Below are 54,857 nucleotides of genomic sequence, written 5' to 3'. Positions count from 1 at the left end.
GCAGCGCGCGCACAGCACACAGCGTTCGCGGTCGAGCAGTACCTGCGCCGACAGGTTGATGGGCTTGGGGTAGGTTCGCTTGACGTCCTCGAAACGAGAATCGCTGCGGCCGTTGGACATTGCCTGGTTCTGCAGGGGGCATTCGCCGCCCTTGTCGCAGACGGGGCAGTCCAGCGGATGGTTGATCAGCAGCAGTTCCATCACGCCGTGCTGCGCCTTGTCGGCAGCCTCCGACGTCACTTGGGTGCGCACCACCATGTCCGGGCTGACGGTGGTGGTGCACGACGCCAGCGGCTTCCGCTGGCCCTCCACCTCGACCAGGCACTGCCGGCAGGCGCCCACCGGCTCCAGCAGAGGATGGTCGCAGAACCGGGGGATCTGGACGCCGATCAGCTCTGCCGCACGAATCACCAACGTGCCCTTGGGCACACTGATCTGCTGGTCGTCGATGGTCAGCGAGACCATCTCGACCGCAGTCGCGTCCTTCGCCGGCTCAGTCACTGTCACGCGCCCGCTCCTTCCGTGGCGAAGATCGTGGCGGCGTGCGGATCGAAGGGGCAGCCACCGTTCAGGTGCGCGACGTACTCATCGCGGAAGTACTTGAGCGAGGACATGATCGGGCTGGCCGCACCGTCACCGAGCGCGCAGAACGACTTGCCGAGGATGGCGTCGGAGATGTCGAGCAGCTTGTCCAGATCGGCCGCCTGCGCCTGCCCGCTCTCCAGCCGGGCGTAGATCTGTGCCAGCCAGTAGGTGCCTTCCCGGCACGGCGTGCACTTGCCGCAGGATTCGTGCGCATAGAACTGGGTCCAGCGGCGCACGGCCCGCACCACGCAGGTGGTCTCGTCGAAGATCTGTAGTGCCTTGGTGCCCAGCATCGAGCCGACCCCGGCCATGCCTTCATAGTCGAGCGGGATGTCCAGATGTTCGGGTGTCAGCATCGGCGTCGACGAGCCGCCCGGCGTCCAGAACTTCAACTGGTGTCCGGCTCGTACCCCGCCGGCGTACTCGAGCAGTTCGCGCAGCGAAATCCCCAGTGGTGCTTCGTATTGTCCGGGGCGGGTGACATGACCCGATAGTGAGTACAACGTGAAGCCCGGTGACTTCTCCGACCCCATGGACCGGAACCAGTCGACGCCGCCGCGGATCACCGAGGGGACGCTGGCGATCGACTCGACGTTGTTGACCACGGTCGGGCACGCGTACAGCCCGGCGACCGCGGGAAACGGTGGACGCAAACGGGGTTGGCCGCGTCGGCCCTCCAGTGAGTCGAGCAGCGCGGTCTCTTCCCCGCAGATGTAGGCACCCGCCCCGGCGTGCACGACCAGGTCCAGATCGAAGCCGGTGCCGGCGATGTTGGTGCCGAGGTAGCCGTTCGCGTAGGCCTCGGCCACGGCGCCTTGCAGCCGGCGCAGGACCGGCACCACCTCGCCGCGCAGGTAGATGAATGCGTGCCGGGCGCCGATGGCGTACGACGCGATGATCGCGCCCTCCACCAGAGTGTGCGGCGAGGCCAGCATCAGCGGAATGTCCTTGCACGTTCCGGGTTCGGATTCGTCCGCGTTGACCACGAGATAGTGTGGACGGCCGTCGTCGGGGGAGATGAACGACCACTTTGTTCCCGTCGGGAAACCGGCACCGCCCCGGCCCCGTAGGCCCGAATCCTTCACCAGCGCAATGACTTCAGCGGGTTGCATTCGCAGCACCGCACGCAGCGCCTGGTAGCCGCCCTGCCGCAGATAGCTCTGCAGCGTCCAAGACTGCGGCTGATCCCAATGCCTGCTCAGTACCGGCGTCAGTCCCGTCGACGTCATTGCGGCGCCTCCATCCCGCGCTCTTCGGCGACGCGCAACCCGGCGAGGGTGGCCGCGCCGGGTTCGCCGTCGTTGCTGCCGGGACGCTCGTCGGGGAACCCGGCGAGGATGCGTGCGGTCTCCTTGAAGGTGCACAGCGCCGCGCCCCGGGTCGGGGTCACCGACTCGCCGGCTCGCAGCGAGTCGACGAGATCGCGTGCCGAACCGGGGGTTTGGTTGTCGAAGAACTCCCAGTTGACCATCACCACCGGTGCGTAGTCGCAGGCGGCGTTGCATTCGATGTGTTCCAGCGTGACCCGGCCATCGGCGGTGGTTTCGCCGGCGCCGAGGCCGAGGTGTTCTTCCAGGGTTTCCAGGATGGCGTCCCCGCCCATGATGGCGCACAGCGTGTTGGTGCAGACGCCGACCAGATACTCGCCGGTCGGCGTGCGCCGGTACATCGAGTAGAACGTCGCGACCGCGGTGACTTCGGCCGTGCTGAGGTCCAATTGCCCAGCACAGAAAGAGATTCCGGCTGGTGTCAGGTAGCCGTCCTGGGACTGGACGAGATGCAGCAGCGGCAACAGTGCGGACCGGGCACTGGGATAACGGGCGATGATCGCCGCCGCGTCGGCTGCCAGCTGTTCCCGCACGTCTGCCGAATACGACTGCGGCCCTTGGCCGATGGGAGGTCCCGGCTCGTCCGGACGCGGCCCGAGACGGAGTTCGATAGCGGTCACCTGTCCACGCCTCCCATGACCGGATCGATCGATGCCACCGCGGCAATGGCATCGGCGACCATGGACCCCTCGCACATCACCGACACCGCTTGCAGATTCGTGAACGACGGGTCGCGGTAGTGCACCCGGAACGGCCGGGTGCCGCCGTCGGAGACCATGTGCACGCCCAGTTCGCCGCGCGGCGATTCGACCGCGACGTACACCTGCCCGGCCGGTACCCGGATGCCTTCGGTGACCAGCTTGAAGTGGTGGATCAGGGCCTCCATCGAGGAGCCCATGATCTTGGCGATGTGTTCGTTCGAGTTGCCCAGGCCGTCGGGGCCGACTTTCAGGTCTGCGGGCCAGGCCAGCTTCTTGTCGGTGATCATCACCGGTCCCGGCCCCAGCCGAGCCAATCGCTCCACGCACTGCTCGACGATCTTGATGGACTCGCGCATCTCCAGCACACGAATCATGTAGCGGCCGTACGCATCGCACTGGTCGTGGGTGATGACGTCGAAGTCGTAGGACTCGTACCCGCAGTACGGCTGCGACTTGCGCAGATCATGCGGCAGCCCCGTCGACCGCAACACCGGACCGGTGATGCCCAGTGCCATGCATCCGGTCAGATCCAGGTAGCCGACTCCCTGGGTGCGTGCCTTCCAGATGTAATTCTCGTTGAGCAGGTTCTCCATGTCGCGCAACCGTTTCGGCAACAGCTGCAGCAGTTCCCGCAGGCGTGGCAGTGCGTCGTCGGGTAGGTCGGCCGCCAGCCCGCCGGGGCGGATGAAGGCGTGGTTCATCCGGAGTCCGGTGATGGTCTCGAAGACGGACAGCACCAGTTCGCGTTCCCGGAATCCGAAGAACATCGCCGACATGGAGCCCAGCTCCATGCCGCCGGTCGCCAGCGCCACCAGGTGCGACGAGATGCGGTTGAGCTCCATGAGCATGACCCGGATGACGTTGGCGCGCTCGGGAATGTCGTCGGTGACGCCGAGCAGCTTCTCGACGCCGAGGCAGTACGCCGTCTCGTTGAAGAAGGGGGAGAGGTAGTCCATCCGGGTCACGAAGGTGACGCCCTGCGTCCAGGTCCGGTACTCGAGGTTCTTCTCGATTCCGGTGTGCAGGTAGCCGATTCCGCATCGGGCCTCGGTGATGGTCTCGCCGTCGATCTCCAAGATCAGGCGCAGGACGCCATGGGTGGACGGATGCTGCGGCCCCATGTTGACCACGATGCGCTCGCCGGCCACCGCGCTCTCGCGCGCTGCCGCGACAACGTCGGCCCAGTCCTGACCGCCGACGGTGACCACGCGTTCGCGGCCATCGGGTTCGTTGTCCGGAGTCATCAGTTGTAGGCCCGCCGTTCGTCCGGGGGCGGAATCTTCGCGCCGTGGTACTCGACGGGAATGCCGCCGAGCGGGTAGTCCTTGCGCTGCGGGTGGCCCACCCAGTCGTCGGGCATCTCGATGCGGGTCAGCGCGGGATGGCCGTCGAAGATGATGCCGAAGAAGTCGTAGGTCTCCCGCTCATGCCAGTCGGTCGTCGGATACACCGAATACAGCGACGGCACATGCGGATCGGCGTCCGGTGCGCACACCTCGACGCGAATCCTTCGATTGTGGGTGATGGACATCAGCGGGTAGACGGCGTGCAGCTCGCGATCCGTGTCGTCGGGGTAGTGCACCCCGGAAACGCCCAGACACAGTTCGAACCTCAGCTCGTCGCGCAGCGTCTGCGCCACCGGCACGAGGTGGTCCCGGCGTACCTCGAGGGTCAGCTCGTCGCGGAACACGACGATGCGCTCGACTGCGGCGGTGAACTGGTCCGCGCCCAGGGCCTCGGCCAACGCGTCGACGACGTCGTCGAAGTAGCCGCCGTACGGACGGGGCGAACTGCCGGGCAGGACCACCTCACGGACCAACCGGCCGTAGCCCGACGTGTCGCCGCTGCCGCGCACGCCGAACATGCCGCGCCGCGTCCCGATCACCTCGGGGCCGGTCTGGTCGGGCGTGTCCGTCATGACCGCAGCAGTCCCTTCAGTTCGATGGTGGGACGTGCCTGCAACGCCGCTTCCTCGGCCGCGGCAATCGCCTCGGCCCGGTTGACCCCCAGCGGCATCTCCTGAATCTTGGCGTGCAGCATGAGGATTGCGTTGAGCAGCATCTCGGGCCGGGGCGGGCAGCCCGGTAGGTAGATGTCGACCGGCACGATGTGGTCGACCCCCTGCACCACCGCGTAGTTGTTGAACATCCCACCGGAGGAGGCGCACACCCCCATGGCCAGCACCCATTTGGGTTCGGCCATCTGGTCGTACACCTGCCGTAGCACCGGTGCCATCTTCTGGCTGACGCGGCCCGCGACGATCATCAGATCAGCCTGCCGGGGTGTCGCGGAGAACCGCTCCATGCCGAAGCGCGCGATGTCGAAACGAGGGCCGGCGGTGGCCATCATCTCGATGGCGCAGCAGGCCAGCCCGAAGGTGGCGGGCCACAGCGACCCCTTGCGTACGTACCCCGCGACCTTCTCGACAGTGGACAGCAGGATGCCGCCGGGTAAGCGTTCTTCGAGTCCCATGGGTCCTGTCCTCAGTCCCAGCTCAGTCCGCCGCGTCGCCAGATGTATGCGTAGGCGACGAACACCGTCAGCATGAACAGCAGCATCTCCACCACGGCGAATACCCCCAGCGATTCGAAGGAAACGGCCCAGGGGTACAGGAAGACGATCTCGATGTCGAAGACGATGAACAGCATGGCGGTCAGGTAGTACTTGACCGGGAATCGCTGGCCCGTCGTCTCATGTCCCGGAGAGCCGGGCGCCATCGGTTCGATACCGCATTCGTAGGCCTCCAGCTTGGCCCGGTTGTACCGGCGAGGGCCGATGACCAGCGCAATTCCGACCGAACCCACCGCGAACGCAGCGGCGATCGCGCCGAGTACCAGGATGGGGATGTAGACGTTCATGCGTGCGCCATGCCCTGTGCGGCTCCCTCGTCGAGCTGTCGATGTGAGCTGGCCCACAGCTTAGCCTGGTTAACGGAACGGCCGCCGCATTTTGGCTAGGATCATGATCAGTTCCTGACGTTCCCGCGCCGCACCGCCGCTGACGCGAAGAGTGAACGGCCACAGGCCATTTCGTGCTGGTTAACGCACTGTTTCACCGCTGTGGAGACAGCACTGCCACCACTGCCTCGCCGAGCCGGATCGGGTCGATGGGGTGCGGTACCGCGGCTTCCGCGCGCGACCACGAGGCCAGCCAGGCGTCGTCGGCGCGGCCGGTGAGCACCACGATCGGCGGGCAGTTCGCGACCTCGTCCTTGAGCTGCTTGGCCAGTCCCATCCCGCCGGCGGGAGTGGCTTCGCCGTCGAGGATCGCCAGATCGATCCCGCCCGCGTCGACGGAGCTCACCACGACGGGCGCCGTCGCCACATCGAGGTACGTCAGGTCGGGCAGGTTCGGGTGAATGCGCCGTCCCAGGGCTGTGCGCACCTGGTCGCGGGTGTTCGGATTGTCGCTGTAGACCAGGATCGTGAGGGCAGAATCGGCCACGTTCGCGATGGTACGCAGTTCGCCGGTGGGCCAGGCCCGGATCGGGCTACTCGAGGTGGTAACCCGGATGTGCGACATCCAGCCGGTATCGCACCAGTGCTCGCAGCATCGGGTCCAGTTCGGCTGTTCGATCATCGAATTCGCCGGATCGAATGGCCTTCGCCAGCGCCTGCTCGTCGTCGAAGCCCAGCAACTCAGGTTCCGGGCCGGCCTGCAACAGTTCGCGTTCGACGATCCGCAGCGCGTTCGCGGCGACGCGGGCGTGGAAGTTCACGGCGCCCAGGTCGGCGAGCCGACTATTGGGTCCTGTGGCGTCGCGTACTTCTGTCTCCAGGAACTCCGCCACCGCGGCGATCAGTTCGGTGGCGGTGGGGCGGTAGTGGCTCATTGCGCCTCCAGCAGATTGAGCAGGTCCCATTCGGTCTCGCACACCCGCCGGCCGATGGTGGCCAACTCCACCGACCTGGTCTGTCCCGAGAGATGGCGTTCTGCCTGGTACCGGCAGATGATGCCCCAGCGCAAGGTGGCCGACACCAGCCACCAGTGAAAGGTATTGCGGTCCAGCGTGACTGCGCTGGCGCGCTCGTAGGCGATGAGGAAGTCCTCGATACGGCCCAGGCCGCCGGCATCCAGGGCGCGCGGCGCACCGAAGCGCCAGGCCCGAATGCAGAACCAGGCCAGGTCCTCGGCGCGCGAGCCCCGATGGGTGAGTTCCCAATCCAGTACCGCGGCGAGCCGGCTGCCGTCAACGATGAGGTTGCCCATCCGGAAGTCACCGTGCACCAGCACCGGATCGCCGGTATCCGCCGGCTGGTTGCGCTCCAACCAGCGGAACGCCCACTCGAAAGTCGCTGTGGTGTCGCCGATCTCGTCGAGCTCGTGCCGCCACGATCCCAGTTGGTCCGCGCTCGACAGCCCGATTCCGGTGGCGTCGGCGCGGTGGATCGCCGCCAGCGCTTCGGCGCACTGCTCGAGCAGGGCGACCCGGCCACCGTCGTCGAGTGCCCGCTGGATCTTGCGCACGATGGTCTCGCCGGGCACGAAGTCGCACACCAGGAACGGATTGCCCAGGGCCTCAGGCGAATTACTGGCCGCCAGCACCCGCGGGACCGGAGCACCCGCGGCCGCGGCCCGGGACAGCGCGGCGGCCTCCAGTTCCATGCCGGCGTGGATTTCGTCGGGCGGCCCGACCCGCAGGATCAGTTGGCGGACGTCGGTTGCGGTGGTCGCGGTGAACGCCCACGTCGCACGGCTGGCGCCGCCGGTCAGCTCGCGCAGGTTCTCGACGCTGACCTCGCCGAGCCCGGGTTTGAGCACCGCAGCGAGCGCTCGGGCCAATTCGGGGGCGTCGATCACTTGCGCCCGAACTTCAGCATCCGCTGTGCCACCCGGCGAATCTGAATCTCCTCCGCGCCTTCGGTGATCCGGTAGCGGCGGTGGTGCCGGTAGATGTGCTCGAACGGCTCGTGCCGGCTGTAGCCGATACCGCCGTGGATCTGCATCGCGCGGTCGGCGGCCTCGCAGACCAGCCGGTTGGCGCGATAGTTGGCCATCGACACCTTGTCGGAGACCTCCATGTGGTGATCCCGATCGAGGTGCCAGGCGGCGTAATACACCAGCAGCCGGACCATCTGGGCCTCGGTCTGCAACTCGGCCAGCGGCCACTGCACGGCCTGGTTGACCGCCAGCGGCTTTCCGAACACAACGCGTTCACCGGCATACTGCGCGGCCCGGTCGATGCAGTATTGGGCGGCGCCCAGGCTGCTGGCGGCCTGCCGAATCCGGTTCTCGTGCAGGAACGTCTGGCCGACCTCCAAGCCGTGGTCCACCTCGCCGAGCACCGCATCATCGGGCACGCGAACATCTTTCAGCTCGACTTCGCCGTGATCGCTGGGCATGTTGAACGTCCACCAGTAGTACGGCACGGTGAATCCCGGCGTATCGGTGGGGACCAGGAATGCGCTGATGCCGACCGCTTGACCGGGCTCGCCGGAGGTGCGGGCGAAGATCAGGTCGTGGGTGGCCCGGTGTACTCCGGTGTTCCAGCGCTTGCGGCCGTTGATGATCCAACCGTCACCGTCTCGGACCGCGGTCGTCTCGAGCCAGGTGGCGTCGCTGCCGTGGTCGGGTTCGGTGAGCCCGAATGCCATCGACCGCTTGCCCGTGATCATCGCTTCGACCCACTCCGCCTGCTGCGCCGCGGTGCCGAATCGGCTCATCATGATGACCTGCGGGAAGTTGCCGACGATCGACGATTCGTCCTGCAGGTCGTTGTGCAGCCCGAGTCCCTTGTGCGCCAGGTGTTCCCGGATGACGGCCATGTCCAGGTTCGTGCCGTCGCGGCCGCCGAACTCGCTGGGCAGGCCGTACCGCAGCCAGCCGGCCGCGTCGGCGCGGCGGCGCATCTCGTCGAGCAGATCCTCCCATTCCCGGGTCGGCACACCGCCGTTCTCGAGGTCGGTGCGCGCGAATTCGCGGCGCCGGTCGAAGTACTGCATGTTCTCACGTTCCAGCGGCTTGATCTCCGCCTCGATGAAGGCGTCCATCTCGGCCAGCAGGCCCGGGAGGTGTTCCGGTAGAGCGAAATCCACGGTGATCTCTTCTTTCGGTCAGAAGCCGTACAGGGTTTTCTTCCAGATGGTCGACAGTGTCGTGATGGCGTCCTCGTCGCTGATCTGCAGTTCGGATCCCGGGTTGCCGACCACCACCACGGTGAAGTTCTCGAACAGCAACGCAATGGCAGCGGCGATGTGTTCGGCGTTGAGGCCCTGGGCGTAGCCCTGCTGGGCGGCGTGACGCACCGAGTCGGCGACCATGTCCATACCGAAGCGGCGGAACTCGTGCTGCACCTTGGCGAATCGTGGTTGGGTGGCGCCCAACTGGGCGACCGCGATCATGATGCCGATGTTCTGCTTGAACAGGTTCCAGTATCCGGTGACCACCGTCGTGAAGTAGTCGGTCTCCTCCGGAGACTCCGGCAGCGGCACACTCATCCCCGAGGGGGTGACGATGTCGTGCAGGAATGACTCGGCCAATTCGGCCAGCAGGTCTTCCTTGTCGTCGAAGTATCGGTAGAACACCGCCGACGACTTGCCGGCTGCCGATGTGATGTCCGCCAGCGTCGTGCCGTGAAAGCCCCGCTCGGCAAACAGCTTCCGCGCCGCCATTTCGATCGCCTCCCGGGTTTGGCGGCCCTTGGCGGTCAGAGTGTCGGACGGCATCTCAGCCCAGCAACCGGTCACCGGCGCGAAGCAGCGCGCTGGGCAGTTCGTGGCCGACGACGCGCTGCGCCACCATGGCCGCGTCGATCGCCAGATCCAGGTTGATGCCGGTGTCGATGTCGCTGTCCCGCAACAGGTAGACCAGATCTTCGGTGGCGATGTTTCCGGTAGCGCCCGGTGCGAATGGGCAGCCACCCAGCCCGCCCACCGACGCGTCGAGCCGGGTCACCCCGGCCTGCACGGCGGCGTAGGCACTGGCCAGGCCGGAGCCCCGGGTGTTGTGGAAATGCGCGCCGAGCGGCAGGTCTCCGATGACCGGGCGGACCCGGCTGATCAGGTCGGCGACGCGGCGCGGGGTGGTGGTGCCGATGGTGTCGGCGATGGCCACCCGATCCGCGCCGAATTCCAGTGCTGCTGCGGCGATCTCGACGACCCGGCTCGGGTCGGTGGGGCCGTCGAACGGGCAGTCCCAGGCGGTGGCGATGATGACCTCTGCACTCGCGCCGCTGTCGTGGGCCAGGTTCACGATGTCGGCGATCAGCGCTGTGGACTCGGCCGTCGACCGCCCGACGTTCGCCTGGCTGTGCCCGTCGGCTGCGGATACCACGTACTCGAGGGACCGCAGGCCCGCGGCGAGCGCACGGCCTGCGCCGCCGGGTCCGGCCACGAGCGCGGAGAACTCGACCTCGGGAAATGCGTCCAGAGCCGCTGCCAATTCGGGGGCGTCGGCCAGCGCGGGCACCTTCGACGGTGACACGAATGCGGTCGCCTCGATCTCTCGCACTCCCGTGGCAACGATGGCTTCGAGTAGTTCGAGCTTGGCGGACAACGGAATCGGGTCTTCGAGCTGCAGACCGTCGCGCAGGCAGACTTCGCGGATGGTGACATGGGACGGTAGGTCGGTCACAGCACGCCCTCCTCACGCAGCGCCGCCAACTGCTCGGCGTCGAGACCGAGCAGGCGGCCGTACACCTCGTCGTTGTCCTGACCTGGCCGCGCCGATCCGCCGTTGCGGATCGTGCCCGGCGACTCCGACAGCACCGGCACGACACCGGGACCCTTCACGTTGCGCTGCACCCGCTCATCCCAATGGTCGGCAATCATGTTGCGCGCCTGTAGTTGTGGATCTTGCATGACTTCGGCGACGGTGTTGATCGGTCCGCTGATCACCCCGGCCTCCGACAGAGTGGCGATGATGTCCTGGGGCTCACGCTGTGTGGCCCAGTCGCCGATGAGCTTGTCGAGCTCGTCCTGGTTGCGGCCGCGCGCCAGATGGTCGACGAACCGCTCGTCCGTCGCCAGTTCGGGCCGGCCCATGGCCTGACACAGCCGCCGGAAAACCGTGTCCTGGTTGGCCGCGATCACCACCCAGCTGCCGTTGGCGCTCTGGTAGATGTTCGACGGCGCGATGCCTTCCAGGCGCGTGCCCGACGGTCCGCGCACCACACCGCCGATGTCGTAGTCGGGAATGGTGGATTCCTGGATGGCCAAACAACTTTCGGTGAGTGCCGTATCCACGACCTGACCTTCCCCGGTGACGCTGCGCCGGTACAGCGCGGCGAGCGCGCCCTGGGCGGCGAACATGCCCGCGAGGCTGTCGCCCAAGGAGAGGGCGAGCCGTGGGGGAGGACCGCCAGGGAATCCGTTCATGTGCCGCAGCCCGCTGGCCGCCTCCGCGACCGACGCGTAGCCGGCCTTCCCCGCGTCCGGACCGGTCTGCCCGTAGCCCGACACCCGCACCAGGATGATGCCTCGATTGTGTTCGCGCAGAACGTCGTAGCCCAGGTTCCATTTCTCCAGGGTGCCGGGCCGGAAGTTCTCGACGATCACATCGGACTGCTTGACCAGGTCCAGGAACAGTCCCCGGCCGCGCTCGGTGCGCAGATCCAGGGTCACCGCTTTCTTGTTGCGCGCGTGCACCGTCCAGAAGAACCGGTGTCCGTCGAGTTCGGCCTGGCCCCAGGTCCGCAGCGGATCGGGGGAGGACGGCAACTCGATCTTGAGTACCTCGGCACCCATGTCGCCGAGCAGCCGCCCGGCGAACGGCCCCGAGATCAGGGTGCCGAGTTCGAGGACCCTGATGCCGTCGAGCGCACCGGTCACATTCCCCGGGTCGCTGCGCTCCTGCCCACCGGCTGCGCTCATACCGAGAACCCTTGCCGGTGCAGCCAATCCGTGCAGACCCCGACCGCTTGGCGCAGCGTGCCGCGTTGATCCGGACCGGAGTAGTAGTGATTGGCGCCGGGGATCTCGTGCATCTCCTTGTCGGGATGCCCGATCGCCTCGTACAGCCGCCGCGTGTGGCTGGGCGTGCAGGCGTCGTCGGCGAGATTGCCGATGACGAGCGTCGGTACCGCGATATCGGGTCCCGCCTTCACGGCGTCACCGTTGGCGTCGTCGTAGCTCCACTGCGACAGCCAGCTGCGCAACGTACAGAATCGGGCCAGGCCGACCGGGCTCATGTTCACCACTTGAGGATCCCCCAGATAGCACTGTCCCGGGGTGCGTTCGTTGGGATCGACCGTCGGGTCGAGCCAGCGGGGGTCGGCCATGGTGCCATGGACGACGAATGCGAACTCGTCATCGGGCCGCCCAGCGGCCTTGAGTTCGGCCAGCTTTTCCTTGACCCACTTGGTGATTCGCCGGTTCCGCGCGACCTGTGCGTCGTGGTAGCGCTGCAGGAACTCGGCGGTGTAGGGCGGCTGGTTCGGGTTGTCGGGGTTGTAGAGGTCCAGTTCCGGATCGCGCTTCGACGGGTCGTTCTCGTCGAGGATCGACGCGTCCATCCACTCGGTCATGGTGCCGTGGCGGCTGATGTGGGCGGCCAGCAGCATGAGACCGTCGGCGGGGATCAGGCCCAGCTTCGTCAGGTCGGGGCCGTCGCCGGAGGGGCTGGCGGTCACCGTCGGGTGCTGCGCCTGCTGCTGGTAGAACACCGACAGCGATCCGCCGCCGCTCCACCCGGCGAGCACCACCTTCGAGTAGCCCAGCCGATTCTTGGCGTCCTTGATGCACTCGCCGAGGTCCTCGACCACCTTCTCCATCAGCAGCGCGGAATCGGTGCCGCGGAACCGGCTGTTGCAGTAGATGACGTGGTGGCCGGCGCGGGCCAGCGCGTTGATCATGGGCAGGTAGGCGCCGCCACCGATGGGGTGCATGAACACCAGCACGGTGTCGGACGGCTTCTCTTTCGGCCGCAGCAGATAGCTCTCCAACACCACCAGCTCAGCGACGCCGCCGTAGACGTCGCGAACCGCCGAGTTGTTCTGGTAGGCAACCAGATACGGAATGCGGTCGTAGTCGTGCTTCACAGGTGCTTCGGTGGTGGTCATGTCTAGTGCTGCCCCAGGTCGTTGGCGAGAATTTCGGCGGATGGTGTGAGACGTCGGCGAGTGTCGATGGCGATCACCGACCAGTCGACGCGGTCGTATTGGTCGAACTTGCGGCGGGCGCGCTCACGAGCCGCTTCCGGCGCCCCGTGGTGAACCCCTTGCGGTGCATGGGAAACCAGACCGGGCGGCATCGGGATGCCGTACAGCGAGCCGGAGTGGAAGAACGCGATTTCGTCGTAGTCGACGTTGCGGTGATACCAGGGGGTGCGCTCGGTGCCGGGCACGCTCTCGGCGGGCTTGGGCAGGAAGTTCATCACGTAGACCCCGGTCGCCTGCATGAACAGGTGCACCGTCGGCGGCAGGTGCACGCTCTCGGACGTGATGACGGTGTAGTCCTCGATGTTGAAGGTGAACGGGAAGTTATCGCCCCGCCAGCCCTCCACGTCGAGCGGATTATGTTGGTAGAAAAGCGAAGTGGGTCCGCCGTCGTGGTAGAGCCGCACCTCGTACTCGTCACGGCCATCGTCATCGATGGGTTCCGGTTCGGGGATGGTGACCTGCGCCGGGTCGAACGGGAAGTGCCGGCCGAGCGTGCCGGCCGGCGGCACCCGGAAGTCCTCGGTGGCCTGGATCATGAGCCAGGTTGACTCCTCATCCGGCACCTGCCGGAACGTACAGGCCTTGGGGAGGTAGACCCAGTCGCCCTCGCGGTAGCGCAGCGGACCGAACTCGGTCTCGAGCAGCCCAGAACCCTTGTGTACGAACAGCAGTAGATCGCCATCGACGTACCGGACGAAGAATGGCATCTCCACACTCCGCCGGCTCAGCAGCACCTGGCAGTCGGCATTGGAGAACATCAGCAGGGGAGCGCCCGCCGCGTCGGTGGCGTCCGATGGCTTCAGTTCGGACGACAGCACATCGGTGGGGCGCAGCGGGCCAACGGTCCGGTACGCGGTCGGGTCATTGCGCCGGTACATGTTGGCGGTGCGGCCGACGAAGCCACCGCGCCCGAGTTCGTCGTCCTTGAGTCCGTCGAGGTCGGCATGTACCCGCTTGGGTGTCTTGCCTCTCCGTAAATGAACGAAGGATTCCATGTACCGCTCCTGTCGCATTGCTGGAACTAAAAGTGACATTAGTTTTACTTATGGTTCGACGTCAATGACCTGACCGATGTTGCGCGGTCTAGTGGTCCAGATCGACCCGCACGGTCAGCAGATTGGTGCCGAACGTGCGCACGCCGAAGCTGTTGAACTGCGGTAATTCACGAAGGCGCGCGGCGGCGTCATCGTCCGGCACCAGGTGAGCGGTCCCGCTGAGCCACCGGCCGCGCAGCCGTACTCGCACCCGTGGGTCGGCTTGGATGTTGCGGATGTACTGCGACTGGTCGCCGAACTCCGAGACGAACCAGAACCGTCCGTCGACGAGCTTTCCGCCGAGCGGGGTGCGGCGGGGTTCACCGGACTTGCGGCCGGTGGTCTCCAGCAGGGTCTGAAATGGCATCCGCCGCATGACCGGGTTGGCGATGCGTTTCTGGAAGAAGTTGGTGAACGCGGGCTGCGAGTTTGGCATGGACCTCATTTCACACCCTCAGCCCCGTCAGATCATCGACGTCCGCGGGATCTTCATCCCGAGCGTGAGTGCGCCGGCCAGCTCCCGGCTGGTGTCGTAGTCGAACACGACGTGCCCCGCCAGCACGTCGACGTCGCGCTTGAATCGCTGCATCGGACTGGACAGGAAGTGGATGCTGGCCCCGCCGGCGCCCAGGAGATCGCCGATCACCGCCTTTGATTCGGCGACGATGTGCGCGGCCGCCAGCCGGGCCTGCGCGCGGACGGGCTTCTCGACGGAATCGCCTGAGTCGACGATGTCCTCGATTTCCCCGACCGTGTCGGCAAGCAGTCCGCGCAGTGATCGCAACCGCACCTGCGCTCCGGCCAAATGTGCCTGGGCAATTGGCTTGTCCTTCTGCATCACACCCTCGTACGGCAGCACCCGCTCGGCCAGCCGCTGCGCGTAGATCTCGGTGACCCGCTCGGCGCTGCCCAGCGCGGGCATCGCCGCGAGCAGGGCCAGGGCCGGCACCATCGGCCAGCGGTAGGTGGCGCTGTCATGCAGGCCCGCGCCGGGGGCGGTGCCGGCATAGATGTCGGTCACCTTGACCAGGCGGTGCTCGGGCACGAACACATCGGTGGCCAGAGCATCGTTGGATCCGGTCGCCCGCATCCCGTCGGTGTGCCAGACATCGTCGACCGTGACGTCGCTGATCGGCAGCAGGGCGAGAGCGGGGTAGATGCCGTCGTCCGGCCCGCACAGCGCGGCGACGATGATCCAGTTGCCGTGCATCACCCCGGTGGCCCAGGACCAGCGCCCGGTCAGTCGAATGCCGCCGTCGACGGGAAGCCCCCGCCCCGTCGGGGCCAGCGGTGCCGGCGCGAGGAACGGCCTGCTGTCGAATGCGTCCTGCTGGGCCTGCTCGCCGAACAGCGCCAGCATCCAGTTGTGCAGCGTCAGGAAGCCGATGGTCCAGGCGCTCGAGGTGCAGCCGTGGGCCAGTCGGCGCACCGGATCGAGGATGTCGGGGAACGCTGCCTGCTGTCCGCCATACCGGGCCGGCACCAGGAGTTCGGTGATTCCGGACGCGATCAGGTCGGTCACCGTGTCGTCGGGGAGACGTCGGAGTTTCTCGGCCTCGGCGGCGCGTTCGCCGAGTGCGGTTACGAATCCATCAGTGATGCCGGCCTGCGTACTCAACATGCGCCGGACGCTACCATACCTTTTAGTATGGAGGTCAGGTCGCGAGCATCAGGTCGAGAAATCGTTCGCTGCGGGCGGCCAGCCGTGGGTGCGGCGAGTCCCCGGAAAGGTGCAGGAACCCGATGCCGACGGCGAAGGTGGCGTCGGCTCGCAGTTCCGCCTCGTCGGTGTCGAAGCCGTAGTCCTCGAACGCGCGCCGGACCGCGGCGAGGATGCGCCGATCCGCGGCTCGGACGCTCTCGGCGACGGCCTGGTCCGAGCGCGCCCATTCCCGCATCGCACGTTCCAGCGTCCAATGCCGAGGGCTGACCAGCGAGTTCATCATCTGGACCAGCCGGTCCCGTGGTGCCAGGGAGCCGATCGCTTCGATCTGGCTGCGGTCGGCGTCGCGGAGCTCGCTCCACCCCTGGATGAGGGCGGTCCGGTAGGCGGCGATGTTGGCGAAGTGCCAGTAGAAGCTGCCCTTGGTGACCTTCAGCCGAGCGCACAACCGGTCGATCTTCAGGGCCTTCAAACCCTCTTCTGCCAGGATTGCGTACCCGGCAGCCCGCCAGTCATCGATACCCAACCGGCTGCCCGCTCGGGAGTCCGGCACGTCGTCGACATCGTTCCGATCGATGGTCACAAACGGCAGCCTACGGCGGGATGAACGCCGCGTAGCTCTGCGTCAGGGTGGTAGCTGAACGGTACGAAGTACGCAACAACCTGGTCTCAAGCGGGATTCGGGGGTTCCTCGGCGTGTCCGGCGCGTGTTTTACTGCCCACAGACAACTGAATCATTCGGTGCGTTCAGTTCCCGTACCAGACTGAGCCCGCCACACGCGGCCGCGAGAAATCGCGGCCGTGCCACCAACGCCGTCTGATCGCGTGGAGTGGGCACGATACCCGGTACCTGATACTGAAATGGGATTGTGAATGTTCGTTGACAAGCTTCGCGGCCGTCTGGCGCGCAGGGTCGCCGGCGCCGTCTCGGCCGCCGTCCTGCTCCCGGGTCTCATCGGACTTGCCGGCCAGACAGCTACCGCCAGTGCGTTCTCGCGCCCCGGCCTGCCGGTCGAATACCTACAGGTGCCGTCGCCGTCCATGGGCCGCGACATCAAGGTGCAGTTCCAGAGTGGTGGCGCCGGGTCCCCGGCGGTGTACCTGCTCGACGGTCTCCGTGCGCAGGACGACTACAACGGCTGGGACATCAACACCGCCGCCTTCGAGTGGTACCTCAACTCCGGCCTGTCGGTCATCATGCCGGTCGGCGGCCAGTCCAGCTTCTACGCCGACTGGTACAAGCCGGCGTGCGGCAAGTCCGGTTGCTCCACCTACAAGTGGGAGACCTTCCTGACCTCGGAGCTGCCGCAGTGGCTGCAGGCCAACCGCGAGGTCAAGCCCACCGGCAGCGCCGCGGTCGGCCTGTCGATGGCCGGTTCGTCGTCCATGACCCTGGCGATCTGGCACCCCGAACAGTTCATCTACGCGGGCTCGATGTCGGGCTTCCTGAACCCGTCCGAGGGCTGGTGGCCCTTCCTGATCAACGTCTCCATGGGTGACGCCGGTGGCTACAAGGCCGACGACATGTGGGGCTCGACGGGCGACCCGAACAATGCCTGGCAGCGCAACGACCCGATGGTCAACATCCCGCGGCTCGTCGCGAACAACACCCGTCTGTGGGTCTACTGCGGTAACGGCAACCCGAGCGAGCTCGGTGGTGACAACGTGCCGGCCAAGTTCCTCGAGGGCCTGACCATCCGCACCAACCGCACCTTCCAGGACAACTACCTGGCCGCGGGCGGCAACAACGGCGTGTTCAACTTCCCGGACAGCGGCACCCACGACTGGGGCTACTGGGGCCAGCAGCTGCAGGCAATGAAGCCTGACCTGCAGCGCGTGCTGGGCGCAAACCCGTCGTCGTAACCTCAACAGCAAACAGGCCCCGGGAGAAATCCCGGGGCCTGTTTGCTTGTCGCGGTGCATGATTGGGTCATGACGGTCCACGCCAGCCCAGTCGACGCGCACCTGCCGGACCCGAAGGACATGCTCACCTGGAGCCAGGCGGAGCGGGTGATCGGGTTCCGCAACACCTACCGCGCCTATCCGGGCACCGTGTTCCGGTCGGAAACCGAACGGGCGCTGCCCGTTTCGGCTACGCCCCTTACTGACGTGACGTACGAATTCGACGGCGAGATCCGTCATCTCGCCGACTATCTGGAGCATCAGAGCGCCACCGGACTGCTGGTGCTCAAGGACGGCCAGGTCGCGTACGAGTACCTGGGCAGCGGCAACACCACCGAGACACTGTGGACGTCGCGTTCGGTGGCCAAGCCCGTCGTCTCGACGCTCGTCGGCGTCGCGGTCAAGGCCGGCGCGATCGCGTCCCTGGACGATCCGTTGACTCGCTATGACCAGACGCTGGCCGGCACCGCGTGGGACGGCGTCACCGTCAGGCAGCTGATGCAACACACGTCCGGGGTGCAGTGGAACGAGGACTACACCGATCCTGATTCGGAATTCTCCCAGTTGACGCGGTACGAGGCGGGTTCCGATGTGTACCCGGCCGTGGCCAATCTGGTCCGAAATCTCAAGCGCAGAAACGGCATTGAGCCCGGGCAGGTGTGGTCCTACAACAGCGGCGGTGCCTGGCTGCTGGGCGATCTGCTGGAGAAGACGGTCGGCATGCCGCTGAGCCGGTACCTGGAACAGCAGATCTGGGTCCCGTGCGGCATGGCGTCCGACGGGGTCTGGCACTCCTACGAGGGGCACGACACCGGGGCGCACGGGTTCAACGCGACGCTGGCCGACTGGGGCAGATTCGGTCTGTTCGTGCTGAATGACGGGGTGTTGCCCAGCGGCGAAAAGATTCTGCCCGATGGGTGGGTGCGCGATGCGTCGGACTGGTCGGCCGCGTCCGTCTCTCCGGAGCACCCGAATGGTGTGTACGGCTATCAGTGGTGGCACAACGAACTGGCAGCGGACAGCGAAAAGCCCAGCGCCCGGGACAGTGAGTGTCTTTGGGCGCTGGGCATTTTCGGTCAGATGCTCGCGATCAACCGCAGTGAGGACCTCGTCATGGTGCAGTGGTCCACCTGGCCGGTGGCAGAACCGTCGTTCAGCGCCCAGCCGGCGGAGGCCGCGGTGATGTTCGCGGCGCTCGCGACCGCGCTCCGGTAGCCCAGCGCGTGCCGGGCCACCGGAGCACCGGTCACTTGAGCTGTGCCGAGGACAGGCCCAGCAGACGTCGTGCCACGACGAGCTGCTGAATCTGCTGCGTGCCTTCGAAGATGTCGAGAATCTTTGAGTCGCGAGCCCACTTCTCGAGCAGCGGCTCCTCGGAATAGCCGGTGGTGCCGGCCAATTCGACGGCCTTGAGGGTGACGTCGGTGCCCATGCGCCCGGCCTTGGCCTTGCTCATGGACGCTTCCTTGGAGTTCGGGATCTTGTTGTCGGCCTGCCAGGCAGCGCGCAGCGACAGCAGGTAGGCGGCCTCCCAGTCGGACTCCATCCGCAGGAATTCCGCTGCCGGGGCGCTCTGCGCATGGGCCGGCTTGTCGTACGAGATCTCGATGCCGGCGTCGGTCAGGATCGTCCGCAGTTCCTCCAGCGCGGCGCGGCCGACACCGACGGCCATGGCGGCCACCATCGGACGGGTGTTGTCGAAGGTCTCCATGACCCCGCCAAAACCCTTGTCCACCTTGATATCCGGATCGCCGAGCAGGTAGTCCTTGGGGATGCGGCAGTTGTCGAAACGGATGACCGCGGTGTCGGAGGCCTTGATGCCGAGCTTGTGCTCGAGGCGCTCGACGATGACGCCGGGGTGCTCACGCGGCACGCAGAACGACTTGATGGCCGCGCGGCCGAGCGAGCGGTCCAGCGTCGCCCACACCACGATGTGGGTGGCGCGTGAACCGGCGGTGACGAAGATCTTCTCGCCGTTGATGACCCACTCGTCGCCGTCGAGCACCGCGGTGGTCGAGACCGCCGCCGAATCGGAACCGAAGCTCGGCTCGGTGATGGCCATGGCGGCCCACACCTTGCCCCACTTGGCCAACTGGTCCTTGGTGGCGACCGCGGAGATCGCGGCGTTGCCCAGGCCCTGGTAGGGGACGGTCAGCAGCAGGGCGACGTCGCCCCAGCTGACCTCGAGCGCATTCAGCAGCGCAGACATGTTGGCGCCGTTGATGTTTGTGTGCTTGCTCTTGGATTCGCTGGCCGAGAATCCGGCGCCGGCGATGGAGACGGCGTTGGACTCCTGGATGCCTTCGAACAGGCTGGCCAGGGTGTCGAGCTCGGACGGATAGGCGTGCTCGGCCAGGTCGTACTTGCGGGAGATCGGGCGGAGCATCTCCGCGGCACCCTGGTGGCCCTTCTCGACGACGGCCTGCAACTTGCGGGGTATTTCCAGATTGATTGCCATGATTGGTCTTTCGCGATATTTGGAAGTTTGGGCGGTTACCGGGCCGGGCTACAGAACGACGACACCTTCGGCGACGCCGATGGCCCGCAGATCGCGGTACCAGCGCTCGACCGGGTGTTCCTTGGTGTAGCCGTGGCCGCCGAGCAGCTGCACGCCGTCGAGGCCGATCTGCATGCCCTTGTCGGTGGCGAACCGCTTGGCGAGGGCGCCCTCGCGCAGGAACGGCATGCCCTGCTCGGCGCGCGACGCACCGCGCCACACGATCAGCCGCAGGCCGTCGAGCTCGATGGCGATGTTGGCGCACATGAAGGCGACCGACTGGCGGTGGGCGATGGGCTCACCGAACGCCTCGCGCTCCTTGACGTAGGGCACCACGTAGTCGAGCACCGCGTGCGAGGTGCCGACTGCCAGTGCGGCCCAACCCAATCGGGACAGCGCGATGGCTTCGGAGTAGTCGTTGTCGGTGGCCTCGTCCTCGCCGAGCCGGTTGCCCAGCGGGACCGCGACGTTGTTCAGCTCGACCTTGCCCAGGGCTGCGGCGCGGATGCCCATGCTCGGGTCGGCCGTGACCGACAGGCCTTCGGAGCCCGACTCGACGATGAACAGCGCCGGCTTGCCGTCGAGCTGCGCACCGATGATGAACACCTCGGAGTTGGCGGCGGCCGGGACCAGCGACTTCACGCCGTTGAGGCGGTAACCACCGGGGGTGCGGACCGCGGTGGTCCGCAATGCGGTCGGGTCGAACAGGGCGTGCGGCTCGGCGATGGCGACGCATGCCTGCGGCACGTTCTCGCCGGCGAACGACGGCAGGTAGGTGGCCTGCTGGCCGGCGCTGCCCCAGCGGGTCAGGGCCGACGCCACGCCACCGGGCGCCAGGATCGGCAGGGCCAGACCCATATCGCCGTAGGCCAGGGCCTCGGCGACGAGAGCGGTGGTGACGGTGCTCTGGGTGGCGGCGATGCCGTCGAACTCCTCGGGCACGTTGATCGCGGTGATGCCGAGTTCAGCGGCTTTGGCGATCAGGTCGGCCGGGTAGGCCGCCGCGGCGTCGGCGTCGTGCGCGGCCGGTCGCAGGATCTCAGCGGACAACTCGCGGACGGTCTCCACGATCATTTGCTGGTCTTCGTCCGGATTCAGGTCGAAGTAGTCCGAACCGCCCGGCTTCAGGCGCGTCGGGGCGCCGTTCAGTCCGGGAATGCGCTTGAACGTACGGCTCGCGGCGCCGACGGCGGAGAAGCCCGTCTTGACTCCGTATTTCACGCCGCGGTTGAGCGGCTCGCGCAGGTTGTACTTGTCCAGGAATTCCTGGCCGACAAAAGGCGTGATCAGCGCCAGACCGATGTCGGTCGCTGTCCGCTTGTGCCGTTGCAGGCCGATGGCGCTCTCCGGACCCTTGCGCACGGGGCGCTGGGAGGAACCGGCCGAAGTGCCGTTCTGGGGAAGGGTGTTGGTCATTTCGACAGCCTCGCGTCGTTGGGGCAGTGCGCTATGACCGTATCTTACTCCGGAGTAAGGTAGGACGCTCGTGTTATCAAGTTCACACTTTGCTCAACGCCGAATGGCCGGTTATCGCACGCAATTCGTGGAATTTCGGGCGACAACCGGCCACTCGGCGGGGTGAAATCAGGAGAGGGCGGCGAGCACCTTGTCGTGCAGCAACCCATTGGTCGCCACCGCGCTGCCGCCGTGCGGGCCGGACGCGCCGGCCAGGTTGGTGAACGAACCGCCGGCCTCGCGCACGACGACGTCCAGGGCGGCCAGATCCCACAGCTTGACCTCCGGTTCGATGGCGATGTCGACCGCGCCTTCGGCCAGCAGGCAGTACGACCAGAAGTCGCCGTAGGCCCGCACCCGCCACACCGCGTCGGTCAGTGCGACGAACGCGTCGCGCCGGTCTTCCCAGCCGGTGGTCAGATCCGAGTAGGACAGGCTCGCGGCGTCCAGCGCGTCGACACCCGATACCGAGATGGTGCGCGTCCGGCCGGCGAATGAGCTGAAGGCGCCCTCGCCGGTGCCGGCCCACCAGCGCCGTCCGAGTGCCGGGGCGCTGACCACCCCGACGATGGGCACGCCGTCCTCCAGTAGGGCGATCAAGGTGGCCCACACCGGGACGCCGCGGACGAAGTTCTTGGTACCGTCGATCGGGTCGATCACCCATTGCCGGCCCGCGAAAACTGCTGTGCCCCCGTACTCTTCGCCCAGCAAGGCGTCGTCCGGCCGAGCTGCCGACAGAGTCTCCCGCAGCACCCGTTCCACGGACTGGTCGGCATCGGTCACCGGGGTCAGATCCGGTTTGGTCTCGATACGCAGGTCCTGTGCGCCGAAGCGGTCCAACGTCACGGCATCGGCCTGATCGGCCAATTTCAGGGCAAGGTTGATGTCGTCTGCGGTGGTACTCATGGGTGCAGTCCTACCATGGGTACGTGTGGGAATTCGTCGTGCTCATTGTCTTGCTCGGAGCGCTCGTACTGCTGGCTGCCCCGTGGCTGCGACGTACGCGTAGCGGGGAGAGCGGGACGCTGCTGATCACCGGCGTCAGTCCGCGACCGGATGCCACGGGGGAGCAGTTCGTCACCGTCGCGGGAGTCATCAACGGCCCCAGCGTGAACGAGCACGAGGTCTACGGCCGGATCGCGATGGATGTGGCCGATTGGCCCTCGGTGGGCCAACTGGTCCCCGTCGTCTACTCACCCAAGAACCCCGACAACTGGAACTTCGCGCCGCACGCCCCGCAGGCGTAGTCGATCGGCCCGAACCTTTCGGCGCACGCCGCCTGGGAGTTTGCTCAGCACCCTCTGGAAATTCCATCGAATGGACTAATTCCGGTGTTGCCCTGTGCTAATAGATTCACTGTGCGAATAGCCAGCTATCGCATCGAGCTTGCTGACCGGATGGCATGCGCGGCTCGGATTCGACCGTCGGACACAGTCTTTCCGCAGAAGGGGACAAGAACGCACATGGCCAAGTCTCAGATCTCGTCGACCGGTAGGGCCACCAAGATGATTGGGGTGGGGCTGACGGCAAGCGGATTGCTGGTCCTTGCGTCGGCGGGCGCCGCATCAGCTGACAGCGGGCCGCTCGACGGGCTGGGCAGCGCCGTGGGCGGCGAGCTCGGCTTCACGCAGCACTTCGCCACCCACAACATCGGCGGTCTCGCCGGCATCGCCGCGATCAACACCGGCGGCCTTCAGGCCGGCGTGGGTTCCCTGAGCTCGGGCGTCCTGTCTGGATCGACAGCCACGTCGTCGCTGCTCAATTCGGGCGGCAGCCTCACGACTTTCGCGGTGCAGGGCATCCTGCGGCCCAGCCACTGAGCGGGCACCAACGATCGCGCCGGGGCGCACGGCTGCTCAGCCGTGCGCTACCCGCAGCATCTCCGCGACCTCCGTCAGCTTCACGCGCGGCCGGTTCTGGCCCTCGCCGGCCGACCGTTCGTGCGCGTCGATCAGGCGCCAGTGGTCATTGGTGACCAACGCGGGCTGCCGGGACAGGAACCAGGCGGCCAGGTCCTCGGCGTGGGTGGTTCCGAAATCGGCCAGCTCCGCGCCGCAGATGTCCTCGATCAGGGTGTTGACGGTGTCCTGCGAGTCCTTCTTGTTGCTGCCGATGACGCCCGACGGTCCGCGCTTGATCCAGCCGACGACGTACTCGTTGCGGCTGCCTTCGACCCGGCCCTCGGTGTGCGGGATGATCGCGGCGCGCTCATCGAATGGCAGGCCCGCGGTCGGCACGCCCCGGTAGCCCACGGCGCGCACCACCAGCTGGGCCGGCAGTTCCTCGCGGTTACCGCTGTCCTTCGCGACGATCCGGCCACCGTCGTCGACCAATTCGTTGTGGCCCAACACAATTGACTCGACGCGCGCAGATCCTTTGATCTCGATCGGCGAGGTCTGGAACTTGAAGACGATGCGCCGCTCGCGCCCGAGGTCGCCACGTTCGGCGTAGCTGCGCAGAATCTTGATGTTCTGCCGCACGGTCTTGCCCGCGGCTTCCAGATCCGCGTCGGTGATGCCGTCGACGTCAGCGGGATCGACGATGACGTCGACGTCGGCCATGGCGGCCAGGTCACCGAGCTCACGCAGTTCCAGCGTCGTGAACGGCGCCTGCAGCGGGCCGCGCCGCCCGATGATCACGACCTCGCGAACGCCGCGAGCGCCCAGGGCCGTCAACGCGTGGTCGGCGATGTCGGTGGCGGCCAGTTCGGCCGGATCGCTGACCAGGATGCGGGCCACGTCCAGGGCCACGTTGCCGTTGCCGACCACCACGGCGCGGTCCTGGGTGACGTCGGGGTTCATGGTCGCGAAATGCGGATGTGCGTTGTACCAGCCGACGAAGTCGACGGCAGCGACGCTGCCTTCGAGCTCCTCGCCGGGAACGCCCAGCGGCCGGTCGGATTGTGCGCCGATGGCGTAGATGACCGCGTCGTACCGCTGCGCCAGCTCGGCGGCCTGCACATGCTCACCCACGGTGACGTTGCCGAAGAAGCGGAACCGGGCATCGTCGGCGACCTTGTCGAACTGCGCCGAGACCGTCTTGATCTTCGGATGATCCGGAGCCACACCGGAGCGGACCAGTCCCCACGGGGTGGGCAGCATCTCGATCATGTCGATCTGGACGTCGACCGGATCATCGGTGGCGGCCTTGGCATCGGCGAATTTCAACAGTGACGCGGCAGCGAAAAACCCTGACGGGCCGGATCCGACAACCGCCACATGGTAAGGGCGCATATGTATGGTTTGCCTTCTTGTTCTGCTCAGTGCGCGCAAGGGGCTGTCGCGACGCGCGGAGCGGGTTACACGGCGATGCTAAACCGGTCTAATCGATCATGGCTTGCAATGCGTAAGTCCGTCTCACTGGTCGGTACCCTCATGCTTTGTGGACCTCGATCGTCAAGCCGACATTGCCGCCCTCGACAGCACTCTGACCACTGTGGAGCGGGTGCTCGACGTCGACGGTCTGCGCGCGCGGATCGCCAAACTCGAGGACGAAGCCTCGGATCCCAAGTTGTGGGACGACCAGGCCAACGCGCAGAAGGTGACCAGCAGCCTGTCGCATGCACAGGGTGAGCTGCGCCGCGTCGAGGAGTTGCGCGGGCGGATCGAGGATCTGCCCGTGCTCTACGAGCTGGCCGATGAGGAAGAGGGCGCCGCCAAGACCGACGCCGTGGCCGACGCCGACGCCGAACTGGCCAAGCTGCGCGAGGACGTCGAGGCGCTCGAGGTTCGAACGCTGCTGTCGGGGGAATACGACGAGCGGGAAGCTGTCGTGACCATCCGCTCCGGCGCCGGTGGTGTGGACGCTGCCGACTGGGCCGAGATGCTGATGCGCATGTACATCCGCTGGGCCGAGAAGCACGGGTATCCGGTCGAGGTCTTCGACACGTCGTACGCAGAGGAGGCGGGCATCAAGAGCGCGACCTTCGCGGTGCACACGCCGTTCGCGTACGGCACGTTGTCGGTCGAACAGGGCACCCACCGGCTCGTGCGGATCAGCCCGTTCGACAACCAGAGCCGGCGCCAGACGTCGTTCGCCGACGTCGAGGTGCTGCCGGTCGTCGAGACCGCCGACTCCATCGACATCCCCGAAGGTGACATCCGGGTCGACGTCTACCGGTCCAGCGGTCCGGGTGGTCAGTCCGTGAACACCACCGACTCCGCGGTCCGGCTGACACACATCCCGACGGGCATCGTGGTGACCTGTCAGAACGAGAAATCGCAGCTGCAGAACAAGGTTTCCGCGATGCGAGTGCTCAGCGCCAAGCTGCTGGAACGCAAGCGCCTCGAAGAGCGGGCCGAGATGGACGCCCTCAAGGGCGACGGCGGCAGCTCCTGGGGCAACCAGATGCGTTCGTACGTGCTGCACCCCTATCAGATGGTGAAGGACCTGCGCACCGAGTTCGAGGTCGGCAACCCGGCCTCGGTGCTCGACGGCGACATCGACGGCTTCCTGGAGGCCGGAATCCGCTGGCGCAACCGAAAAGACGATGATTAATTTCTCTCTGATCGCCGCGAGCCAACCGGAGTCATTCGGTTGGTGGGCCCAACAGTGGCACGACTTCTGGCGCGGCTCGATCGGCGCCTGGATCATCACCCGCGGGCTGCGGATCGTCATGCTCGTCATCGCGGCGATGCTGATCGCACGGTTCGTCGGCTGGCTGACGCACCGGATCACCGCCCGCATCGACGAGCGTTTTCAGGAGAGCGACGCGCTGGTCCGGTCGGAGACCACCAAGCACCGGCAAGCCGTCGCTTCGGTGATCTCGTGGGTGTCGATTGCTCTGGTTTCGGTGATCGTGCTGGTCGACGTCATCGAAATCCTCGGGATTCCCATCGGTTCGCTGGTCGCGCCCGCCGCCGTGCTGGGCGCGGCGCTGGGCTTCGGCGCGCAGCGCATCGTGCAGGACCTGCTCGCCGGGTTCTTCATCATCACCGAGAAGCAGTACGGCTTCGGTGACCTCGTGTCCCTCACCGTCAGCGGCATCAACACGCCCGCCGAGGGCACGGTCGAAGACGTCACGTTGCGCGTCACCAAGCTGCGTTCCAGCGACGGCGAGGTGTACACGATCCCGAACGGGCAGATCGCCAAGACCGTCAACCTCTCCAAGGACTGGGCACGTGCGGTCGTGGACATTCCGGTGCCGACGACCGCGGACCTGGGCAAGGTCAACGAGGTACTGGGCCGGGTCTGCGAACGCGCGATGGCGGACCACCAATTGCGCACCCTGCTCCTCGACAAACCCCAGTTGATGGGCGTGGAGAGCATCGAGCTGGACACCGTGAACCTGCGGATGGTGGCCCGGACGCTGCCCGGCAAGCAGTTCGAGGTCGGCCGGCGGCTGCGGGTGATGGTCGTCTCCGCGCTGGGCCGGGCAGGTATCGAGAGCCCGCACGACAGCGAGCCCGAAGTTGAGGCCATGGTGCACCCGGCCACTGTCGCCGGTGCCGAGGACAAGACCCAGGGGCCGGGGGACGAGCACTGATGAATGCGCTGTCTCGTCTGACTGCCAAGCACAGCGACTCGCGAGCGTGGCCCGAGTACATCCTGGGCCGGGTCCGGACGTCGACTCTCGGCCTGATCGTGGCGTTCTTCGTGGCGTACTGGGTGCACCAGACCTACGCGCCGCCACCACCACCGCCGACACCGCCGCCCGCGGTCGTGCCGCCGGGCTTCGTGCCCAACCCCGATTACACCTGGGTGCCGCGCACCGATGTGAACACTCGCCCGAAGTCGACGTACCGGCCGACGCCGACGGAGACCACCGAGACGACTGACACGACTGAAACGACGACGACCACCTCGACCACATCCAGCACGTCGGCGCCGCCCACCACGACGGTCATCACCCCGGCGCCGGGGATCCTGCCGCCGGTCACGCTGCCGGTGCTGCCCGGCCTGGCGCCGGCCCCAACTCCGGCTCCGGCACCCGCGGCGCCACCCGGCCCGCTGCCGGCCGCTGCGCCGCCCGGCCCGGTCACGACCACCATCGTTTCGCCCGGCGCGGCACCGGCGCCGAGCTAGCAGCATCAGCCTCACCCGTCACACGGCGGCGTCCGACTACACTGGCGTGCCGTGATGATCACCCTCGACCACGTGAGCAAGAACTACAAGTCTTCGGCACGCCCAGCCCTGGACAACGTGTCGCTCAAGATTGACAAGGGTGAGTTCGTCTTTCTCATCGGACCGTCCGGTTCCGGCAAGTCGACGTTCATGCGGCTGCTGCTCGGCGCCGAGGTCCCGACCTCGGGTGACATCCGCGTCTCGAAGTTCCATGTCAACAAGCTGCACGGTCGCCAGATCCCGAGCCTGCGCCAGGTGCTCGGCTGCGTGTTCCAGGACTTCCGGCTGCTGCAGCAGAAGACGGCGTTCGAGAACGTGGCCTTCGCGCTCGAGGTGATCGGCAAGCGCCCGGACACCATCAACCGCATCGTGCCCGATGTGCTGGAGATGGTGGGGTTGTCGGGCAAGGCCAACCGGCTGCCCGGCGAGCTGTCCGGTGGCGAACAGCAGCGGGTCGCGATCGCCCGGGCCTTCGTCAACCGGCCGCTGGTGCTGCTGGCAGACGAACCCACCGGCAACTTGGACCCCGAGACGAGCAACGACATCATGGACCTGCTGGAGCGGATCAACCGCACCGGCACGACGGTCGTGATGGCCACCCACGACCATCACATCGTCGACTCGATGCGTCAGCGCGTCATCGAACTCGAACTCGGCCGCCTCATCCGCGATGAGCAGAGCGGCGTCTACGGAATGGATCGCTAAGTGCGCTTCGGCTTTCTTGTCAATGAAGTCCTGACCGGATTTCGTCGCAACGTCACCATGACGGTCGCCATGATCCTGACGACCGCCATCTCCATCGGCCTGTTCGGCGGCGGTCTGCTGATCGTCCGGCTGGCCGACCAGTCCAAGCAGATCTATCTGGACCGGGTGGAGAGCCAGGTCTTCCTGACCGACGACGTCTCGTCCAACGACCCCAACTGCGACGCCGACCCGTGCAAGTCGCTGCGCAAGCTGATCGACGACCGCAAGGACGTCAAGTCGGTGCGCTACATGAACCGGGACCAGGCCTACGACGACGCCGTCCGACGGATTCCGGCGTTCAAGGATTACGCGAGCAAGAAGGCGTTCCCGGCATCGTTCGTCGTCAAGCTCGACAATCCCGAGCAGCACAAGGGATTCGAGGACGCGCTGCGCGGACGTCCCGGCGTGCGCCAGGTGACCGACCAGAAGGAACTGGTCGACCGGCTGTTCGGCATCCTCGGCGGCATCAGCAACGCGGCGTTCGCGGTGGCGCTGGTGCAGGCCGTCGCCGCAGTCCTGTTGATCGCCAACATGGTTCAGGTCGCGGCCTACACGCGGCGCACCGAGATCGGCATCATGCGACTGGTCGGTGCCACCCGCTGGTACACCCAGTTGCCGTTCCTGGTCGAGGCGATGCTGGCCGCCACCATCGGTGTGGTCGGCGCTGTCATCGGCTTGATCGTGGTGCGGGCGATGTTCCTCGAGGACGTGCTCAACCAGTTCTATCAAGCCGGCCTGATCGCCAAGGTCGACTACGCCGACGTTCTCTTCTATTGCGCGCCAATCATGTTGGCACTGGGCCTGACCATGTCCGGGGTCACGGCCTACGCCACGCTGCGCGCGTATATCCGGCGATGATGATGGCCAAGAAGAAAGACGCCGACAAGGACAAGTCGGGCAACAACTCGGTCGTCGCAACCAACCGGAAAGCGCGACACAACTATTCGATCATCGATACCTACGAGGCGGGTATCGCGCTGGTCGGTACCGAGGTGAAGAGCCTGCGCGAGGGTCTGGCGTCGCTGGCCGATGCGTTCGCCACCGTGGACGACGGCGAGGTGTGGCTGCGCAACCTGCACATCGCGGAGTACCACCACGGCACCTGGACCAACCACGCCCCGCGGCGCAACCGAAAGCTGTTGCTGCACCGCAAGCAGATCGACATGCTGGTCGGCAAGCTGCGGGACGGCAACTTCACGCTGGTGCCGCTCAAGCTGTACTTCTCCGATGGCCGGGTCAAGGTCGAGTTGGCATTGGCCCGCGGTAAAGAAGCGCACGACAAGCGTCAGGACATCGCAAAGCGCGATGCGCAGCGTGAGGTCACCCGCGAGATGGGTCGACGTTTCAAGGGCAAGATCTGACCGGGGTTCTGCTGGCGCTGCTGTCCGCGCTGGGCTACGGCATCAGCGATTTCGTCGGCGGCATCGCCTCACGACGTGTCGCCGCGCTGCGGGTCGTGCTGGTGTCATACCCGATCGCCGGCGTGCTGCTGACGCTGATGGCGTGCGTTGTCGGCGGCCAGGTTTCGTCGAATGCGGTGCTCTGGGGCGTGTTGTGCGGCGTTCTGCAGGCGTTCGGGATCTGGTGGTTCTACGCCGCATTGGGCTCTGGGCCGATATCGGTCGTCTCGCCGCTGACCGCGATCCTGGTGTCGGCGGGGCCGATTGGCGTCGGCGTCGCCATGGGGGAGCGGCCCAGCGGGCTGGCGATCGCCGGGATCGCGCTGGCGTTGGTCGCGGTGGCATTGGTCAGTGCCCAGGCCACCGATGAGGACGAGACACCGCACCGGTTCACCGCCAAGGTCGCCTGGCTGACCGTCGGCTCCGGATTGACCTTCGGGCTCAGCTTCGCCGTGATCCATCAGGTGCCGCACGAGGCGAAGCTCTGGCCGTTGGTATTCGCCCGCTTCGCAGCCACCGCGGTGGTGATGGTCGCCGCGTTGGCGACCCGCAATTTCGCTCTGCCACGCGGACTTCCACTGAAGCTCGCCCTGATCGCGGCGGCTCTCGACGTCATCGCGAACGTGGGGATGCTGATGGCGCTGCAGGCTTCCATGCTGTCGTTGGCGAGCGTGCTGATCTCGCTCTATCCGGCGGCGACCGTCGCACTGGCCATGGTGGTGCTCAAAGAGCGGGTTCGGGCCTGGCAGGCCGTCGGCATGGCACTGGCTTTGAGTTCGGTCGCGATGATCGCCGCGGGCTGATTTCTTCCGCGAGCAGACGTAAAACTGTCGAATTCGGGCGGAAAACGACAGTTTTACGTCTGCTCGCGAGGGACCCGATGCGAGGAAATCAGAGCTGGTTGATCCGGATCAGGTTGCCGGACGGATCGCGAAAGGCGCAGTCACGCACGCCGTAATCCTGGTCAGTGGGTTCCTGCAGGACGTCGGCGCCGGCAGCTTCCAGACGCGCGAACAGCGCGTCCAGATCATCGGTGGCCAAGGTGAGGGCGCCATAGGAGCCCTTGGCGATCAACTCCAGGATGGTGCGCCGCTCGTCGTCGGTGATGCCGGGGTCGGCGCCCGGCGGGTGCAGCACGATCGACGTGCCCGGCTGTCCGGGCGGGCCGACGGTGATCCACCGCATGTCTTGGTAGCCAACGTCTTTGCGAACTTCGAAGCCCAGCGCGTCGCGGTAGAAGGTCAGGGCGGCCTCGGCGTCGGTGTGGGGCAGGAATGCGTAGTGAATGGATATGTCCATGCCCATGACGGTAGTGGCGCTCAGTGCGGCGGTGCTTCTTGATTCCTGACCGGTCTGGTGACCTGCCGTGCCAGGCAAGCGGGGATGCCGTCGGCCGCCTGCGAGTGGTCGCGGCGGTACACGCTCGGCGCGACCCCGACCAGCTCGGTGAATCGGGTGCTGAACGTGCCCAGTGATGAAAAGCCAACGGCGAAGCAGACATCCGTCACGCTGAGATCGCCGCGCCGGAGCAGCGTCATGGCCCGTTCGATGCGTCGCGTCATGAGGTACGAGTAGGGCGATTCGCCGTAGATGCGACGGAACTCCCGGCTGAGGTGACCGGCCGACATGTGCACGCCACGGGCCAGGTCTTCGACATTCAGCGGCTTGGCGTACTCCCGGTCGATCCGGTCCCGCACCTTGCGGATCACCGTGATGTCCCGTAGGCGTTGCGCTTCCGCCCGGTCGTCCGCCATACGGTCATCGTCGCACGACAAAATTGGGACGCATCGCGCAATTCCCTGTCTGGACGGGTCTGCCGTCGTACGGTCGATCAGTGAGCAGCTCAACGCGACCCGTGACCGTTCTGGAGAAGTCCGATGTTTTACCCGCCCTGTTCGGGGTATGGGACGACCTCGACAAATTGCTGGCCACCATCTCCGAAGCGGAGCTGCTGACTACGCAGACCGAACTGCCCGGCTGGCACGTCCGGGATGTCGTCGCGCACCTCATCGGCACCGAGCTGATGCTCAAGGGCGAGCCGGTGCCGGAGGCCGACATCGACGTCTCGGAGCTGGACCACGTCCACAACCCCATCGGTGTGATGAACGAGTGCTGGGTCCGGTCGTTCGGCGCTCTCTCGAGTGCCGAGTTGCTGGAGAAGTTCCGCGCCGTCACCGGCGATCGACGGGCCACGTTGACCGCGATGTCGGACGAGGAGTGGAACACCCCGACGATGACGCCGGCCGGTCAGGACAGCCTCGGTCGCTTCATACGGATCCGGACGTTCGACTCGTGGATGCACGAGCAGGACATCCGCGAGTCGGTCGCACGACCGGCGCCGGACGCGGCGTTGCAGAAGCCGGAAGCGCGGCTGTCGCTCGATGAGATCGAGACGATGATGGGGTTCGTCGTCGCCAAGCGCGGGGGAGCGCCGGATGGATCGCGGGTAGCGATCGAACTGACCGGCCCCATGGCGCGCACCATTCGGGTCGCGGTCGACGGCCGCGCAGCGGTGGTGCCCGACTTCGGCGGTGCCGAGCCGACCACGGTGATCCGGCTGGATGGCTGGCAGTTCACGCGGCTGTGTGGCGGACGCCCGCTGGGGGCGGTGCGGCCGGTCGTCATCGAGTTCGAGGGTGACGCCGAGGTCGGCAAGCGCATCGTCGAGAATCTGGGTTACGTCATCTGACCTGGTCGAACGGCTGCGCCGGATACTCGGTGGAAGTTGTCGGTGCGGCCGGTATGATGGAGTGTCCTACCGAAAGTCGGTAGGGGTGCGAGGGGCTGAACGGTTTCGACTTCGCGCATCGAATCAAGAGAAGCGTGCCGGTGCAGGCAACTGACCACCGTAAGCGTCGTTGTAAACCAATTAAGCGCCGATTCCAATCAGCGCGACTACGCCCTCGCTGCCTAAGTAGCGACCGCGTGTCTGTCAGACCGGGAACGCCCTCGGCCCGGACCCTGGCATCGACTAGAGGGAACCACCCACGGGTTCGGTCGCGGAACCCATGGGGACATCAAACAGCGACTGGGATCGTCATCTCGGCTTGTTCGCGTGACCGGGAGATCCAAGTAGAGGCATAGCGAACTGCGCACGGAGAAGTCTTGAGGGAATGCCGTAGGACCCGGGTTCAATTCCCGGCAGCTCCACAAGGGAAGGCCCGGCTCGAATGAGCCGGGCCTTTTCGTTTGGTCGCTTCGTTCGGTCTGTCCCACACGCCCTTGGGCTCAGACGTTGCGCCTGTCCGCTTTGAGCAGGTGGGGTTCGGTATCGGTGTCGTCGATGCCGAAGCTGATGATGCGACGGGGCGTGATGCGAATGATTGCGGAATCGAGGGCATCTCCTGCGGGGCCATGTTGACCCGACGCTGTCGCGGCCTGTTGGGCGGTGCCGCGTATTTCCAGGCAACGCACGCGCCATGGGTTGCGCGAGGCGATGTCGTCGATGACGAAGGCCACCTTGTCGTGGTGGGCGAGGTTGCGGAACTTTTGGCTCTTGGCCATGTGGTAGCCCGAGATGTCGATTGTGCCCAGTTCCTCGTTGTAGGTGAAGCCCACTGGGCTGACCTGCGGTGTGCCGTCGGGCTGGATGGTGGCGAGTCGCCCGAGGTCTGCCGCCTTCATGAACTCGATTTCGTGTGCTTTGAAGGACATGCACTCCACGCTAAAACCTCAACGTAGGTTGAGGTCAACCCCGTCCGTGCCACACGCTTCGTAGTTTTGATACCACCATGTGGTGAGCGGCATTCCGCATTCTCGTGACAGAAAATGAAACGTGTTCTAGTCTCGCGTCATGAGCAACTTGGCGGCGATCGCTGATATTCAGCGACTCAAGTACCGGTACTTTCGGTCCTTGGACCTCAAGGAGTGGGACACCTTCGGGGATTGCCTCACTGCAGATGTCGTGACCCGCTACGGCACACATGCGATGGGTGAGCCGGTGCACTACGAGGGCCGGTCTGACGTCGTCGACTTCATGCGGACGAACCTCGACAACGGAATCATCACGACGCACATCGCCAGCCACCCGGAGATCGACATCGACTCCGACACCACCGCGCACGGTTCCTGGGTGTTCGAGGACACCGTGATCGTGCCGGGGCACGCGATGATCCGCGGCTCGGGCTATTACTCGGATACCTACCGCAAGGACGAGGACGGTTCGTGGCGGATCGCCAGCACCGGGTATCAGCGGATCTATGAGGCGCTGGTGCCGCTGGAGGATCTGCCGAGTTTTAAGTTGCTGGCGAACCGCTGGGCCTAGTGCCCGTGCGCTTCGGCGCCTAGTTTGTCACCACGTTCAGCACGAAGTTGGCGTCGGTCTGATTGGGCACCTCGGGCGGCACTTGAGCGGTGCCGTCACCCCGGGCCTTGTTGTACTTGCCGCTGCCTCCGACGATCGAGACGGGCAAGGTTTCGCCCTTGCTGAACACGGCAGCTCGGTCGGCCAGCATCTGGATCGAAATCTGTCCGCCATCGAGGATGAAGGTCTCGGTGCACGCGACGTCACCGGCGGTGGCGTCTCCGCTGACGGTCGTGCACTGCCCTGCCGTCCGCCCGAGCTTCGTGCCCCCTTGGCGATCGAAGACGTCGCCGGAGAAGATGAATTGGTCGCCGGGTCCTTCCCCGGGAGTTCCGAGATCCACGCTGGTCTGTCCGGTGTCGTGCTCGTAGAAATGCAGTGTCGTGACGGCTGCGGTGGAGTCGTCGGCCTTCTTGCCGCCTGAGGAACACGACATCGTCAGCAACAAGGCAGGGATCAACACAGCCGTCGTAGTACGCAACATGTTCATGTTTCTTCCTCTCGGAGGGCGAGTAGCTACCGACGGCCGCAAACCATCGGTTGAGTGGCGAGACCTCCTGATTCGTAGTTTCAGCTGCGAGTTCCCTGTGGGAAGCAACCATCTCAAGAGCATCCCACTCGCAGGGCGCAATTTTTGGCAAACAACTCAGCGATTGTGGCGGACTGGGAAAGTTAGGCTTGCTCCGGTGTGCACACGAGTGATCTGGCCAGACGCCGGCGACGCGGTCCTGGTCGGCCGCAACATGGACTTCCATCGGGACCTCATGACCAACTTGTGGAAGCAGCCGCGCGGCGTGACCCGCGACGACGGGGTCGCCGGCAAGCTGACCTGGACCTCGAAATACGGCAGCGTGATCGCCACCGCCTTTGACATCATTTCGGTGGACGGCCTCAACGAGGCCGGACTGGCCGGGCACGTGCTGTGGCTGGCCGAATCCACCTACGGCACACCGGATGCCACACGGACCCAGCTGAGTCAGGCGATCTGGCTGCAATACTTCCTGGACAACTTCGCGACGGTCGCCGAGGCGGTCGCGTGGATCGGCGAGACCAACGTGCAGGTGGTCCAACTCGACGACCCCACCGGTGGCAATCCGCCCACCATTCATCTGGCGCTCGACGACGCCACCGGCGACTCGGCGATCATCGAGTACCTCGACGGTCAGCCGAAGGTCTACCACAGCAAGGACTTTCGGGTGATGACAAACTCACCCACCTTCGATCAGCAGCTCGAGTTGGTGAAGAACTTCGAGGGCCTCGGCGGCTCCGAGCCGTTGCCGGGTTCCACGTTGGCCTCCGATAGGTTCGCGCGGGCCACCTACTACGCCGGCCGCCTGCCCACACCGTCCAGCCAGGTGGAAGCGATCGCGGGCATGTTCTCGGTGATCCGAAATGCCGCCCAGCCCTTCCGGATTCCGGATCCGGGCAAGCCCGACGCCTCGCAGACCATCTGGCAGGTAGTGCTGGACCTGACCAACAGGCGCTACGTCTACGAATCCACCACGCGGCCCAACATCGTGTGGGTGGATCTGGCTGATCTCGACTTCAGCGAGGGCAGCCCGCAGCTCAAACTCGACCTGATCAGCGACCTCGCCGTCGAGGGCGGCATCGCGGGCAACGCCGGTGGCAAGTTCAAAGACGCGGGACCGATGACCTTCTTGTCGCTGTCTGTCCTGCGTGAACTGGAGAAGGCGAAGACGGCGGATTGAGTGGCACGTCGGTGATTGCCATGACGTGTCGCTGACGCTCTGACAGTCTGTGCACGTGGACCTGATGTGGCGTGTCGTCGCGCTGACCGTCGCGACGTTCACGGTGCTGCTGGCGGTGCGCCGAGTGGTCATGGTCGTCAGCGGGTTGGTGTTCGCGCGCTACGTCGCCGTCGGCGGATTGGCGGCCTTCTCCGTCGAGCACAACGGGGCCGATGGCTACACGGTGCGGTTCGAGGTCGGCGGGCCCGCGGTCTTTCACAACGTCGCAGTGCAGCTGTTCGGCGTGCCCGAGGGTACGCAGCCGGCCCCGCCGGCGTTGCGCCACACCATGATTGCCGGTGACGATCCGATCGAGTGGAGCTTCCGGGTTCCCGACGACGCGGCGGTGCAGACGTGGGTGATGGTCACCTGGGTCCGGCCGTATCTGCAGGGCGTCGAATCAGAAGCGCTCGCGCACTGGCTGCAGGCCGGTCGCCTGTACGAATGGCGTTGGTACTCAGAGACGAACCGCTATGTGCGGACCGTCATCCGCTTCGTAGCCCGACGATGGTCCGTGGGCGGAGAGTCGTTGCGCGAGTTGCCGCTGTCCGGGCGCTGGCGACGCACCTCGTCGAACGACAGCGCCGATCTATTGGGCCCGGCGGCCACACCGCCACCGCGAACGTAGCCGGGGGAGGGCGAGCAGCTGGTCGCGCGCGGACGACCGTGCCCGACGGCTTGGGGCACTGGTGGATGCTGCAGGACCCGGTCCGGGGCGCCGCGGCCCTCACCGACTTCCGGAACTCAGGGCAGTACGGTGTGCAGCAGCATCACGTTGTACGCCGACCACAGCGACAGCGTGAAGTACAGATCGCGACCGTTGGACCACGGATGCAGGTACGGCGCGTAGACGCCGCCGGGGAACTGCTGCGACGACACCACCAATTGCTCTGGGCCCCAAGGTCCTTGCGGCGTCGGCGCGGTACGGATCACCACGTCGGACAGGTTGTTGCAGTACATCACCAAGTACTGCTTGAGGTAGGTGTTGTACTGCACCGACATCTCACCGACCGGGCCGGGGATGATCGGCGAGGCCGCGCTGGGGTTATTGGGCACCCACGACTGGCTCTCGTTGTTCCAGTACTCGTACTTGCTCATGTCGGGCAGCAGGTTCTGTGGCACCCGCGACACGAAGGCGGATCCGCTTCGGCCGGACGGGGTTCCGTACGAATAGATATAGCCGTCACTGCCTTTGAGGAATGCGCCCTGCTGAAAATTCTCGTTGCCGGGCATGAAGGCAACTCGCGACACGCTGTCCGGCGCCATCGGCCGGACACTGCTCGGATACACGCCCCAGTTCTGGCCGTTGTCGTTGGAGACCGCGATCGCCGAGTAGTTCGTCGTCCACTGGCCGGCGCTGTCCCAGTTCTTGATCGACATGAAACTGGCGTACTGCGTCTTGCCCACGGAGACACCGGAAGTCGGGATGATGCCCTTCTCGACCGGGGCCCAGCGGATGGTGGGGATGGTCTGCTTGGCCAGGTTCGGCTGCCACTCGGGTGAGCCTGAATAGGGGTTCGTCACCGAGCCGGGTGGGATGTGGACACCGCCCGACAGCGTGCGGTCGCTGGTGCGCACCATGGTGTTGTAGCGCCACTGCTGGTTCGGGGTGGCGCAGTAGCCGTACGTGTCACCGAACATCATCAGCACCTGGTTGTTCACCGGGTCGCCGTTGTCCCACATGATGCCGAGGTCGGTGCCGGAGATGCCGAACCGTTGCAGGGTGTCGCCGCCCGCACTCTGGTCGCCGGTCACCCACCCGACGAGGGACGTGGTGCCTGCGTCGATGGGCGGTGCCGGTGCTGCTGCGGGTTGGGGTTGCGTAGCGGCCGGAGCGGGCTGGGCCGCGCGTTGTTGGACCGGCGGCTGCGGCACCCGAGGCGTCCCGGGCACCACCCCGGCCTGCTGTTGCACGGTGCCCTTGGTGAAGGCGCTGAGCAGTGATCGGGACAGCTTGCCCAGAGTCGGCAGCGGGGCCTTGTCGATCGCGTTGCTCGGTCGATGGCCGCCCGACGTTGGCCGCATGACGCCGCTCGACGGCACCCCGTTCGGCGGCAGGACGCCCGCGTTGGGGCCGGTGCACGGATCGGCAGCTGCGCGGGGCGGCGCGATGCCGACCGCTCCGCCGAGAACGACGGCGGCCGTCAGTGCCATCGATGCAATGCGAGGACGCGGCGACACGGTCACACCTTTCGGATGGCGGGCGGCGCTCGGGCGCCAGCAGGGGCTTTTGTGACCATAGTTATCAATGAGGTTTGTGAGGCCCCTGCTGCGCGGATGGGTACCTATCTGTGACCGCGTCGCTACCGTTCACCTGGCGTTTGCCCGGCGAGGGTGACCCACATCGCAATGCTGGCGCAAGAGCGCCCGACCCAATGGGATTTGTCGCGCTCCTCAACGCGGCTCGTGCCTCGCCGCTTGATCGTCGCCCGACCTAGACTTCAGCGCATGACAGCCGCCCGGCGCGAACGCGCCGCACTCGTCGAATCCCTGCGCGAGCACGGGCCTGATGCGCCCACCCTGTGTGAGGGGTGGACCGCCCGTGATCTGGCCGCGCATCTGGTGGTGCGGGAACGTCGGCTCGATGCCGCGCCCGGAATTCTGGTGCCGCAGCTGGCCGGGTACACCGACCGGGTTCAGGCGCAGGTGACCGCGTCCACCGACTGGGAAAAGCTGGTCGACATGATTGCCGCGGGCCCGCCGCTGTACTCGCCGTTCAAACTGCTCGACCCGTTCGTCAACGTCGCCGAGATGTTCATTCACAACGAGGACGTCCGCCGGGCGGGGCCGGCCTGGGAGCCGCGGGAGCTCGATGACCGACTGGTGTCCGCATTGACCGGACAGGTGGCGAACATGGCGCGTATGGGGATCAAGAACGCGCCGGCACGGATCGTGCTGGTGACCCCCGAGGGCCGTCGCCTGGCCGCCGCCGGCCGCGGCGCGGAGGTGACTGTGACCGGCGCTCCCGGCGAGCTGCTGCTCTTCGCGGCAGGCCGTGGGCCCGCGCAAGTGACCTTCACCGGACCCGACGAGGCCGTCGCCGCCGTCCGAGGGTCGAACCGCGGATTCTGACTATCGGCGGCTACCCGCAGAAAGCACAACGCAGCTCAATCCCGAAGGATTGAGCTGCGTTGTCTTGGCTTCTGGGATCAGAAGTTGTTGCAGGTGTTCGCGACGTTCAGCACCAGGTCGGTGTACCCAGCGGCACCCGGGGTGTTGTACGCACGCGTGATCAGCGCCTTGCGCTGCTGCGGACCGGAGGCGATCAGCTGGTGCAGGTAGCCGACGCCGATCGGGTTTGCCTGCAGCTCAGCGGCGGCACCCGGGTCGAGCGCGGTCAGCGCGGCGATCACCTGCGGGTAGGTGCAGGTCGAGTACATGATCGCGGTGGGGTCCGGCTGAGCGGTCGCGACAGCGCCGCTGGCCATGACTGCGACCAATGCAGAACCCGCGCCGACCATCATCCGAGTGGTGAAAGACATGGTGTGTTCCCCTCCCGCACCAGCTAACTGATGCGACCAAAGTGATTAATGACTACGTTAGCAGCTCTATCGACCTGTTGTGGCTGAGCGTTACAGGGGCTGTTTGCGCATTCGGCGGGCTCTATCGGGTGTTCTGGGCGAACCGATGACAGCCGTCGGCATTCAGTGGATAGCGGGCAACACACGAGGCGATGTAGGCAAACCTAACCTAAATCAATCCGGTAGGCTCGCCGCTGAAATGACCGAGATTGATCAGGGCCCGGTGCTGCCGCGCGAGTTGACGTCGCTGTCCGCTGAAGTGCGCGCGGTGGGTGCACCACCCGTTCCGCAGCTGGTGGCTCCGTGGGCAGTGCGTCTTGTCGACGCCGACGCCGATGCTGAGCTGCTGTCCGAATGGATGAATCGGCCGCATCTGGCAGAGGCCTGGGAGTACGACCGACCGCCGCATTGGTGGCAGCGGCACCTTCAGGCACAGCTCGACGGCGAGTACTCGCGGCCGTTGCTGGTGAGCTACCAGGACAAAGCCATGGGCTATCTCGAGCTGTACTGGGCCGCCAAGGATTCCATCGCGCCTCGATACGATGCCGATCCCCATGATCTGGGACTGCACGCCGCGATCGCGGACGAGCGCTTTGTGAACCGGGGCCTGGCGCCGATGTTGTTGCCTCAGGTGTTGGCGAGTCTGTTTGAAATGGTGCCGTCGTGCCGTCGGGTGATGTTCGATCCCGACCACCGCAACTCCGGCGCGCGACGGCTGTGCGAGCACGCCGGTTGCGAATTTCTCGGTGAACACGACATGGCGAACCGCAGGATGGCGCTGTACGCGCTGGCGCGCCCATCCGTCTGACGTCCGACCCGCCCTGTATATAGGGGGAGTGGCAAAAAGGCTTCTGCTGGCGCTGACAGTGCTCGCCGTCGTGGGGGTGTGCGCCGGACCGTGGTTCTACCGAACCCAGATGGAAGGCCTGCCGGCTCCGGTCCTGACTCTGCCGTCGACGCTTCGTCCGGCCACCACAAACCTCGACGGCAAGTGGGTCGTGGCCGCGGGCCCCGACGACGAGGCCAACCGCTCCCAGGCCGGTTACCGAGCCAGACAACAACTGTTGTGGGAGACCGTGACCGTCACCGGGCGGACCAATGCGGTGCGGGGCGACGCCACCGTCGCGGGCGGCACCTTGCAGGCGGCGAGCTTCGTCGTCGACGTCGGGACGATACAGTCACCGCACCGCGGCCGCGATGACAAGTTCCGCAGCACCGACGTGATGGACGCCGCCCAGTTCCCGACGGCAAAGCTCGCTGTGCTCGATCCGGTGAACCTGTCGTCCATCGCCGGGGACGGCACGCCCACGACTCAGGAGGTGTCGGCGCAACTCACGCTCAAGGGCGTCGCCCGGCAGGTGGCTGTGCGGCTGGAAGTGCAGCGGTCGGGTAGTGGGGTTGTTGCCGTCGGACAAATCCCGGTCACCTTCGCCGATTACGGCATCATCCCGCCGGCGCCGCCGGCGGGACTGCTCGCCGTCGATCCGATCGTCACCATCGAATTCCTGGTGAACCTCGTCAAGCGATGAACCCGGCCGGTGACGTAACCACCGCGTCGTAGCCCTCGTAGTCGGGTCGCATGCCCGCCGCGACCAGCTCCCAGAGCACCTCGTCGGTGCCGCCGCCGACCCGCGCGAGTTTCATGTCGCGCCACCACCGACCCAAGGGTGTTTCGTCCACCAGATATCCGGCACCGCCGAAAATATGCATGCACTCGTCAACGACCTCGACGCCGAGCCGTGCCGCGGTGACCTTGATGGCCGCGGCCGCGCGCAGGTCCATGCGTCCCTGCGCGGCAAGCCCCGCCAATCCGTAGCGCAACAGGTCGACCCGGGCCTGCAGGTCGGCCAGCCGCATCCGCAGGGCTTGATGTTCGTACAAGGTATGGCCGAACTGGCGCCGTTTCATCATGCGGGCCAACGTGATTCCGATGATCCTGCGGCAGTTGGCCTCGATCTGACCGGCGATCGACAGCCGCTCCTGTGCCAAGCCCCAGGAGATGGCGGCCAGGCCGGTGCCTGCGCGCGCCACCAACGCTTCCGCGGGCACCCACGTGTCGATGTGGACTGCCGCAGTGTCGAGCGGGCCGGCACCCACCTTGCGGTAGGGCGTCTGGACGTCGACTTGGGCGGTCGGCACGGCAACCACCACCACGCTGCCGTGGCGGCTGCCCGGATCGTGGTCGACGCTGCGGGCGACCACCATGATGTGATCGGCGATGGGCGACAGCGACACGAACTTCTTGATGCCGCGGACCTCGAAACCTCCACGCGCGGAGACGACTTGGGTCTCGACGGTCTGCAGATCCGAGCCGCCGGACTCTTCCGACGCGCCGATGCACAACACGGCGTCGCCCCGGATGGCCTGCTCGGCGATATCGCGCAGATAGTCGGATTTGCCGAATCGGCGCAGGATTGCGATGGCCGAGTCGTGCAGGCTCACTCCCACGCCGATTCCCGCGGACCCGAGCTTGCCCAGTTGCTCGGCGAGCGCGAACACCTTGGCCACATCCGGATGCTGGCGCTCGCCCCACTTGGCGGCGAAAACCTCGGACTGGCCCAGGTATTCGATGAGCTTGCGCGGAAAGCGTTCGGATTCTTCAGCTTCCGCGGTCCAGTCGCGGACCCGCTCGTCGAAGACCTCGCCGAGCAGCTCTCGATAGTTCTCGGTGGTGCACGTCTCGAATGTGGTCATGAACCCACCGTTTCCAGCGTGCGTCTGACCTCGAGGCGTCGGAGTTTCCCGGATGAGGTCCGCGGCAGTGAGCCCGGTTTGAGGAACACCACGTCGGCCGGGACGATGCCGCACTCGGAGGCGACGAGCGCTACCACTTGGCTTCGGGCGGTCGATTCGTCGTCGCCCTTGAACTCCGCGGCGATCACCAAACCTTGCCGAGCGCCGGTGTCGTTGGTGCCCACCGCCACGACGGCGCCCTCGCGCACTCCGTCGGCGCGTGCGGCCACCTGCTCGATCTCCGTCGGGAAGATGTTCCGCCCCGCGACGGTGATGAGTTCCTTGAGCCGACCGCATACCACCAGACCGTCGTCGGTGAAGTAGCCGAGATCGCCAGTGGTAAACCAATTTTCGGGATCGATCGGGTCCAGGCCGAGATAGCCCGCCATCATCGAGGTGCCACGTACCTGGACTTCGCCGACATCACGTCCGGTGAGCTCGTGGGGCACATCCGTGGGGGCGATGCGGACTTCCATGCCGTCGATCGGCCGGCCGAGTATCGCGTACCTGCGCACAGCGGTACTGCCGTCGACGGTCACGGTGACGTCGTCGCGGCGTAGTCCACCGCCCGGCGCGGGAACGGTTACCGCGCAGGTTGATTCGGCCAGGCCGTACGACGGGCAGAGGGCGTTCGCATCGAAGCCAAACTTCGACATCTCGGTGGCGAACCGATTGGTGCCGTCGCAATCGACGGGTTCGCCGCCGTTGAGCGCGAATCTCAGTGCGCCCAAGTCGACATCGCTGACCAGGCGGGCGTACTTGCCGAGCAGTCCGTAGGCCATGTTCGGGGCAGCGGTCATGGTGGCCTTGCTCTCGGTCAACCATTTGAGCCAGTTGAACGGCGACGCCGAGAATGCGGTGGTGGGCGCCTGCCACAGTTCGCCGCCGCCGAGCGTCACGGTGAGCATGAACGCCAGGCCCATGTCGTGGTAGATCGGCAGCCACGACTGTCCACGATCTGCGTCGGTGACGCTGATCCGCGCGACCAGGCCGCGCAGGTTCGCCAACGCCGCGTCCGCAGGGATCTGTGCGGTGCGGGGGGTGCCGGTCGATCCCGCGGTGCCCTGCAAGATGCCGATGTCGGCGCTCCGGGAGGGGATGAACGTGGTCGAACGCTGTTCGTGTGCAACGGTATTGACGTCGTGCAGCTGCGTGCCGGTGGCGCCGGTGCGCAACAGGTCGAGATGCTTGCCGTGGCTGAGCACCGTGTCGATGCCGATACCGGCGAACCTGGTCAAGGTAGCGTCGGCCCAGGCGTGGGTGTCGGCCCCGCGAACCGGCCCGGGAAGGATGGATACGGCGGCGCCGGCGAAGATGGCGCCGTAGATGCCGGCCAGGAATTCCACCGTGGGTTCGCCGACCAGGCCAACTCGTGTTTGGCCATCGACGTGTGCGGCGACGTTCTCGGCGCGGGCGTGCACTTCCTGCCAGGGATGCCGCCGCCAGTCACCAGATTTCGGATCGAGGGTCACCAGGTCGCGCCCGGACTGGGTCATCGCCTGCGACAGGGCGGACGCGAGGCTCGATGTGCTCATGAGCGTTGGGCGGTAGGGAGTTTCGCGGCGATCGCGTCTTCGAGGTCGCCGACGGTCTCACTGCCCAGCAGGTCTTCTTCGGACAATGCGACGCCGAAGTGGTCTTCGATTGCGACCATGCCCACGGCGAAAGCCACCGAGTCCAAACCGACATCGTTGATGAGCCGTGATTCACGGGTGACGCGCTTGATGTCCACGCCCATGTCGTCCTGCATGATCTTGGCCAAGCCAGCGCTGACCGATTCAATTGTTGACTCCATGCCGAGGGACCGTAGTCGACCAAAGCTGTTTAGGCTAGGCTTACCTTCTATGTGAGAAAGTGTCCCAGACTGGTACCGCCGTCCCGGTATCCGTTGTCGACGGAAACCAGCGCCGGCACCCGCTCGCAGGTGACCACTCCATGGTCGGATGTCACCTCATCGATGAGATCGAAAGCGGTAGCGATGTTTTCGGGAGTATCGACCACGATGGTCGTGACGGGAACCTGGCGTCCGAGCTGAAACAGCCGGTCGCCATGCGGCGTTCGTCCGTCATGGAAGCCCCAGATGCCGCGCAGGGCAGTGACGCCGCGGGTGCCCTCGATGGCACGCAGGCGGCGCACGATCTCGCGGTGCACCGGCTCGCCGTCGTGCAGCGTGTCCTCGGTGGTGTACACCATGAGTTTCTGCCACAACGGAGATCCACTGGCATCGTGGGCGGGGAGCGCACCGGGACGGGTCAGTAGCGTCCCCGCCTGCTTGCAGAGCTCGGCCCGCTCCACCGTCACCAACGGGTCGGGCAGCAGGCGCTCCAGGTCGGGCAGGACTGCGGCAGCGCGGTCACCGTCGCCGATCGCGATGATCATGACGGGCACGTCCGTGTTCCGGTTGAGGAATCGGGCCCGCTCACGGCGGCCGCGGACCGTGCCGTCGACCCCGAGAAAGACGGAGGCACAGGCGAATCCGCTGCGGTGGAGCAGTTCGCACACCGCGATGTGGGCCGGCCTGCCATTGATCCGGTGCTGGCGCCCGACGTAGACGGTGAGCTTGGTATGCACGCCGGCATTCGCGGTGGTGACCAGCCGGGCGCGTTCGAGCGTGACCAGTCCCCGGGTCGTCAGCTCCACGGTCCGCTCGGCCAGCCCCGCGATCTTGTCGGCGGTGTCGACCGCGGCGATGGCCACCGGCAGGTCCTCGGACTGGCTCAGGGTCTGGTCGGTGCGCAGCTGGTGCCGTGGCCCGAATCCGGCGATGCCGCGCAGCACCACGCTGGTGGCGACGTTCGCGGCGCCGTAGAGGTCGAGCAGCTCCTCGGCCAGGAACCGGCCCTGATGACGTTGTCGCTCACCGAAATACGTCGTGAGTTTGAGGTAGTCCGCGGAATCGCTCACAGCAGGCCGCCCATCCATAGTCCCAGCGCCGCGGCAGCCAGACCGAGCACCACACTCGCCACGATATTGGCCAGTGCGAACCAGACCTGCCGTTCTTCGCCGAGCCGCTGGGTTTCCAGCATCCACGTCGAGAACGTCGTGTACGCGCCGACGAACGCCGTACCGGCCAGCAGCGCGACATTGGGGCTCAACGCCAGTCCGCCGAAGAAACCGAGCAGCCAGGCGCCGCTGAGATTCACCACGAAGGTGCCGTACGGGAAGCTGCTGCTCTTGCGTTTCGAGACGGCCCGGTCGACCAGGAAACGGGTCACCGCGCCCACGCCGCCGATGAGCGCGACGCCGGCCCACACCACCGCCGTCATGCCCGCACCCGTACCCGCCGCACCAGGACGGTCGCCAGGTACACCGCGGCCAGGCCCGCGATGATGCTGGCGACCGTGTAGCCGGCGGCCAGCCCGTAGGCGCCGTGCTCGAGCATCCGCACCGTCTCGACCTGCATGGTGCTGAACGTGGTCAAGCCGCCGCAGATGCCTGTGCCGAGCAGTGGACGCTGGTAGCTCGACACCGGCAGTCGTTCGAGCAGGCGGGTGGTGAAGTACCCGAGCAGGAAGGCGCCGACGATGTTGACCGCGAAGGTGGGCCACGGCCAGTGGCCGGGAGAGGGTGCCGCGTAGACCGCGAGGACGGCGCGCGCGGCGGTACCGATCGCGCCGCCAACGAACACGGCGGCCAATTCTCGGTTGTCGTGGCCGAACATGTTGCAAAAGTATCGTGACCGACCGTCGACCGGGCGACACCGGGGGAGTGTGGGTAGCAGAATCGAGTCCATGACGGCCAACCCGCGCGCCGGCCAACCGGCCCAACCAGATGACCTGATCGATGTGGCCCACGTGGTCACCGCCTACTACACAGTGGCGCCGGACCCCGAGAACGTCGACCAGCAGGTCGTATTCGGCACGTCGGGCCACCGCGGGTCCAGCCTGGACGCGGCGTTCAATGAGCCGCACATCCTGGCCACCACGCAGGCGATCGTCGAGTACCGCGCCGCGCAGGGCACCACCGGGCCGCTGTTCATCGGCCGCGATACCCACGCCTTGTCCGAGCCGGCCTGGGTCACGGCACTGGAGGTGCTGGCCGGCAACGAGGTCGTCGCGATGATCGACGCCGCCGACCGATACACGCCCACCCCGGCGGTCAGTCACGCGATCCTGACCTTCAACCGCGGCCGCGAAGGCGATCTCGCCGACGGAATCGTCGTCACTCCGTCGCACAATCCGCCGCGCGACGGTGGTTTCAAGTACAACCCGCCCAATGGCGGCCCGGCCGACACCGATGCGACGAGCGTGATTGCCAAGCGCGCCAACGAGATTCTGCGTGACGGGCTGCGCGACGTGAAGCGGATCCCGCTGGCGCGCGCGTTGGGCTCGACGGAGCGGCACGACTATCTGAATGCCTACATCGAGGATCTGCCGAATGTCGTTGATCTGCACGCCATTCGGGCCGAAGGCGTACGCATAGGCGCGGACCCGCTCGGCGGTGCCAGCGTCGACTACTGGGGCGCCATCGCCGAACGGCACCAACTCGACCTGACCGTGGTCAACCCGCTCGTGGACGCGACCTGGCGGTTCATGACGCTCGATACCGACGGCAAGATCCGGATGGACTGCAGTTCGCCGAATGCCATGGCCTCGCTGATCGCGAACCGGGACCGCTACCAGATCGCCACCGGCAACGACGCGGACTCCGACCGGCACGGCATCGTCACACCCGACGGCGGGCTGCTCAACCCGAACCACTACCTCGCCGTCGCGATCGACTATCTGTACACCCATCGCGCGGGTTGGCCGGGTTCCACCGCGGTCGGCAAGACGGCGGTCAGCTCATCGATCATCGACCGGGTGGTGGCCGGGCTGGGGCGACAGCTCATCGAGGTGCCGGTCGGCTTCAAATGGTTCGTCGACGGATTGCTCGGCGGCACAATCGGATTCGGTGGCGAGGAGAGCGCGGGGGCGTCGTTCCTGCGGACGGACGGGACCGTCTGGACCACCGACAAGGACGGCATCATCCTGGCGCTGCTGGCCTCGGAGATCCTCGCGGTCACCGGCGTCTCACCGTCGCAGCGCTACACCGAGCTGACCGAAAAGTACGGTGCCCCAACCTATGCCCGTATCGATGCGCCCGCCAACCGCGAACAGAAGGCCCGGTTGTCGAAGCTGTCGGCCGAGCAGGTCATCGCGACCGAGCTGGCGGGCGAACCGATCGTCGCCAAGCTCACCGCGGCACCGGGTAATGGCGCGCCGCTGGGCGGGTTGAAGGTGACGACCGAGAACGCGTGGTTCGCCGCGAGGCCGTCGGGTACCGAGGACGTCTACAAGATTTACGCCGAGTCGTTCAAGGGCCCAGAACATCTGGCGCAGGTCCAGGCCGCCGCGAAGGAAGTGGTGAATACCGTCATCGGTTAGGGCGAGTACCGCTTTGCTGAACTGGCGAAATTACACGCCGCTTTCCCAGTAAATTGCCAGGTTCGGGGGCGCTTATGGTTTTGCTGCGAAGTTGGTGCGCCATTGCTGTCATGGGCCTAGAGTTATGCCTGTTCACGACGCTTCATTTGCGAGAGGAGCAATCGTGAGTGCCGCCACAGATGTCCGCAGATATGCCTGCGCCGGTCTGTTCGCCGGACTGAGCGTCATCGTCGCCTTCCCGAGCCTCCCAGCGCCGTGGTACTGCATGCCCTGGGAGGATCCGGTGTGCAACGGCGTACCGCCGATTTGCACGTGTGTGCCGCACGGTGGTTCGGCCATTCCAGCCGAAGAGTTGACACCGGCACCCCAGCCTGCGCCCTCGATGGTGCCTCGCGGTCCGGTGACGAGGAACGGGCAATAGCGCGCCCACACAGAGGAAAGAGCATCGCCATGTTCGCATCGTCTTTGCGCCGGATTGTCTGTGCGGCCCTGCTGTCCGGCGGCATCGTCGCCGGCATTGCCATGGCGCCCATCGCGAGCGCGGACAAGGTGGACGAGCTTTTCCATTGCACGGACAACGGCGGCACCATGAAGGACTGCTGCGCAAAGGGCGGCGGGGACTACATCAAGCATCCCAACGGCACCGAAGTATGCACATTCGACGAAACCGGGACTCGGATAGCCAGAAACCCCGATGGGCGGCTTCAAGTCGTCGAGGGGGAGGGAACCACCAACCCGTTACCTCCGCGGGCGACGTACGCACCGTTGCCGCCGGGGATCGCGAACGTGAACTAGCGAGCGAACGCGCACCGGATACAAGCCAGGATTCACGGCCAATACAGTCATAGTGTGAGTGCTGTCACGGAGGGCGACTGTCCGGCCCCGACCAGACTTCCGGCTGAGATATGGGTGCTGGTCGGCGCCAACGTCGTCATCGCACTCGGCTATGGCGTGGTTGCGCCGGTGCTGCCGGCGTACGCCCGCAACTTCGGTGTCAGCATCAGCGCGGCGACGTTCGTCATCACCGCGTTCGCCGCGATGCGCCTGATCTTCGCGCCGCCCAGCGGACTGCTGGTGCAGAAACTCGGTGAGCGGCGGGTGTATCTGACCGGCCTGCTTATCGTCGCGTTGTCGACGCTGGCCTGCGCTTTCGCCCAGACCTACTGGCAGCTGCTGCTGTTCCGCTCGCTCGGCGGTGCGGGGTCGACGATGTTCTCGGTGTCGTCCCTGGCGCTGATGATCCGGCTGTCGCCGTTCGACGCCCGCGGCCGGGTGGCCGGCCTGTTCTCCAGCGCCTTCATGATCGGTGGCGTCGCCGGCCCGGTGCTGGGCAGCCTGACCGCGGGCCTGGGCCTGGCGGTGCCGTTCGGCATCTACGGCATGGCGCTGACGCTCGCCGCGGCCGTGGTGTTCGTCAGCCTGCGCAACTCGACACTGGCCGCTCCGGAAGAGGAAACCGGGCCGATGGTGTCGGTGCGGACCGTGCTGCGTAACCGCGCCTATCAAGCCGCACTGCTGTCGAACCTGGCGGCCGGATGGGCCGCGCTGGGCCTGCGGGTGGCGCTGGTTCCGCTGTTCGTGGTCGACGTGCTGCACCGCAGCGCGGGCATGGCCGGCCTGGTGCTGGCGATGTTCGCCGTCGGCAACGTGTGTGCCGTGATTCCCAGCGGGCATCTGTCCGATCGGGTCGGCCGGCGCAAGCTGCTGATCGTCGGGCTGACGGTGTCCTCCGTCTCGACGATGCTGCTGGGCTGGACCACGTCACTGCCGGTGTTTCTGGTGATCGCGTTCGTGACCGGCGCCGCGAGCGGCATCTTCATCTCGCCGCAGCAGGCTGCCGTCGCGGACATCATCGGCAACCAGGCCCGGGGCGGCACCGCCGTGGCGACCTTCCAGATGATGTCCGACCTCGGCACGATCCTTGGCTCGCTGGTCGCAGGTCAGATCGCCCAGCACGTGTCCTTCACCGCGGCGTTCGGCGTGGGCGGGGTGATCCTGCTGGCGGCCGCGGTGGGCTGGTGGCTGGCTCCGGAGACGCGTCATTCGGGTGACGAGGAGGAAACCCCGATCTGTCCGCTGGGCCACGAGCCGGTGGAAGGGTCCCTCTGACCAGCCGTTTTGTTCACCATGGGGCCGGTGGTGTAGCTTCATCAGGCACCACTTAAGGGGCTATGGCGCAGTTGGTAGCGCACCACACTGGCAGTGTGGGGGTCAGGGGTTCGAATCCCCTTAGCTCCACCCAATTCGGGCGGAAATCGCCTGGTAGATCGTTCGGACACGAACCGAACATCGTGCGACTGCACACAGCAGATTGCACCGCAGGGTTTACGCTGGTCAAGTGGACTCACACCGTGCTGCACAGATTGCACCGACCCGGCCGGGTTTCTAATGGCCTGGGTCGCATCGCGAAACAAGAAGGACGGCACCCCCTTCTGGTCGGTGTACTGGCGCGAATCCGGACGCGGCTCCAAGACCCAGTGCATCTCCTGGGAAACCCGCGAGGACGCCGACCACTGCAAGAAGCTGGTCGACGAACACGGCGGCGACAGAGCCCGCGAAATCATGCGCATCGTCGCCGCACCAAGACAGGCACAGACGGTCGCCCAATACCTCACCAAGCACATCGACCACCTCACCGGCATCGAACCCGGCACCATCAAGAAGTACCGGGCCTACGTGCGCAACGACCTCGGCGCCATTGCCACAATCCCCCTCACCGCACTCAAGCGCACCGACATGGCCCAGTGGGTCAACACCATGAACGAAGCCGACGAGGACGGCAACAGGCCCTCGGGTAAGACCATCTCCAACAAGCATGGGTTTATCGCCGGCGCACTCAATGCCGCTGTCGCCGCCGGCCTCATCAAGTCGAATCCGTGCGACGGCAACCGACTGCCGCGCTGGGATCGCGAGGAGATGGTGTTCCTCGAGCGTGAGGAGTTCGCGATCCTGCTGTCGTCGGTGCCGGAGTACTGGCGGCCGCTGGTGCAGTTCCTCGTATCGTCGGGCTGCCGATGGTCTGAAGCGACCGCGTTGAAGCCGCGCGCCGTGGACCTCGCGGCTGGCACCGTCCGCATCACGAAGGCGTGGAAGGCTGGGGCCACCGGTGGCTACGAACTCGGCGTACCGAAGACCAAGAAGTCGGTGCGTACCATCAACGTCCCGAAGCGTGTGCTCGAGCAGCTCGACCTGTCGGGGGAGTGGGTGTTCACCAACTCGGGTCGGGGCAAGGGCCAGTTCGCGGGCGGCGCCCTTGCGGCCGACGCGGGGCCGGTGCGGATCCATTCGTTCAACCCGAACGTCTGGGTTCCTGCCGTCGCACGCGCGCAGGCGGCTGGGTTGGGCAAACGGCCGCGCACCCACGACTTGCGCCACACATGCGCGTCTTGGCTGATTCAGGCTGGTAGACCACTCCCGGCGATTCAGGCGCACCTGGGGCACGAGTCCATCACCACGACGGTCAACACGTACGGACACCTGGACCGGTCGAGCGGGAGCGGGAACGCCGACGCCATCGACGCCATGCTCGCCTAGAAGCAGGGGTAGACGGCCGATACGGTCGACACAAACTGTGTCGCCATCTGCGGCGTCAGCTGTGGTTCGACGCCGAGCAGCTTCTGCGCAATCAGCGGACTCGACTCACCGCCCCGCAGCATCCCGCACGCCTCATGCGCGCGGCGCAGCATCATCGTCCGGTCCCAGATTGTCCAGCCGTTCCGTTGGATGGCAGCCAGGAACTCATCGTTGTACGGCACGAGGTCTGGGATCGGCCCTGAGAGCGTCCTAGTGGGCGGTACTGCGGCGATCGTCTGTGTGACCGGCGGTGGGCTGACGATCACCGTCGTGATGGTGGGCGGCGCTAGTGATGGAGCGGCGACGGTCGTCTGTGTTGGACTCGGCGCACCGACGGGCGCAACAGCTTCGTGCCGGCTCTGGCCGACGTACAAGACGGCTCCAACCAGGGCTGCCGCGACGGTGACGATGCCTGCCGCGATCAGCCCGACGCGCACACGTGACACAGGCTCTGGGTACTCGAGCACTTCCGTCTCATCGCTGTACGCGAGTTGCGGGCCAGTCTCGACAATCGCGCCACCGAGCTCGGTCGGAGCAACTCCGGTTTCACACTCGTGATCGACAGGCACGTCCCCCGACATGGCCCCTCCTCGACTAGATCGTCAGCTGCGTGATTTCAGTGTGTGGTTGATGGCGAACGCGGTCCAGACGATGGTCCACATGCCGCCCCACATGAGCCAGAGCACGCCGACCCAGCCACCATCGCCGCTGAATAGCGGCGGCAACCCGAACAGCAGCGTGCCGACCAGCGAGAAGAACGCGAGCAGCGCGAAGCCGTAGTGGATGGTCACCCGGCCAGGTTGCTGTGCTGGTGTCTGCGCGATTGGGCCGATGGCGGCAGTCCATTGGTTGCCGTCGAAGTATCGGTTCACGGGTGCGCCGTGAGGGTCTGGGTACCAGCCAGGCGGGGCGCTTGTTGTCATGGTTGGATCGTAGGTCTTTCGGGTAGGGGTTATTGACGCTTTCGCCGGGTTCACCTGCGGGTTTCTGTCAGTTGACTGGTAGCCCGCTGAGCCGTTACTGAACCGTTATGTTTGAGTCTTGGCAAACGCCGTTTACTACCTAGTCATTTAGTCGTAACCTAGCGTCTGACCGGCTACGCGGGGATCGCGGTCAACCTAATTCTCAAATGAAATCTCAGGGGTAGCAATGCCTTTCGTACAAACGCGCGCAAATCATGACCGCCGTCATTGATCCCGACCCACCCCCGGAAACACCCGCTGAACTTCTCCAACGCGTCCAAGCCGTACTTACGGCAATGCCCACGGTTGAAGCCGAAGCGCGGTTGATGCCGCATCTTGAATGGCAGCTCGACGGCATCCTCGACGACCTGACGAGCGCCGATTTACTGCCTGCCGAGCTGCTGGTCGTCGTCGCGGTCCTCGTTCCCGCGCACAGCCGGCGTCTTATTGCGCGGATACTTCCCGGAGGCCAACCTTTTAAGCCCCGTCTTGTCCACTGAGGTCGCGGTCTTCTGGGCTTGCCCGCCTTGAGTTTGTGCATCCGATTCCTGCGTAGTTTCCACGTCACCGGTGGCGCCTCTCGCTTCGAGGAGCACCCGAACCATTGCCCGGATGACGTCGCGCTCCCGCTCATTGAGCCTGCCCGCGTCATCGGGCAGGGTGAATGGTTTGCGATCGACCGCCGCTTCGCCACGGAGTTCCCGCACCCTCGCTGCTGGCACCCTGAACGCATCGGCTACTTGCTGTAGCGCGTCCTCGCTGGTGCCCCCGCCGAGCAATAGTCGACGGAGCCTGGTGTGGTCCATTCCAATGTGGTTGGCCAGCGGGCGATAGCCGAATTCGACCCCGATCGTGTCGAACAGTGATCGCCACTGCTCGGGGGGTAAATTCGAATCGCTCACGGCCCCACCATGCCTCTCGGATCACGTGTTCGAAAACACCATCGAATAGACGCACCGTATAGGAACTACACTCGCGTAATTCCTGCTCGCGGACGTTAGAGCCACATTCTTTCAGAAAGACCCTTGACCGGATCGTCTAGCGGTGTAGTGTGGTGCACACAACGCACAACGAAGAGAAGGGGGCGGCGAATGGGATTCACGTCACGCGACATGTACGCCGAGGTTGACATCGACATGTTCCGTCGAGCCCTCATTCGGTCGCGGCTGTCGTACCAGGAGTTGGCCGACGACGCGACCAAGGAATTGCGTCGGATCGTCCGGTCGGAGAAGAAGAAGAACCGTGGGGCGAACCTCCCGGAGACCATCTCCAAAGCGCTGATTGGGCAGATCGCTAGCGGGGCGGCGAAGACCACACACGAACTGCGGGCCGTCGCTATCGAAAGGGCGCTCTCGGCGTCCGACGGCGACCTTTTCACGCCCAAGGTGTTGCGCGGTGCTGGCACCGCACAACGACGGACCGCATAGCAAAAGGCCTCACCCGCGCGAACGAGTGAGGCCGACCGACAAGAGAAAGGAACTTCTCAATGTCAGACACACAGTCTATCGGCAACTGCCCGACACCAGACAAGAAGTGGTACCGGTCGCAGGCCGAGGCCAATCGGCACGAGCGCGAGCGCTACACCGGTCGCCACGGCAAGAAGGAACGTCTCTACCCGTATGAGTGCCCTGGCGGTGGGCACTGGCACCTCACCCACCACACGCCCGAACAGCAGGGCGTCATCTTCGACAAGGGCACCCGCAACCCGGGCCTCGTTGCGACATCCAACATGTTCGACGAAACGAACGTCCGCCACGTCTTCACCACCGAGCCGGTGTGGGTCGGCCACGACGTCTGTGTTGCCGTCGGCATCTCCAAGTACCGCGACGCACTCGCGCAACTTGATGATGACGAAAGGGTGTCCGTGGTCGTGGACACCCCTGGCGGACCGCAGCGCATGACCGCAGTCACCGAGTCTGGTATCTGGTCGCTGCTACTCATCAGCCGGTCGCCCGACGCCAAGCGATTCAAGCGGTGGCTGACCCACGAGGTATTGCCCGCAATCCGCAAGACCGGCCGCTACGAGGCCGTCGGCGCGAGCATCGCCCTGCCGGACCGCAAGACGCTCGCGCAATGGGTTGTTGACGCAGAGTCGCGCGCGGAGATCGCCGAAGCTCGGGCCGCCGAGCTGTCCGAGCCGGCATCGGCGTGGAACGAGCTAGCAGAAGCTTCGGGTGACTACTCGGTGTCCGATGCGGCGAAGGTTCTCAGCCGCGACCCAATGATCAACATTCGGGAACGCAGCCTGTTCACCTACATGTCGGGCATCGGATGGGTGTTCCGGCGCGACCGCCGCTGGAAGGCGTACCGCACACAGCTCGAAACCGGGCGCCTAACAGAGAAGGTCAGCAAGCCGTTCTGGCACGAGGGGCGCGGTGAGTTCGTCAACGCCGAACCAACAGTCCGCATCACACCGAAGGGCCTGGCCGACTTACACAAACGGCTCGGCGGTAGCGGGCAACTCGCTTTGGTGGCGGCGTCATGAACGACTTCACTTACCAATACGCCATCCGGCGACCGGACGGGGAGTTCATCCGGATACCCAAGTCGTCGGACCTTTTTGGCAGCCTCTTCGGCCGCACCTGCGGGACTGATGAGACACGCCCGCCGAGAACTTGGGACTCGCGAGAGGCCGCCGACTCTGCGCTGAACGACATTCGCGAGCGCGCGGCCGATCTGGGCGTCGGTGACTGGCTGGGCGTTGTGGTCCAACGGCTTTGTACGCCCTTCACTCTGCATGATCCGGCTGAGCACTTCGCCGAAGAGGTTCAGCAATGGATGGACGGGGGCTGTCGATGACTCAGTATTTCTCGCCGCCTCCGAAGCTGCGGCACTTCAGTCCGAGACTGAAACCCGCTGTCTACGTGTCGAACCCGAGGAGTAAGCCGTGAGAACCAATTCCCTGGAGGAGTACGCGGACGCTGTTCGTGGTGGTCATTCGGATGCGGATTTGCAGTGGCTGGAGAAGCGTCTGCGGTCGGGCGTGTTGCCTGGGTATAAGGCCGGCCGGAAGTGGCGGGCTACGGATGAGCAGATCGCGGAGGCTGTCGCGCGGTTGACGCCGGAACCTGTTGCGTTGCCGGATATTCCGGTGCCGTCTGGGATGACTCGGACGTCGCGTCGGCGGTTGATGCGGGATGCGTCATGAACAGTTCTGTTCTTCCGTGGGTGAGGCGGACGGTC

62 protein-coding genes, 1 tRNA gene, 1 other RNA gene and 1 pseudogene (1 of these 65 running past the window's edge) are annotated in these 54,857 nt (G+C 65.9%); 27 read left to right on the top strand and 38 right to left on the bottom strand.

From position 1 onward, the window contains the following. The 19 genes from A7G45_RS23405 to A7G45_RS23315 form a co-directional block, all read right to left on the bottom strand. Positions 1-507, bottom strand: the beginning of a protein-coding gene (locus A7G45_RS23405) for an NADH-quinone oxidoreductase subunit G (protein ID WP_260940574.1). 1,878 nt of this gene lie to the left of the window's left edge; the window shows 507 of its 2,385 coding nt (coding positions 1-507); it begins with the start codon at positions 505-507; the stop codon falls past the left edge of the window. Continuing rightward, entirely contained in the window at positions 504-1,814 is a 1,311-nt protein-coding gene (gene nuoF / locus A7G45_RS23400) for an NADH-quinone oxidoreductase subunit NuoF (RefSeq protein WP_043400798.1), read from the bottom strand. Before nuoF ends, A7G45_RS23405 begins: the two co-directional genes overlap by 4 nt. Further along, positions 1,811-2,533: an NADH-quinone oxidoreductase subunit NuoE gene (gene nuoE, locus A7G45_RS23395; RefSeq protein WP_260940571.1), complete on the bottom strand. Its 723-nt coding sequence runs from the start codon at positions 2,531-2,533 to the stop codon at positions 1,811-1,813. The genes nuoF and nuoE overlap by 4 nt, the downstream gene beginning before the upstream one ends. Continuing rightward, positions 2,530-3,858: an NADH dehydrogenase (quinone) subunit D gene (nuoD, locus tag A7G45_RS23390; protein ID WP_260940569.1), complete on the bottom strand. Its 1,329-nt coding sequence runs from the start codon at positions 3,856-3,858 to the stop codon at positions 2,530-2,532. Before nuoD ends, nuoE begins: the two co-directional genes overlap by 4 nt. Further along, entirely contained in the window at positions 3,858-4,532 is a 675-nt protein-coding gene (locus A7G45_RS23385) for an NADH-quinone oxidoreductase subunit C (protein WP_260940567.1), read from the bottom strand. Before A7G45_RS23385 ends, nuoD begins: the two co-directional genes overlap by 1 nt. Continuing rightward, a complete protein-coding gene (locus A7G45_RS23380) occupies positions 4,529-5,086 on the bottom strand; it encodes a NuoB/complex I 20 kDa subunit family protein (RefSeq protein WP_043400788.1) in 558 nt (185 codons plus the stop codon). The genes A7G45_RS23385 and A7G45_RS23380 overlap by 4 nt, the downstream gene beginning before the upstream one ends. Positions 5,087-5,097: 11 nt before the next feature. Beyond that, the gene (locus A7G45_RS23375; protein WP_043400785.1) at positions 5,098-5,472 is read right to left on the bottom strand and encodes an NADH-quinone oxidoreductase subunit A; all 375 of its coding nucleotides are present in this window, start codon (positions 5,470-5,472) and stop codon (positions 5,098-5,100) included. Positions 5,473-5,665: 193 nt separating this feature from the next. Next, entirely contained in the window at positions 5,666-6,058 is a 393-nt protein-coding gene (locus tag A7G45_RS23370) for an Rv3143 family two-component system response regulator (protein WP_260940561.1), read from the bottom strand. Between the two features lie 46 nt (positions 6,059-6,104). Further along, positions 6,105-6,446 carry a DUF6285 domain-containing protein gene (locus A7G45_RS23365; protein ID WP_260940559.1) on the bottom strand — a complete coding sequence of 114 codons (342 nt, stop codon included), beginning with the start codon at positions 6,444-6,446 and terminating at the stop codon, positions 6,105-6,107. Next, the gene (locus A7G45_RS23360; RefSeq protein ID WP_260940557.1) at positions 6,443-7,414 is read right to left on the bottom strand and encodes a phosphotransferase family protein; all 972 of its coding nucleotides are present in this window, start codon (positions 7,412-7,414) and stop codon (positions 6,443-6,445) included. Before A7G45_RS23360 ends, A7G45_RS23365 begins: the two co-directional genes overlap by 4 nt. Next, positions 7,411-8,649, bottom strand: a complete 1,239-nt coding sequence (locus A7G45_RS23355) for an acyl-CoA dehydrogenase family protein (protein WP_133762161.1) — start codon at positions 8,647-8,649, stop codon at positions 7,411-7,413. Before A7G45_RS23355 ends, A7G45_RS23360 begins: the two co-directional genes overlap by 4 nt. An 18-nt stretch (positions 8,650-8,667) precedes the next feature. After that, the gene (locus A7G45_RS23350) at positions 8,668-9,279 is read right to left on the bottom strand and encodes a TetR/AcrR family transcriptional regulator (RefSeq protein ID WP_260940554.1); all 612 of its coding nucleotides are present in this window, start codon (positions 9,277-9,279) and stop codon (positions 8,668-8,670) included. 1 nt (position 9,280) lies between these two features. After that, entirely contained in the window at positions 9,281-10,186 is a 906-nt protein-coding gene (locus tag A7G45_RS23345; protein WP_260940552.1) for a hydroxymethylglutaryl-CoA lyase, read from the bottom strand. Next, on the bottom strand, positions 10,183-11,424 hold the full coding sequence (locus tag A7G45_RS23340; protein WP_260940551.1) for a CaiB/BaiF CoA transferase family protein: 1,242 nt from the start codon (positions 11,422-11,424) through the stop codon (positions 10,183-10,185). The genes A7G45_RS23345 and A7G45_RS23340 overlap by 4 nt, the downstream gene beginning before the upstream one ends. Then, positions 11,421-12,611 (bottom strand): alpha/beta hydrolase family protein, encoded by a 1,191-nt coding sequence (locus tag A7G45_RS23335; protein WP_260940549.1) that lies wholly within the window; start codon positions 12,609-12,611, stop codon positions 11,421-11,423. Before A7G45_RS23335 ends, A7G45_RS23340 begins: the two co-directional genes overlap by 4 nt. A gap of 2 nt (positions 12,612-12,613) precedes the next feature. Continuing rightward, complete coding sequence (locus tag A7G45_RS23330) at positions 12,614-13,705, bottom strand: homogentisate 1,2-dioxygenase (protein WP_260940548.1); 1,092 nt, start codon at positions 13,703-13,705, stop codon at positions 12,614-12,616. Between the two features lie 88 nt (positions 13,706-13,793). Continuing rightward, positions 13,794-14,180: a nitroreductase/quinone reductase family protein gene (locus A7G45_RS23325; RefSeq protein ID WP_260940546.1), complete on the bottom strand. Its 387-nt coding sequence runs from the start codon at positions 14,178-14,180 to the stop codon at positions 13,794-13,796. Between the two features lie 27 nt (positions 14,181-14,207). After that, the gene (locus tag A7G45_RS23320; RefSeq protein WP_260940544.1) at positions 14,208-15,365 is read right to left on the bottom strand and encodes an acyl-CoA dehydrogenase family protein; all 1,158 of its coding nucleotides are present in this window, start codon (positions 15,363-15,365) and stop codon (positions 14,208-14,210) included. Between the two features lie 34 nt (positions 15,366-15,399). Next, positions 15,400-15,990, bottom strand: coding sequence for a TetR/AcrR family transcriptional regulator (locus A7G45_RS23315; protein ID WP_260940543.1), 591 nt, complete (start codon positions 15,988-15,990; stop codon positions 15,400-15,402). Positions 15,991-16,280: 290 nt separating this feature from the next. On the opposite strand from A7G45_RS23315, the gene A7G45_RS23310 reads away from it, so the two are divergent. Both A7G45_RS23310 and A7G45_RS23305 read left to right on the top strand, forming a co-directional pair. After that, complete coding sequence (locus A7G45_RS23310; RefSeq protein WP_260940542.1) at positions 16,281-17,270, top strand: esterase family protein; 990 nt, start codon at positions 16,281-16,283, stop codon at positions 17,268-17,270. A gap of 69 nt (positions 17,271-17,339) precedes the next feature. Continuing rightward, complete coding sequence (locus tag A7G45_RS23305; protein WP_260940541.1) at positions 17,340-18,524, top strand: serine hydrolase domain-containing protein; 1,185 nt, start codon at positions 17,340-17,342, stop codon at positions 18,522-18,524. Positions 18,525-18,555: 31 nt separating this feature from the next. Here the strand turns inward: A7G45_RS23305 and A7G45_RS23300 are convergent, their stop codons facing one another. From A7G45_RS23300 to hisN, 3 genes are all read right to left on the bottom strand, one after another. Beyond that, positions 18,556-19,767 (bottom strand): acyl-CoA dehydrogenase family protein, encoded by a 1,212-nt coding sequence (locus A7G45_RS23300; protein WP_260940540.1) that lies wholly within the window; start codon positions 19,765-19,767, stop codon positions 18,556-18,558. A 48-nt stretch (positions 19,768-19,815) separates the two neighbouring features. Continuing rightward, positions 19,816-21,222, bottom strand: a complete 1,407-nt coding sequence (locus tag A7G45_RS23295) for an acyl-CoA dehydrogenase family protein (RefSeq protein ID WP_260940539.1) — start codon at positions 21,220-21,222, stop codon at positions 19,816-19,818. A 168-nt stretch (positions 21,223-21,390) separates the two neighbouring features. After that, entirely contained in the window at positions 21,391-22,167 is a 777-nt protein-coding gene (gene hisN / locus A7G45_RS23290; protein WP_260940538.1) for a histidinol-phosphatase, read from the bottom strand. Positions 22,168-22,211: 44 nt separating this feature from the next. Here hisN and A7G45_RS23285 point away from each other — a divergent pair, with 44 nt between their 5' ends. After that, complete coding sequence (locus tag A7G45_RS23285; RefSeq protein ID WP_377042159.1) at positions 22,212-22,508, top strand: hypothetical protein; 297 nt, start codon at positions 22,212-22,214, stop codon at positions 22,506-22,508. A gap of 216 nt (positions 22,509-22,724) precedes the next feature. Continuing rightward, on the top strand, positions 22,725-23,081 hold the full coding sequence (locus A7G45_RS23280) for a hypothetical protein (protein ID WP_260940535.1): 357 nt from the start codon (positions 22,725-22,727) through the stop codon (positions 23,079-23,081). Positions 23,082-23,117: 36 nt separating this feature from the next. On the opposite strand, the gene A7G45_RS23275 is transcribed toward A7G45_RS23280, so the two are convergent. Further along, on the bottom strand, positions 23,118-24,494 hold the full coding sequence (locus tag A7G45_RS23275; RefSeq protein ID WP_260940533.1) for an FAD-dependent oxidoreductase: 1,377 nt from the start codon (positions 24,492-24,494) through the stop codon (positions 23,118-23,120). Positions 24,495-24,642: 148 nt separating this feature from the next. Between A7G45_RS23275 and prfB the strand changes: the two genes are divergently transcribed. Genes prfB through A7G45_RS23240 form a run of 7 tightly spaced genes read left to right on the top strand, consistent with a single transcriptional unit; the run spans position 24,643 to position 30,271 of the window. Continuing rightward, positions 24,643-25,758: a peptide chain release factor 2 gene (gene prfB / locus A7G45_RS23270; RefSeq protein WP_260940531.1), complete on the top strand. Its 1,116-nt coding sequence runs from the start codon at positions 24,643-24,645 to the stop codon at positions 25,756-25,758. Then, entirely contained in the window at positions 25,751-26,746 is a 996-nt protein-coding gene (locus A7G45_RS23265; RefSeq protein WP_043394720.1) for a mechanosensitive ion channel family protein, read from the top strand. The genes prfB and A7G45_RS23265 overlap by 8 nt, the downstream gene beginning before the upstream one ends. Further along, positions 26,746-27,285 (top strand): Rv3103c family proline-rich protein, encoded by a 540-nt coding sequence (locus tag A7G45_RS23260; RefSeq protein ID WP_260940528.1) that lies wholly within the window; start codon positions 26,746-26,748, stop codon positions 27,283-27,285. Before A7G45_RS23265 ends, A7G45_RS23260 begins: the two co-directional genes overlap by 1 nt. Before the next feature lie 54 nt (positions 27,286-27,339). Further along, on the top strand, positions 27,340-28,029 hold the full coding sequence (gene ftsE, locus A7G45_RS23255; RefSeq protein WP_043394723.1) for a cell division ATP-binding protein FtsE: 690 nt from the start codon (positions 27,340-27,342) through the stop codon (positions 28,027-28,029). Next, a complete protein-coding gene (gene ftsX / locus A7G45_RS23250; RefSeq protein WP_043394725.1) occupies positions 28,030-28,926 on the top strand; it encodes a permease-like cell division protein FtsX in 897 nt (298 codons plus the stop codon). It abuts the gene before it with no gap. Between the two features lie 2 nt (positions 28,927-28,928). Further along, positions 28,929-29,429, top strand: a complete 501-nt coding sequence (gene smpB, locus A7G45_RS23245; protein WP_260940522.1) for an SsrA-binding protein SmpB — start codon at positions 28,929-28,931, stop codon at positions 29,427-29,429. Beyond that, entirely contained in the window at positions 29,426-30,271 is an 846-nt protein-coding gene (locus A7G45_RS23240) for an EamA family transporter (protein WP_260940860.1), read from the top strand. Before smpB ends, A7G45_RS23240 begins: the two co-directional genes overlap by 4 nt. Before the next feature lie 88 nt (positions 30,272-30,359). On the opposite strand, the gene A7G45_RS23235 is transcribed toward A7G45_RS23240, so the two are convergent. Further along, entirely contained in the window at positions 30,360-30,767 is a 408-nt protein-coding gene (locus A7G45_RS23235) for a VOC family protein (RefSeq protein ID WP_260940521.1), read from the bottom strand. Between the two features lie 20 nt (positions 30,768-30,787). Further along, positions 30,788-31,222, bottom strand: coding sequence for a helix-turn-helix transcriptional regulator (locus A7G45_RS23230; protein WP_260940519.1), 435 nt, complete (start codon positions 31,220-31,222; stop codon positions 30,788-30,790). Positions 31,223-31,302: 80 nt separating this feature from the next. On the opposite strand from A7G45_RS23230, the gene A7G45_RS23225 reads away from it, so the two are divergent. Continuing rightward, positions 31,303-32,157 carry a maleylpyruvate isomerase family mycothiol-dependent enzyme gene (locus A7G45_RS23225; RefSeq protein WP_260940517.1) on the top strand — a complete coding sequence of 285 codons (855 nt, stop codon included), beginning with the start codon at positions 31,303-31,305 and terminating at the stop codon, positions 32,155-32,157. Between the two features lie 91 nt (positions 32,158-32,248). Then, positions 32,249-32,621, top strand: a transfer-messenger RNA (tmRNA) gene (gene ssrA, locus A7G45_RS23220). A 75-nt stretch (positions 32,622-32,696) separates the two neighbouring features. Here the strand turns inward: ssrA and A7G45_RS23215 are convergent. Beyond that, positions 32,697-33,122: a PPOX class F420-dependent oxidoreductase gene (locus A7G45_RS23215; protein ID WP_260940515.1), complete on the bottom strand. Its 426-nt coding sequence runs from the start codon at positions 33,120-33,122 to the stop codon at positions 32,697-32,699. Positions 33,123-33,261: 139 nt separating this feature from the next. On the opposite strand from A7G45_RS23215, the gene A7G45_RS23210 reads away from it, so the two are divergent. Further along, positions 33,262-33,732, top strand: coding sequence for a nuclear transport factor 2 family protein (locus A7G45_RS23210; protein WP_043394733.1), 471 nt, complete (start codon positions 33,262-33,264; stop codon positions 33,730-33,732). Between the two features lie 19 nt (positions 33,733-33,751). Here the strand turns inward: A7G45_RS23210 and A7G45_RS23205 are convergent, their stop codons facing one another. Beyond that, positions 33,752-34,261, bottom strand: a complete 510-nt coding sequence (locus tag A7G45_RS23205) for an allene oxide cyclase barrel-like domain-containing protein (protein WP_043394734.1) — start codon at positions 34,259-34,261, stop codon at positions 33,752-33,754. Positions 34,262-34,457: 196 nt separating this feature from the next. On the opposite strand from A7G45_RS23205, the gene A7G45_RS23200 reads away from it, so the two are divergent. Both A7G45_RS23200 and A7G45_RS23195 read left to right on the top strand, forming a co-directional pair. Continuing rightward, positions 34,458-35,480 (top strand): bile salt hydrolase, encoded by a 1,023-nt coding sequence (locus tag A7G45_RS23200; protein ID WP_260940513.1) that lies wholly within the window; start codon positions 34,458-34,460, stop codon positions 35,478-35,480. Between the two features lie 55 nt (positions 35,481-35,535). Continuing rightward, the gene (locus A7G45_RS23195) at positions 35,536-36,147 is read left to right on the top strand and encodes a hypothetical protein (protein WP_043394738.1); all 612 of its coding nucleotides are present in this window, start codon (positions 35,536-35,538) and stop codon (positions 36,145-36,147) included. Between the two features lie 116 nt (positions 36,148-36,263). Here the strand turns inward: A7G45_RS23195 and A7G45_RS23185 are convergent, their stop codons facing one another. Further along, the gene (locus A7G45_RS23185; protein ID WP_276555572.1) at positions 36,264-37,673 is read right to left on the bottom strand and encodes a glycoside hydrolase family 183 protein; all 1,410 of its coding nucleotides are present in this window, start codon (positions 37,671-37,673) and stop codon (positions 36,264-36,266) included. Between the two features lie 294 nt (positions 37,674-37,967). Here A7G45_RS23185 and A7G45_RS23180 point away from each other — a divergent pair, with 294 nt between their 5' ends. Further along, complete coding sequence (locus A7G45_RS23180) at positions 37,968-38,591, top strand: TIGR03085 family metal-binding protein (RefSeq protein WP_260940511.1); 624 nt, start codon at positions 37,968-37,970, stop codon at positions 38,589-38,591. A gap of 77 nt (positions 38,592-38,668) precedes the next feature. Here A7G45_RS23180 and A7G45_RS23175 read toward each other — a convergent pair whose 3' ends face one another. Further along, entirely contained in the window at positions 38,669-39,001 is a 333-nt protein-coding gene (locus A7G45_RS23175) for a hemophore-related protein (protein WP_043394742.1), read from the bottom strand. A 238-nt stretch (positions 39,002-39,239) separates the two neighbouring features. Between A7G45_RS23175 and A7G45_RS23170 the strand changes: the two genes are divergently transcribed. Then, a complete protein-coding gene (locus A7G45_RS23170; RefSeq protein ID WP_043394744.1) occupies positions 39,240-39,848 on the top strand; it encodes a GNAT family N-acetyltransferase in 609 nt (202 codons plus the stop codon). Positions 39,849-39,876: 28 nt separating this feature from the next. Continuing rightward, positions 39,877-40,569: a YceI family protein gene (locus A7G45_RS23165; RefSeq protein ID WP_051954820.1), complete on the top strand. Its 693-nt coding sequence runs from the start codon at positions 39,877-39,879 to the stop codon at positions 40,567-40,569. On the opposite strand, the gene mbtN is transcribed toward A7G45_RS23165, so the two are convergent. The 6 genes from mbtN to crcB (A7G45_RS23135) are packed head-to-tail and all read right to left on the bottom strand — an operon-like array spanning position 40,559 to position 45,434. Further along, positions 40,559-41,734, bottom strand: a complete 1,176-nt coding sequence (gene mbtN / locus A7G45_RS23160; protein ID WP_260940510.1) for a mycobactin biosynthesis acyl-ACP dehydrogenase MbtN — start codon at positions 41,732-41,734, stop codon at positions 40,559-40,561. The genes A7G45_RS23165 and mbtN overlap by 11 nt on opposite strands. Beyond that, on the bottom strand, positions 41,731-43,308 hold the full coding sequence (gene mbtM / locus A7G45_RS23155) for a long-chain-fatty acid--ACP ligase MbtM (protein ID WP_260940509.1): 1,578 nt from the start codon (positions 43,306-43,308) through the stop codon (positions 41,731-41,733). The genes mbtN and mbtM overlap by 4 nt, the downstream gene beginning before the upstream one ends. After that, the gene (locus A7G45_RS23150) at positions 43,305-43,568 is read right to left on the bottom strand and encodes an acyl carrier protein (protein ID WP_043985446.1); all 264 of its coding nucleotides are present in this window, start codon (positions 43,566-43,568) and stop codon (positions 43,305-43,307) included. The genes mbtM and A7G45_RS23150 overlap by 4 nt, the downstream gene beginning before the upstream one ends. 47 nt (positions 43,569-43,615) lie before the next feature. Further along, positions 43,616-44,695 (bottom strand): putative PII-like signaling protein, encoded by a 1,080-nt coding sequence (locus A7G45_RS23145; protein WP_377042156.1) that lies wholly within the window; start codon positions 44,693-44,695, stop codon positions 43,616-43,618. After that, positions 44,674-45,039, bottom strand: coding sequence for a fluoride efflux transporter CrcB (gene crcB / locus A7G45_RS23140; RefSeq protein ID WP_043394752.1), 366 nt, complete (start codon positions 45,037-45,039; stop codon positions 44,674-44,676). The genes A7G45_RS23145 and crcB (A7G45_RS23140) overlap by 22 nt, the downstream gene beginning before the upstream one ends. Continuing rightward, positions 45,036-45,434: a fluoride efflux transporter CrcB gene (gene crcB / locus A7G45_RS23135; protein WP_043394754.1), complete on the bottom strand. Its 399-nt coding sequence runs from the start codon at positions 45,432-45,434 to the stop codon at positions 45,036-45,038. Before crcB (A7G45_RS23135) ends, crcB (A7G45_RS23140) begins: the two co-directional genes overlap by 4 nt. Positions 45,435-45,504: 70 nt before the next feature. Between crcB (A7G45_RS23135) and pgm the strand changes: the two genes are divergently transcribed. The 5 genes and pseudogenes from pgm (at position 45,505) to A7G45_RS23110 (ending at position 50,673) form a co-directional block, all read left to right on the top strand. Further along, on the top strand, positions 45,505-47,139 hold the full coding sequence (pgm, locus tag A7G45_RS23130; protein WP_260940507.1) for a phosphoglucomutase (alpha-D-glucose-1,6-bisphosphate-dependent): 1,635 nt from the start codon (positions 45,505-45,507) through the stop codon (positions 47,137-47,139). Between the two features lie 450 nt (positions 47,140-47,589). Next, positions 47,590-47,934, top strand: coding sequence for a hypothetical protein (locus tag A7G45_RS23125; protein ID WP_043394758.1), 345 nt, complete (start codon positions 47,590-47,592; stop codon positions 47,932-47,934). 54 nt (positions 47,935-47,988) lie between these two features. Next, positions 47,989-49,244, top strand: a pseudogene (locus A7G45_RS23120) (MFS transporter); the annotation flags it as partial. Positions 49,245-49,304: 60 nt separating this feature from the next. Continuing rightward, a tRNA-Ala gene (locus tag A7G45_RS23115) sits at positions 49,305-49,377 on the top strand. Between the two features lie 150 nt (positions 49,378-49,527). Beyond that, positions 49,528-50,673: a tyrosine-type recombinase/integrase gene (locus A7G45_RS23110; RefSeq protein ID WP_260940505.1), complete on the top strand. Its 1,146-nt coding sequence runs from the start codon at positions 49,528-49,530 to the stop codon at positions 50,671-50,673. Here A7G45_RS23110 and A7G45_RS23105 read toward each other — a convergent pair. The 3 genes from A7G45_RS23105 to A7G45_RS23095 form a co-directional block, all read right to left on the bottom strand. After that, complete coding sequence (locus tag A7G45_RS23105; protein ID WP_260940504.1) at positions 50,670-51,293, bottom strand: DUF732 domain-containing protein; 624 nt, start codon at positions 51,291-51,293, stop codon at positions 50,670-50,672. The two genes, A7G45_RS23110 and A7G45_RS23105, sit on opposite strands and share 4 nt — an antisense overlap. 21 nt (positions 51,294-51,314) lie before the next feature. Further along, a complete protein-coding gene (locus A7G45_RS23100; protein ID WP_260940503.1) occupies positions 51,315-51,635 on the bottom strand; it encodes a DUF2510 domain-containing protein in 321 nt (106 codons plus the stop codon). A gap of 422 nt (positions 51,636-52,057) precedes the next feature. After that, complete coding sequence (locus A7G45_RS23095; protein ID WP_260940502.1) at positions 52,058-52,576, bottom strand: hypothetical protein; 519 nt, start codon at positions 52,574-52,576, stop codon at positions 52,058-52,060. 189 nt (positions 52,577-52,765) lie between these two features. Between A7G45_RS23095 and A7G45_RS23090 the strand changes: the two genes are divergently transcribed. The 3 genes from A7G45_RS23090 to A7G45_RS23080 are packed head-to-tail and all read left to right on the top strand — an operon-like array spanning position 52,766 to position 54,473. Beyond that, entirely contained in the window at positions 52,766-53,101 is a 336-nt protein-coding gene (locus A7G45_RS23090) for a hypothetical protein (RefSeq protein ID WP_260940501.1), read from the top strand. Between the two features lie 59 nt (positions 53,102-53,160). After that, entirely contained in the window at positions 53,161-54,159 is a 999-nt protein-coding gene (locus A7G45_RS23085) for a phage antirepressor (protein ID WP_260940500.1), read from the top strand. Continuing rightward, positions 54,156-54,473 (top strand): hypothetical protein, encoded by a 318-nt coding sequence (locus tag A7G45_RS23080; protein ID WP_260940498.1) that lies wholly within the window; start codon positions 54,156-54,158, stop codon positions 54,471-54,473. Before A7G45_RS23085 ends, A7G45_RS23080 begins: the two co-directional genes overlap by 4 nt. The last annotated feature ends 384 nt before the right edge of the window (positions 54,474-54,857 follow it).

The organism is Mycolicibacterium llatzerense, assembly GCF_025331195.1.
GTDB lineage: Bacteria > Actinomycetota > Actinomycetes > Mycobacteriales > Mycobacteriaceae > Mycobacterium > Mycobacterium llatzerense.
Note: the sequence above shows the minus strand (reverse complement) of the source record. Positions and strands in the feature narration are given on the sequence as shown.

Bases quoted from the DNA above. Each gene is read 5' to 3' on its own strand.
- nuoD (WP_260940569.1), bottom strand. From the start codon at position 3,858: ATGACTCCGGACAACGAACCCGATGGCCGCGAACGCGTGGTCACCGTC.
- A7G45_RS23305 (WP_260940541.1), top strand. From the start codon at position 17,340: ATGACGGTCCACGCCAGCCCAGTCGACGCGCACCTGCCGGACCCGAAG.
- A7G45_RS23330 (WP_260940548.1), bottom strand. From the start codon at position 13,705: ATGGAATCCTTCGTTCATTTACGGAGAGGCAAGACACCCAAGCGGGTA.
- A7G45_RS23110 (WP_260940505.1), top strand. From the start codon at position 49,528: ATGGCCTGGGTCGCATCGCGAAACAAGAAGGACGGCACCCCCTTCTGG.
- crcB (WP_043394752.1), bottom strand. From the start codon at position 45,039: ATGACGGCGGTGGTGTGGGCCGGCGTCGCGCTCATCGGCGGCGTGGGC.
- A7G45_RS23080 (WP_260940498.1), top strand. From the start codon at position 54,156: ATGAACGACTTCACTTACCAATACGCCATCCGGCGACCGGACGGGGAG.
- A7G45_RS23145 (WP_377042156.1), bottom strand. From the start codon at position 44,695: ATGGATGGGCGGCCTGCTGTGAGCGATTCCGCGGACTACCTCAAACTC.
- A7G45_RS23175 (WP_043394742.1), bottom strand. From the start codon at position 39,001: ATGTCTTTCACCACTCGGATGATGGTCGGCGCGGGTTCTGCATTGGTC.
- hisN (WP_260940538.1), bottom strand. From the start codon at position 22,167: ATGAGTACCACCGCAGACGACATCAACCTTGCCCTGAAATTGGCCGAT.
- A7G45_RS23325 (WP_260940546.1), bottom strand. From the start codon at position 14,180: ATGCCAAACTCGCAGCCCGCGTTCACCAACTTCTTCCAGAAACGCATC.
- pgm (WP_260940507.1), top strand. From the start codon at position 45,505: ATGACGGCCAACCCGCGCGCCGGCCAACCGGCCCAACCAGATGACCTG.
- A7G45_RS23215 (WP_260940515.1), bottom strand. From the start codon at position 33,122: ATGTCCTTCAAAGCACACGAAATCGAGTTCATGAAGGCGGCAGACCTC.
- A7G45_RS23085 (WP_260940500.1), top strand. From the start codon at position 53,161: ATGTCAGACACACAGTCTATCGGCAACTGCCCGACACCAGACAAGAAG.
- A7G45_RS23275 (WP_260940533.1), bottom strand. From the start codon at position 24,494: ATGCGCCCTTACCATGTGGCGGTTGTCGGATCCGGCCCGTCAGGGTTT.
- A7G45_RS23260 (WP_260940528.1), top strand. From the start codon at position 26,746: ATGAATGCGCTGTCTCGTCTGACTGCCAAGCACAGCGACTCGCGAGCG.
- A7G45_RS23295 (WP_260940539.1), bottom strand. From the start codon at position 21,222: ATGACCAACACCCTTCCCCAGAACGGCACTTCGGCCGGTTCCTCCCAG.
- smpB (WP_260940522.1), top strand. From the start codon at position 28,929: ATGGCCAAGAAGAAAGACGCCGACAAGGACAAGTCGGGCAACAACTCG.
- mbtN (WP_260940510.1), bottom strand. From the start codon at position 41,734: ATGACCACATTCGAGACGTGCACCACCGAGAACTATCGAGAGCTGCTC.
- A7G45_RS23320 (WP_260940544.1), bottom strand. From the start codon at position 15,365: ATGTTGAGTACGCAGGCCGGCATCACTGATGGATTCGTAACCGCACTC.
- A7G45_RS23365 (WP_260940559.1), bottom strand. From the start codon at position 6,446: ATGAGCCACTACCGCCCCACCGCCACCGAACTGATCGCCGCGGTGGCG.
- A7G45_RS23180 (WP_260940511.1), top strand. From the start codon at position 37,968: ATGACAGCCGCCCGGCGCGAACGCGCCGCACTCGTCGAATCCCTGCGC.
- A7G45_RS23385 (WP_260940567.1), bottom strand. From the start codon at position 4,532: ATGACGGACACGCCCGACCAGACCGGCCCCGAGGTGATCGGGACGCGG.
- crcB (WP_043394754.1), bottom strand. From the start codon at position 45,434: ATGTTCGGCCACGACAACCGAGAATTGGCCGCCGTGTTCGTTGGCGGC.
- A7G45_RS23185 (WP_276555572.1), bottom strand. From the start codon at position 37,673: ATGGCACTGACGGCCGCCGTCGTTCTCGGCGGAGCGGTCGGCATCGCG.
- A7G45_RS23090 (WP_260940501.1), top strand. From the start codon at position 52,766: ATGGGATTCACGTCACGCGACATGTACGCCGAGGTTGACATCGACATG.
- nuoF (WP_043400798.1), bottom strand. From the start codon at position 1,814: ATGACGTCGACGGGACTGACGCCGGTACTGAGCAGGCATTGGGATCAG.
- A7G45_RS23100 (WP_260940503.1), bottom strand. From the start codon at position 51,635: ATGACAACAAGCGCCCCGCCTGGCTGGTACCCAGACCCTCACGGCGCA.
- A7G45_RS23280 (WP_260940535.1), top strand. From the start codon at position 22,725: ATGGCCAAGTCTCAGATCTCGTCGACCGGTAGGGCCACCAAGATGATT.
- A7G45_RS23170 (WP_043394744.1), top strand. From the start codon at position 39,240: ATGACCGAGATTGATCAGGGCCCGGTGCTGCCGCGCGAGTTGACGTCG.
- ftsE (WP_043394723.1), top strand. From the start codon at position 27,340: ATGATCACCCTCGACCACGTGAGCAAGAACTACAAGTCTTCGGCACGC.
- A7G45_RS23265 (WP_043394720.1), top strand. From the start codon at position 25,751: ATGATTAATTTCTCTCTGATCGCCGCGAGCCAACCGGAGTCATTCGGT.
- A7G45_RS23310 (WP_260940542.1), top strand. From the start codon at position 16,281: ATGTTCGTTGACAAGCTTCGCGGCCGTCTGGCGCGCAGGGTCGCCGGC.
- A7G45_RS23150 (WP_043985446.1), bottom strand. From the start codon at position 43,568: ATGGAGTCAACAATTGAATCGGTCAGCGCTGGCTTGGCCAAGATCATG.
- A7G45_RS23210 (WP_043394733.1), top strand. From the start codon at position 33,262: ATGAGCAACTTGGCGGCGATCGCTGATATTCAGCGACTCAAGTACCGG.
- mbtM (WP_260940509.1), bottom strand. From the start codon at position 43,308: ATGAGCACATCGAGCCTCGCGTCCGCCCTGTCGCAGGCGATGACCCAG.
- A7G45_RS23335 (WP_260940549.1), bottom strand. From the start codon at position 12,611: ATGACCACCACCGAAGCACCTGTGAAGCACGACTACGACCGCATTCCG.
- A7G45_RS23105 (WP_260940504.1), bottom strand. From the start codon at position 51,293: ATGTCGGGGGACGTGCCTGTCGATCACGAGTGTGAAACCGGAGTTGCT.
- A7G45_RS23205 (WP_043394734.1), bottom strand. From the start codon at position 34,261: ATGAACATGTTGCGTACTACGACGGCTGTGTTGATCCCTGCCTTGTTG.
- A7G45_RS23350 (WP_260940554.1), bottom strand. From the start codon at position 9,279: ATGCCGTCCGACACTCTGACCGCCAAGGGCCGCCAAACCCGGGAGGCG.
- A7G45_RS23125 (WP_043394758.1), top strand. From the start codon at position 47,590: ATGTTCGCATCGTCTTTGCGCCGGATTGTCTGTGCGGCCCTGCTGTCC.
- A7G45_RS23300 (WP_260940540.1), bottom strand. From the start codon at position 19,767: ATGGCAATCAATCTGGAAATACCCCGCAAGTTGCAGGCCGTCGTCGAG.
- A7G45_RS23230 (WP_260940519.1), bottom strand. From the start codon at position 31,222: ATGGCGGACGACCGGGCGGAAGCGCAACGCCTACGGGACATCACGGTG.
- A7G45_RS23340 (WP_260940551.1), bottom strand. From the start codon at position 11,424: ATGAGCGCAGCCGGTGGGCAGGAGCGCAGCGACCCGGGGAATGTGACC.
- A7G45_RS23235 (WP_260940521.1), bottom strand. From the start codon at position 30,767: ATGGACATATCCATTCACTACGCATTCCTGCCCCACACCGACGCCGAG.
- A7G45_RS23375 (WP_043400785.1), bottom strand. From the start codon at position 5,472: ATGAACGTCTACATCCCCATCCTGGTACTCGGCGCGATCGCCGCTGCG.
- A7G45_RS23380 (WP_043400788.1), bottom strand. From the start codon at position 5,086: ATGGGACTCGAAGAACGCTTACCCGGCGGCATCCTGCTGTCCACTGTC.